This is a genomic window from Pseudomonas sp. 31 R 17, from assembly GCF_900004915.1.
In the GTDB taxonomy this organism is placed as follows: domain Bacteria; phylum Pseudomonadota; class Gammaproteobacteria; order Pseudomonadales; family Pseudomonadaceae; genus Aquipseudomonas; species Aquipseudomonas orientalis_A.
The window spans coordinates 110605-155623 of the sequence record NZ_CVTN01000076.1 but is presented as its reverse complement, the minus strand read 5'-3'; the positions used below and the strand labels follow the sequence as shown (position 1 = coordinate 155623).

The window sequence follows — 45019 nt, the reverse complement described above, 5'->3', positions numbered from 1 at the left end:
TGGCGGAGGTGACGGCGGCATGGCCGAGCCAGATCGTGGAGTCGCGCCAGCCCGGTTGCGCTGGCCCGGCTTTCACGGCATTGCGAAACAACGTCCACTGCACGCCGAAGGCATTGCCCTGGGCGTCCTTGAGGTTGGCGGTGACGTACCACCATTCGATGCGAAAGCCTGGATGTGGGCCGTGATCCTCGGGGAACGAGAACACTTTGCCGGGCACCACCTGGACGAAGTCGGCGGCATCGCTGCCAAGGCCGGCAAAGCTTTCCTGGGGTGCGGGGGCTTTATCGCATGCGCTCAGCAGCAACAACAGCGCCAGCCCCAACGCTTTAATCTTCATGGGCAAACGTCCTCAATAAATCCGCCGGGCGGCTGCGGTACAACTGCCACAATGGCCAGGCCGACGCCAGCAGCGTGGCAAGCATCGCCAGGCCCATCAACTGCGCCAGCTGCCAGGGGAACACCTGCAATGGCAGGCGCCAGCCAAAGGCTTGCACGTTGATCACTGCATCCAGGCACCACGCCAGCAGCAGCCCCAGGGGCAACGCCAGCACCAGGGTAAGCACCGCCAGCAGCCAGGTCTGGCCCAGGTTGAGCAGCATCAGTTGGCGGCGCGTGACCCCCAGTGCCCACAACGGCGCCAGTTGCCCGAGGCGACTCTGGCTCTGGGTCAACAGGCTGATGAACAGCGCCACACCCGCCACGCCAAGGGTCAGGCTGTTCAACGCGGCGGTGGCGGCGAAGGTGCGCTCGAAGACCTGGCTGGACCACCCCTTCAGTTGCTGTTGATCGATGACGCGACTGTCTTCCAGGTCGAATTCACGCTGCACGTCCCGCACCAGCGGCGGCACATCCTGGGGTGCCACGCGCAGGTTGAAACGCACCGGTGACAGCGTCGGCCAATGCGCCAGCAAGTGCTTGGCGTTGACCAGCAGATGACCCTTGGGGTTGCCGTAGTCGGCGTAGATGCCGACGATTGTCGGTGCCCACGGGCCCTGGGGCGTGGGGACTTGAACGCTGTCGCCCAGGCGCACGTTCAAGCGTCGCGCCAATTGCTCGCTGAGCATCACGCTGTCGTCCTGCAGCAAGCGGTCCCAGGGCGCGCTTGCCGCCTCCAGCAGCGGCCAGTGCTGGCGATAGGTGGGGTCGTCGACCACGCCGAACATCTCGGCCGGCCAGCCTTGCAACTGTACCGCGACTTGCCAGCCGGGCAGCACCGCGCGCACCCGTGGTTGTTGCGCCAGCCAGGTTTGCAAGTGCTGCGCCTGGGCCGGATTTTGCGGGTTGAGGTACAGCTCGGCGGTGAGACGCTGCTCCAGCCAGTTATTGAACGTGCTGCGAAACCCCGACGTCATGGAGCCCGCACCGATATTCGCCGCCAGGGCCAGCAACAATGCCATCAAGGCCAGGCTCAGGGCCGGCAATTGCTGACGGCAGTCGGCGAGAAACCATTGGCCCAGCACCGAACGACTGCGTCCCAGCACGCCCTTCAACACCCCATTGAGCAGCACCGGCAGGCCGAGTGCGGCGCCCAGCAGCAAGGCCGCCATCAGCACGAACCCGGCGGTCAGGCTGTTGCCCCAGACCAGCGCCAGCAGCGCAACGACCAGCGCCACGCCCGCCACCCAGCCCTGGCGTCGCAGCCAACGCCCGTGGGCTTCGTGCCAGGCCTGGGCGTTGGCCAGCGCCAGCAGCGGCAGGCGTGCCGCGCGCCACAGGCTGCTGGCCCCGGCGAGCAACGCACCCAGCAGGCTCAAGCCCAGGCCTGCCAGCCACCACCAGGGGCTCAAGCTCAGTTGGCCGGCGACTTCGGCGCCATAGAGGCCGCGCAAGCTGGCCGCCACATCCGGCAGCAACAGGCTGGCGAGCAGGTAACCGCTGGCAACGCCGAGCACGCCGCCCAGCAGCGCCAGGAATCCCAGCTCCACGCCCAGGCTCAGGATCAGCAGGCGTGCGCTGACCCCGCAGGCACGCAAGGTGCGCAACAGGCCCCGGCGTTGCTCCAGGGCCAGGCCGATGGCCGCATGCACGATAAACAGCCCCACCACAAAGGACAAAAAGCCCAGGGCGTCGAGGTTCAGGTGAAAGCTTTCGGTGAGGCGCGAAAGGTTGTTGTCGTCGCCCTGCTTGAGTTGCAGCCCGGCAGGTGGTGTGGGATGACGGGCGGCGAAGGTGTTGTCCAGCAGCAGGCGCGACAGCCGGCCCTGCATGTCGAGCAACGGTTGGGCGAAACCGATATCGGTGAGCAGCATGCCGGGGGCCATGTCCGGCTGCACTTGCAGCGGCGGCAGGCGCTGCCCGTTGGCCGTCAGCGGTTGCTCGCCTTCCTGCAGGCCGAGCGCCTGCAAGGTTTGCGCGGCAATCCAGGTGCGCCCCGGCGCGTCGAAAAACGCCAGTATCTGCGCCTGGCTCAAGCGTTGCCCGGCCACGCTGCCGCTGCCGGGCAACGACACCAGCTCGATGCCCATCAATTGCAGACGCTGCTCTTCATGCCCCTTGAGCACCACGCGCCCCTGCACCACCGGTGACACCGGCCACCCGGCACGGCGCAGTTCGGCGAACACGGCTTGCGCGAAGCCCGCGCCGTCCGGCGCACTCAGGCTGGCTTGCGGTTCGCCGCCGATCAATTGGCTGGCCCGCGCGTAACCGTCCCGCGCCTGACTGTTGAGGGCCTGCACCCCGGTCAATAACGCGGTGGCCAGCCACAGGCCGGTCAGCACGCTGAAAAACTGCACCGGGTGGCGCCGCCAATGGCTCAACAGCGCACGCAGCGCCCAGTAGAACACCGCCATCTCAGCGCGGCTCCATCGGCACGACGCGGCCGTGATGCAGCACCACTTGCCGGTCCAGGCGTGCGGCCAGGCGCGGGCTGTGCGTGACCATCAACAGGCTGGTGGGGCTGTCGCGCAACAGGTCGAGCAGCAGTTGCAGCACTTCATCGCTGGTGGTTTCGTCAAGATTGCCGGTGGGTTCATCGGCCAACAACAAGCCGGGGCGCGACGCCAGTGCACGCCCCACCGCCACCCGCTGTTGCTGGCCGCCGGAGAGCTGTTCCGGGTAACGCTTGAGCAAATCGCCCAGGCCCAGGCGCTCCACCAACTGCGCCTGCCACTGCGCATCGAACCGCCCGGCCAGGCGCGCCTGGAACGCCAGGTTGTCCTCCACACGCAAACTGCCGATCAGGTTGAACTGCTGGAACACCAGGCCGATTTCGGTGCGCCGCCACTGGGCCAGTTGCCCTTCGTTGAGACGATCCAGGCGCTGGTCGCCGATCAGGATGCTGCCGCCATCCACCCGATCCAGCCCGGCCACCAGGTGCAGCAACGTGCTTTTGCCGCTGCCCGACTCGCCCATCAGCGCCAGGCTGCTGCGTGCCCCCAGGTGCAGGTCGACACCCGCCAGGACAGTCAACGGGCCTTGGGGGGTGGCGTAATTTTTAACAACACCTGCTACCTGCAACATACGAACGCTCGGGTTAAGGACTGCAAACGAGAATAACGGCTGATGGACGTTCCCACGCAATTTTTTCACATTGATTTCACCGCCTGCCCACTCCGAACACTTTAAATTCCCCACCCTCGCAGTACTAACAGACAACTTTAAAGTTGCCCCACGCGTTGCTTCTTAATACCCGTATGTTCAGCTGAAAGACAGCAGCCTTGTGACAGGCTTTTGCTCCACCAGGAACATCTGCCGTATGAGTTGCGCCGGTCTTTTAACAACAAAACAATTACGTGTACCTATGGTGAACAGCGTGGCAGACATTACCCTGAGCAAACCCCGAAGGGCGAGGTTACAGCGCCTGAGAAAATTCCGCGTGCCGGTGGCGGGCGTCATCGTATCCGCCCTGCTGCTGAGCGCTTTTTTATTCTGGCCAAGGTCACCGCAGGATCTGGGCACAGGCAACCGCCTGGTCACTTCCGGGGTGCTGGCCGGTTGGCGCAACGGCGACCTGATCGTGCTGGTGCGGCATGAAGAGCGTTGTGATCGCTCGGACAATCCCTGCTACGGACCCGCCGACGGCCTGACGGTCAATGGCACGCAACGCGCGGCCGCCCTGGGCAGCGCCTTTCAAACACTGGGCATGGAGCGCACCGACGTGCTCAGCAGCCCCACCACGCGCACCGCGCAAACATCGTTGTTCATGTTCGGCAAGACCGAGCTGTCCCCCGGCCCACTGGCCATCTGCGGTGACGCCATGGGCGAAGAAGCCCTCAGCCATAAACAGGCGGGGCGCAACCTGATGCTGATCACCCACAGCGCCTGCATGAGTGACTTGCAGGAGGCCCTCGGTTATCCCCATGCACGGGCTGCGGAGTACGGCAGCGCCGTGTTCGTGCAGGTATTGCCCGACGGCAAACTCAAAGCCATCGGCACTATGAAAAGTCAGGAATGGGCGGCCGCACTGAAACAACTTTAAATACACTTTTTTACATATTGCCGAGTAGTGCGTTCAGCAAAACGACAGCCCGCGTCTGGCATGTTAAGCGCGCCTGTTAGTTCAGGACGCCCTAACTTTTCTGATAAATCAGTGATTATCTTAATGTTCGACGCCGTTGATTATTCAAACTTCGCGCCTGCCCCTGAACATCAAGCAGCGAGGTGTTCATGACCCGATTGAAGCCCTTGCCGGTGCTGGTGCTTGGCCTGGTGATTTTCCTGGTGCTGCCGTTGGGTTTGCACGGTTTGTGGACCCCGGATGAAACCCGCTACGCCCAGGTCAGCCAGGAGATGCTGATAAGCGGCAACTGGGTGGCGCCGCACTTCATGGGGGTGCGTTATTTCGAGAAACCGGCTGCGGGCTATTGGCTGATCGCCCTGGGCCAGGCCGTGTTTGGCGAGAACCTGTTCGGCGTGCGTATCGCCTCTGTCCTGACCTCGGCGTTGAGCGTGTTGCTGGCCTACCTGATTGCCCGCCGCCTGTGGAACGACCCGCGCAAAAGCTTTGCCTGCGCGTTGCTCTACATGAGTTTTGGCCTGGTGGCCGGGCAAGCCGGGTATTCCAACCTCGATCCGCAATTCACGTTCTGGGTCAACCTGAGCCTGGTCGCCCTCTGGTTTGCGCTCGACGGCACCACGCCGCGCGCGCGCCTTGGAGCCTGGGCCGTACTGGGACTGGCCTGCGGCGTGGGCTTCATGACCAAGGGCTTTTTGGCGTGGCTGTTGCCGGTGCTGATCGCCCTGCCTTATATGATCTGGCAGCGACGCTTCGGCGAGTTGCTGCGCTACGGCCCGTTGGCGATCCTGGTCGCGGTGCTGGTCTGCCTGCCGTGGGCGCTGGCGATCCATGGGCGCGAACCGGATTACTGGCGTTTCTTCTTCTGGCATGAACACATCCGCCGTTTCGCCTCGGACACTGCACAGCATGTGCGGCCAGGGTGGTTTTTCCTGCCGATCATGGTGGTGGCGTGTCTGCCCTGGTCCGGCCTGCTGCCCGCCACCCTGCTCAACGCCTGGAAACACAGGCGCGAGCCGGCCATAGCCTTTCTGGCCCTGTGGCTGTTGCTGCCCCTGGGCTTCTTCAGCCTGAGCAGCGGCAAGCTGCCCACCTACATCATGCCGTGCCTGTTACCCCTGGCGTTGCTGATGGGCCATGCCCTGATCGACCTGCTCAACCAGCGCAAAACCCGTGCGATCTTCATCAACGGCACGCTCAATTTCATCCTCGGCATGACGGCCATGGTGGCGCTGATTTACCTGCAGATCGCCAACCCGATCTACAGCAACAGCCACGCCGAAATGTTCAACCTGTCCCTGGCCTTTATCGTGCTGCTCGGCTGGATCCTGGCCAACCTGCTGCAAGCGATGCGCCCGTTGACGTTATGGGCGATGCCGGCCCTGGGTATCGGCCTGCTGGTGGCGCTGCTGCCGGCGAGCATGCCGCAGATCATTGCGGATAATGAAATGCCCGACCCGTTCGTGCTTGAGCATCTGGATGAACTGCAACACACCCGTGCTCTGCTGAGCAATGAACTGGGTTCGGCGGCGGCCCTGGCCTGGCGCCTGCGCCGGCCGCAGGTGGCGTTCTACAACACTGCGGGGGAACTGCGCTACGGCCTGGATTACCCGGATACGCAACAGCGCAAGGTCACCCTGGACAGCGTTCAGTCCTGGTTGAAGGATGCTCGAACGCAGGGTTCGGTCGGCGTGCTGATGCGCGTCAGGAACACCAGCGAACACCTTGAAGAAGGCCAACTGCCGAGCGGTGGCAAGCGCTACCGCAAGGGCAACCTGGTACTGACGATTTACCCCCAACAACCTTGATCCCCCTCACAGGAAAAGCCCATGCGCTTGTGCAAAACCGAACGCGGCGCCCTCATTTTATTGCTCGGCGTCTCGGCCTTGCTCCTGCTGCTGGGCCTGGGCAGTCGCGACCTGTGGGGGCCGGAAACGCGCTGGGCGAACATCGCCCTGCAGATGCTGCAAAGCGGTGACTACTTCGATCCGTACCTGAAGGGCGCGCCCTATTACGACAAACCCCTGCCCTCCTACTGGCTGATCACCGGTCTGGCCAACATCATGGGCGGTCTGGGTCCCTGGTCACTGCGCCTGTCATCGGTGATCGCGGCCTGGCTGAGCATCTGGCTGGTGTACCTGATCGGCGAACAGCTGTTTCGCAAAGGCACCGGACTGATCGCCGGCTGGATGCTTGCCACCACCTTCTACTTCCTGTTCTGGGCCCGCGTGGCCACCGCCGATGTGCTGACCGTGTGCGGCGTGCTGGCGGCGGTCTGGTGGTATTGGCGCGGGCCGGACGACACCCGGCTGGGGCGCTATACCGTGTTCTTCCTGTTGCTGGCGGCAACGTCGCTGTTCAAGGGCTTGATCGGGTTCGTGCTGCCGGGGCTGGTGCTGCTGCCGCATCTGCTCAGCCAGCAGCGCTACAAACGCCATCTCAACCCGAGGCTGGTACTGGCGCTGCTGATCGCCGGCGCGTTCTATGCGATTCCTTTCGTACTGTCCCATCTCTACGGCGCCCCCACCTACGGCGAGAGCGGCCTGCAACTGGTGTTTCGCGAAAACGTGGTGCGTTTCTTCGACCCCTTTGACCATATGGGCCCGATCTACACCTACCTGATCTACCTGCCGGCCTACACCCTGCCGTGGGCACCGTGCTGGGTGCTCGGCGCATGGCTCGCCATTCGTCACTGGCGCCGTACACCGCCCAACGTGCGCTGGCTGGTGTGGGGCCTGGGCCTGTTGTTCGTCTTCTTCACCGCCAGCGGCAGCCGACGCAGCTACTACGTACTGCCCCTGGTGCCATTTGCCCAACTGCTCGGCGCCTGGTGGCTGAGCGAACGCCTGCACCAGCAACCGGCCCGGTGGCCGCGCTGGCAAAAAGGCTTCGGTATCGCCGCAGGGCTGCTGCTGTTGGTGCTGGGCGTGATCTACCCCTGGAGCACCGGCAACGGCGGCGTCACCCGCTTTGCCGAGGATGTAAAAGCCCAGGCCGTGAAAAGCGCACCCTGGAACCAATGGCAACTGGTGCTGGTGGAAGTGGACAACAAACTGCCGATGTACCTGCAAAACGGCGGCAAGCCGTTCTACTACGTCAGCGAGAACCAAGACTTCCCGCGCCAGGGCGACAGCGCCGCGTTCATGGCCTGGCTGGAAAAAACCAGCGGCCAGGGGTTCGATCCGCAACACACGATTATCGTTGCGCAGTACTCCAGGCAAGACCCCCAGCCGTTGGCATTTTTGGCGGCTGATCATCAAGTGGTCACGACGCAGCCGGACAATGGCGAGCGGTTATTCAAGAGGCGGTCGGGGGGGAGCGTGGCGTTTATTCCCGACGGGCATTGAGTGGAAGGGGGGGCAAGCCCCAATGCCAGTCACTCAAGGCTGTTTATGTAGGAGCGAGCTTGCTCGCAAAAAACGTCAACGATAACGCGTGCTTTCTGAATGAACGCGGTGCCTGTGAGTTTTTCGCGAGCAAGCTCGCTCCTACAGACGGCGCTTTCAGTGCCTGGATTCGGCGGCGGCGGTTGAGATGCACGGCTGACGGCGTTCGACGGTTGGGAAGGCAACACCGTTAAATGTGGGAGGGGGCTTGCCCCCTCCCACAGTGTCCGCGTTTCAATGCTCAGATTCGGCGGCGGCGGTTGAGTTGGGGGATGGCGGTTTGCGCCACTTCCACCGGCGGCGCTTGCGGCACCGTGCGCGCCGCCAGTTGCGCCAATGTCGGCTGGCTGAACAGCGTCCGCGCATCCACCTCCAGCCCGGCCTTGCGCAAGCGGGCCACCAGGTTGACCGCCAGCAGCGAATGCCCGCCCAGTTCAAAGAAGTGGTCGTGCCGCCCTACCCGTTCCAGCTTCAGCACCTGCGCCCAGATCGTGGCCATCAGGTTTTCCACCTCGCCCTGAGGCGCTTCATAGGCGCGGCTGACCACCGCCTCCAGCCCAGGCTCCGGCAAGGCCTTGCGGTCGAGTTTGCCGGCGGGGTTGAGCGGCAGGCTCTCGAGTTGCACGAAGGCGGCCGGCACCATGTATTCAGGCAGCTGTTCCAGCACATGGGCGCGCAACGCGTCCAGCCCGGGGGCCTGCTCGCGCAGGGTGAAGTAGGCCACCAGGCGCTCGTCGCGAATCAGCACCGCCACTTCGCGCAAGGCGGGATGAGCGGCCAGACGCGCTTCGATCTCGCCCAGCTCCAGGCGCACGCCGCGCAGTTTGACCTGGAAGTCATTGCGCCCGAGGAATTCCAGGTTGCCGTCCGGCAGGTAGCGCACCAGGTCGCCGGTACGATACAGCCGGTCGCCGGCAACGAAGGGGCTGTCGATGAAGCGTTCGGCAGTCATCTCGGCCAGGCCCAGGTACCCACGGGCAACCCCGACGCCGCCGATGTGCAGTTGGCCGCTGATGCCCATCGGCACCGGTCTGTCGTGGTCATCCAGTACATACAGGCGGGTGTTGTCGATCGCCCGGCCAATCGGCAGTTGCAGCGCGGGCACCGGCGCGCCCGGTTCCAGGGTCCACGCGCTGCTGTCCACCGTGGCTTCGGTGGGCCCATACACGTTATGCAAGCGCACGCCAGGCAAGCGCGCCTGCACCCCGCGCGCCAGGGCCTCGGTCAGCTCGCCACCGCCGCACAGTACGTCGGTCAGGCTGGTGCACAGGGCTGACGCTTCCAATTCGAGAAACTGCTGCAACATCGCCGGCACGAACTTGATCACGCTGATGCGCTGCTCGCGGATTACCTGCGCCAGGTACGCCGGCTCGCGATGCCCGTCGGGTCGCGCCAGCACCAGGCGCATGCCCTGGGTCAGCGGCCAGAACAACTCCCACACCGAGCCGTCAAAGCTGAACGGCGCGCGTTGCAGCAACGCACCACCCGCGGTCGGCGGGCACAGCCGGGAGCCCCAGTGCATGAGGTTACCCAGGCCGCGATGCTCGATCATCACGCCCTTGGGGGTGCCGGTGGAGCCGGAGGTGTACATCACGTAGGCCAGGTGGTCGACCGTCAAACCCGGGACCGCGGGGTTGTCGGTCGGCGCCTGGTGCCAGGTGCAGTGGTCGAAATCGATCATCGGCACCGCCACATCCTGCACACAATCACGGGTGGCGGCCTGGAGCAGCAGCGCCACCGGTTGGCTGTCTTGCAGCATGTAGGCCAGGCGTTCGCGGGGATAGCCTGGGTCCAACGGCACATACGCACCACCGGCCTTGAGGATCCCCAGCAAACCCACCACCAGGTCCAGCCCGCGCTCGACGCACAGCGCCACCCGCGAATCGGGCTTTACACCCTGCTCGCGCAGGTGAAAGGCCAACTGATTGGCGCGTTGGTTGAGTTCGCGATAGGTCAGTTGCTGCGTGCCTGCCTGCACCGCGACGGCATCCGGCAGTTGCCGCGCCTGGGCCTCGAACAGCGCTTGCACGGTGAGGGTTTCGGGATAGGCGGTGACGGTGGCGTTGAAGTCCACCAGCAGCTGTTGCAACTCGCTGGGGGGCAGTACCTGCACATCGCGCACCGGGGTGGTCGGCGCCTGTTCCAACGCCTCGACCAGAGCGCCAAGCGCGGTGGCGAGGTAACCCAGCACGCGCTCGGCCCCCACTGTACGCGGCGCCTTGGCCTTGAGCCGAAAGCCGCTCGCGATGTCGTCCACCGTGAGCATCAGCGGATAACTGAGGATGTCCTCGCTGCTGAGCAAGGCGATACCCGGCACCAGGTTCAACGCCGGCTCGGCGCTGGTGTGACGGTAATTGAGCAGGCTGTTGAACAGCGGCGCGGCGCTGCTGCAACGCTGGGCCAGGGCCAACGAGGCTTGCTCATGCACGAGCAAGGCGCTCAGTTGCTGATGGGTGTCGCTCAATGCGTCTGCCACGCTTTGCCCGGCCAGGCGCACGCGCAGCGGCAAGGTGTTGATAAACATGCCCAGGGCACGATCCGCGCCCTCGCCCGCTTGCAGGCGACCGAGCAACACCGTGCCGAACACCACGTCTTCGCGGCCGGCCACGCGGCTGAGCACCTGCGCCCACGCGAGGTGAAACAGGCTGGCGGCACTGACCCCAACCGCGCGAGCCTGGGCACGCAGGCGTTGGTTGAGTGATGCATCGAGCGCCTGCACGCACTCTTCGATTTCAGCCCGATCGGCCTGGCGCTCCTGCAAGCCGAAGGCCAGCGTCGGTTCATCCACGTCCGCCAGGCGCTCACGAAAGAACGCCTCGTGGGCCGCTTGCCGCTGTGCTGAACGGGTCTGCGCGACCACGTTGCGGTACGGCACCGGCATCGGCAACTGCGCCTGTTGACCGAGCAGATGGGCGCGAATTTCGTCCACCAGCACGGTGGTCGAGGTGGCGTCGTTGACCAAGTGGTGGAAGCGCAGCCTGGCCACCCAGCGCTGCTGGTGCGGTTCTTCGGCGTAGTCCAGGGCCATCAGCGGCGCGTGGCGCAGGTCCAGCGGCCGGGCGGGGTCACGCAGCGGTTCGAACGGCAACTGCGCGTGCCGCCACACCACCTGCATCGGCTGTTCAAGGGCATCCCACACCAGGCTGGTGCGCAGGATGTCGTGACGGTCGATCACCTGTTGCAGCGCCTGGGCAAACGCGTCCAACTGCTCGCGGCGCGCAAAACTGAACATCGCATGCTGCTGGTAGGGATCGCGCTCATCGGTGATGTGGTGATAGAGCAAGCCTTCCTGCAACGGCGCCAGCGGGTAGATCTCCTGCACATTGCCGGCGCCACCGGGGATGCCGGCGACGATGCGGTCCAGGCTGGGCTGGTCGAGGTCGGCCAGGGCAAGCATGTCCGCCGTAATCTGCGTGCAACCGGCCGGGATGCGATTGGCCGGCACCGCCACTTCGCCGCCGTCACTGGCCTCCGCCAACGCGGCCAGGGTGGGCTGGCCGAACAACACCTGCACATCGGCCTGCAGGCCCGCCTCGCGCATGCGCTGCACCAGCTGCACCGCCAGCAGCGAGTGCCCGCCCAGTTCGAAGAAATGGTCATGCCTGCCGACCTGTTGCACCTGCAGCAACTCGGCCCAGATCTGCGCCAGGGTGGTTTCGACGCCCTCGCGGGGCGCCTCATAGCGGCGGGTGACAAAGGCCGCCTGGGTGGGCGCCGGCAACGCCTTGCGGTCGAGCTTGCCATTGGCGGTCAGGGGCAACGCGTCAAGATGAACGTAGGCCGCCGGCAGCATGTAATCGGGCAGCGAGACGTGCAGATGGGCGCGAAGGGTTTCGATGTCCACCGGGTGATGCGCGATGAACCAGGCCAGCAATTGCCCTTCGCGATATTCCACCACGGCGGTCTTGATCGACGGATGCGTCGCCAGGGCCGCTTCGATTTCCCCCAGCTCGATACGCACACCCCGGATCTTCACCTGGTCGTCATTGCGCCCCAAGTATTCCAGGCTGCCGTTCGGCAGCCAGCGCGCCAGGTCACCGCTGCGGTACATACGGCCGCCGTTGAAGGGGTCGTCGAGAAAGCGTTCGGCCGTCAATTCAGGACGGTTCAGGTAGCCGCGCGCCACGCCCTGGCCACCGACATACAGCTCCCCCACGACGCCAACCGGCACCGGCCGTTGTTGCGCGTCCAGCAGGTAGATAAGGGCATTGGCGATGGGCGCGCCGATGTGCAGCGGCTGGCCGGCGTCAACGCGCCCGGAGGTGGCGACCACGGTGGCTTCGGTCGGGCCGTAGTTGTTGATGACGTCGAAGCGTTGCGCGCGGTTGAACCCGCGCAGGCGGTCGCCGCCAATCAGTAAGGTGCGCAAGGTGGGGTGCGCCAGGTTCTGGCTGAACGCGTATTCGGCCACCGGTGTGGGCAGGAAACACACGTCCAATGGCTGGGCGCGCCACCACTGGAGCAGCGCATCGATATCTTCCGCGCCGTCATGGGCGGGCGGCAGGTGCAGGGTCGCGCCGACGCACAGCGCCGGCCAGACTTCCCAGGCCATCGCATCAAAACCAAACCCGGCGACACTGGCGGTATGGCTGCCCGCGTGCAGGTCGAAGGCCTGGCAATGCCAGTCCACCAGGTTGGACACGCTGTGGTGCTCGACCATCACGCCCTTGGGCAAGCCCGTGGAGCCGGACGTGTAAATCACATAGGCAAGGTGGGACGGCGTCACTGCGACCTGGGGGTTGCCGTCGGCGCCGGGGTCGCTGGAGGCGTCCAGCGCAAGCACCGGCACACCCAGGGCCGGCAGGCGATGCAGCAGGTCGCGCTGGGTCAGCACCGCCACGGGCGCGCTGTCGTGCAGCAGATAATTCAAGCGCTCGGCGGGATGGGCCGGGTCTATCGGCACATAGCAGGCGCCGGCCTTGAGCACCGCCAGCAACCCGGCCAGGGTCTCCAGGCCGCGTCGCGCCAGCACCGCGACGCGGTCATCCGGCTGCACGCCGTGGGCCAACAGTTGGTGGGCCAGCGCATTGGCCTGCCGGTTGAGTTGCGCGTACGTCAGTTGCCGTGCCTGGTACACCGCCGCAACCGCGTGCGGCGTGCGCTCGGCTTGAGCCTCGATACGCCCATGCAGGGTCTGCGGCGTGGTGTTGGGTTGCGCGGTGGCATTCCATTGCTGCAAGCGGGCCTGGTCCTGTGGCGTCATCAACGCAAACTCGCCCACCGTCAGCGTCGTGTCTGCCAGGCCCTGCTCCAGCAAGCCGGTGAGGCGCTGTGCCAAGGCCTGCATGTCGCCCTGCTCGAAGTACGCCTCGTTATAGACGCAATGCAGGCACGCCGTGTCCTGGTAGCGGTTGCTGCGCAAGTGAATCGCCAGCGGCAGCGGCTCATGGTGGTTGGACACCTTGACCGCACGGGCCTGCACCTGACCGTAGAGCAGGTCGTGGTCGTCCTGCTCGAACGACACCGACAGGTCGAACAATTGCCCGCGATCCGTACGCCGCAGGCCCAGCTCGCGGTTCATCTCGCTGAGGGGGAAGCGCTGGTGGCGCATGTCCTGCTTGAGCTGATCGCGCACCCCACGCACCAGGTCAGCGAAACTCAAGGCTTCGCTGAACTGCAACCGCACCGCGCTGACCTGGGCGAACAAGCCGACCGTGGCGCGAAAGCGCGCGTTGGAGCGGTTGAGCATCGGCAGGCCCACCACCCATTCATCGCGCTGGCCGGTACGGGTGAAATACACGTACAGCGCCGCCAGCAACACATGGAACGCCGAAGCCTGGTAGCGGCTGGCCACGTGTTCCATGCGCTTGAGCAGCGCCACCGGAAAGGGTTGCACGCAGGTGTTGCTCGCGGCCTTGGCGGTGTGCCTTGGCGTGAGCAGCGGCTCGGGCAGCACCTGGTATTTGTCCAGCCAATAGTCGCGATCGCGCGCGTAGCGGGCCGATTGCCGGTAGCGCTGGTCAGTGTCGATGTAGTCGATATAGGACGGTGCCAACCCCTCCGGTTGCCGGCCGTGCTGCACGGCGGTGTACAGCTGGGCAAGGGATTGCAGCATTTGGCCGAACCCCCAGCCGTCAAGAATCAGGTGGTGGGCCTGGGTACCAAGGCGGTAATGGTCGTCATCGAGCTTGACCAGGAAAAAACCAAACAACGGTTCGCCGCTCATGGCGTAGGGCCGGGCCATTTGCGCCTGGATCAAGGACTGGGCGGCGGCCTCGGGGTCGGGCAAGCCGCAGAAGTCGTACTGCGGTACGTCCACCGTCCATTCGGCGGCGAAGGTTTGCCGGGGCAAGCCATCGGCGCCACTGTGCAGTTGGGTGCGCAATGCGTCGTGCCGCGCCACCAGCAACTCGATCGCACGCTGGATCAATGCAGGTTCGACGGCGCCGGCCAGATCGACGTAGCCGCCGATGTTGTACAACGGCGAATGACCCACGCGCAGCTGGTCGAGCCAGATGTCGTGTTGCGCGGCGGTAAGGGGGAAGCTGGCCGGCGGGCTGGAAAGTTGCGTCATAAGATCCTTCTCATGGGGGGTCAGGCACTGGCCGCGCAGGGTCGCCCATTACCACGAATTGAGCGGATTTGAGCATGGTCAAGCACAGGCGCCTGACACCCGAAACCCGGACATCCAAACGGATCGACAAGGGCTTGTCTGAGGGTTCATTGCTGAAACGATGAAAGCCATGTAGGAGATTGGCTATATCTGTCCGACGCTTAATTTGAAAAGTATTTTTAAATTTATGTATTTTCTTTATTTATCAGCATCTTAAGTATCTTTAAAGATTCGCCCCTCCTTTTCGTCTGCTGAATTATCTGCAGGAAACGTCGAATTAATGACGCGGATTTTATGGCAGCTTGTGTCCCTCGTTTCTGCTACATACGTAGGACAAATCGCTATGGCTAAATGAAATCTCGAACGCCGAGTTACGTTCAAGCAGTACGGAGCGCCCCGAACAGACCCAGGGCCTCCGTTGACGGTTTTCGATCAAGGATGAGATGGCTATGAGTCTGACCCCTAGTATTACCGACACCCAGAACCCACAGTTCTACGCCGAAATGGGCAAGCTCATTTCCAGCAGTGGCCAGGCCAATTTCGCCGCGAACATGCTGCACCTGGTGGACAAATGGATACCGGTTCATCTGGTGGACCTCAGCGAATGGAGCCTCGATGAGCTGCGCGACAGGGTGCTGGATATCAAGCTGCTGGGCAGTGCCGGGCTGAACGAAGACCTGCCCGCGCCCCAGACACTGCACGCGCTTGACGACCACCCGCTGCTGCGCCAGATGCTGCGCATGCAGGACCCGCTGCTGATCCAGATGAAAGCCAAGGCCGACAGCGCGCACCCGCGCGGCAGTTCGCACCAGTGCAACCTGGTCTCGCGCCAGGGCCATCGGCGCTGTGTGATTTCGTTCTACCGCCCGCCTGCCGAGCGCGGGTTTTCCCTGGCGCAGCTGTCGTTTCTCAAGTGCCTGTCCGAAACCTTGCTGCCGTTGATGGAGCGCCACGTGCAGATCCTGCGCCAGGCGCCGCACACCGAGGCGGAGCCTGGGCCCATAGGGCTGGAGCAGTCGCAATTGCAGCGTGAGTTCTACAAGCGCCTGGCGCTGAGCGACATCACCCTCTCGGCCCGCGAGCAGGAAGTCTGCCTGGGCCTGTTGACCGGCGGCACCGTGCCGCAGATCGCGGAAAAACTCAGTGTGAAAAACAGCTCGATTGAAACCTACCTCAAGCGCGCCGCCGCCAAGCTCGGCGTGAGTGGCCGACACGGCCTGGCCAAATGGATGGTGGGCGCCTGATGCAAAAATTGACCCTTGCCGCCGTTGGCGCAGCCTGGATGCTCGGCGGGTGTTCGCTGATCCCCGAGTACCAGCGCCCAGACGCGCCCGTGCCGACCCACTACCCCCAGGACGGGGTGTACCGCCAGGCGCAGGCCGGCACACTGCCCGGCACCGTGGACTGGCGCCAGCTGTTCCATGACCCGGCGCTGTCGCCGTTGATCGACGCAGCATTGGCCAACAACCGCGACCTGCGGGTAGCCGCACTTAATGTGCAGGCCTTCCAGGCGCAGTACCGCATTCAGCGCGCCGACCTGTTCCCGGCGGTGTCGGCCACGGCCGCCGGCAAGCGTCAGAAATTGCCGGCGGGCGTGACCGGCACCGGCCAGTCGGCGATCACCTCCAACTACTCCGCCACCCTGGGCCTGAGTGCCTATGAACTCGACCTGTTCGGCCGCGTCCGCAGCCTCAGCGAACAGGCCATGCTGACTTACCTGGGCACCGAACAAGCGCGACGCAGCGCACAGTTGAGCCTGGTGGCCAACGTCGCCAATGCCTACCTGACCTGGCGTGCCGACCAGGAGCTGCTGGCCCTGGCCGAGCAGACCCTGGCGGCCAACGATCGCAGCTGGCAACTGACCCGCCGCAGCAAAACCGCCGGCAAGGCCTCGGCGCTGGACGTGGTGCAGGCGCGCACGGCGGTGGAAAGTACCCGCGCCAGCGTGGCCCGCTACGAACGCCAGGTGGCCCAGGACCTCAATAACCTCACGCTGCTGGTCGGCGGCCCGGTGGACGCCAACCTGCCCGCACGCGCCCTGGCCGACGACCTGGTAGCCCAGGTGCCTGCGGGGCTGCCTTCAGACTTGCTGCAACGGCGCCCGGACATCCTCCAGGCCGAATACCAGTTGCAGGCGGCCAACGCCAATATCGGCGCGGCGAGGGCGGCGTTCTTTCCGTCGATCACCCTGACGGCCAACGCCGGCAGCACCAGCACGCAGCTCTCCGGTTTGTTCAAGGGCGGCGCGGGCACCTGGACGTTCCAGCCGCAAATCAATCTGCCGATCTTCAACGCCGGCAGCCTGCGTGCCAGCCTTGATTACGCCAAGCTGCAGAAGGACATCACGGTGGCACAGTACGAAAAGTCCATCCAGACCGCCTTCCAGGAAGTCGCCGACGGCCTCGCCGCGCGCCAGACCTTCGACGACCAACTGAACGCGCAACGGGATTTCGTCGCCGCCAACCAGCATTACTATGACCTGGCCCAGCACCGCTACCGCAGCGGCGTCGACAGCAACCTGACCTTTCTCGATGCGCAGCGCGCGTTGTTCAATTCACAGCAGGCGCTGATTGTCGATCGCCTGGCGCAACTGGTGGCGCAGGTGAACCTGTACACCGCGCTCGGCGGCGCGTGGGATCAGCCCACAAGCCTTGCAACTGCACGCTAGGGCCGCTTCAGACCGGCAGTTTGGGTATCACGGCCACGGGGGGCGTGTGCGGTGCGTTGTCGTTGTTCATCCAGGTTTTAAGCGTTGTCACCAGCGTGCCCAGCAATTTCAACAGCTCGGCCATTTCCAGGTCACTGCGGTTGGATTTTAAAACCTGGCCAATCACATGATGGGCCGGCACCTGGCCAAAACGCTCGCATTGATCAAGGGTTTTACCCGCCAGTGGAGAAGTTGCACCGTCAGCTGTGTTGAGCGTGACCATTGTGTATAGCCTCATTTAACGAAAGGATCGAAATCGCAGTGCGATCAAGGATGCATGACTTGCCCACCGTCACCGTCGGGCATTGAGTTCAACAAGCACTCATGCGTGGCCAGCCGGTGGGAAAGGTTCCTGATGCCAACGTGGGCGTGCGGTAACAACATCCTTCTACTTCCGCCGATTTCCATCGGAAAACTCCGCAAGCCCGGCGTTTTCATCCGAACAGCGTGCTCCGCCGCCAAGGGTATTCAGCAAGCGGGAGACGCATCACGCTTGTCGGACCGCTCTTACGCAACTTTCGGGTTGCGTCCGATGAACCCCGCCGCTAACCTTCGCGAGTCGCTGCAAAATCAGCGAACGGGTGTGGTAGCCCAGTTCTTTCATAGACCCCAAAACGCTCGCGGGCGTTTTTTGTGCGGGCTGCTTTGTGGCGGCTGTGCATGGGAGGCTTCGGCCTGCCGGGTTTCTATGACCGGTCTACCACCCCGTGTACAGTCGCCTCCTTACTTCGTGTGGTAGCGAAATGGAGGTGCTCATTCATAGGAGCTTCACCATGAAAAAAGTCACGCCCAACCCCCCGCCATCCCCCTCGGATGACAACCTGCAATTACCCCCCGATGTCATCTTCTCCATCCGCCCCGGCCTCAGCACTGAAGCCGCCTTGAGCAATGCCAGCGAAATGCTGGAGTCAGCGACTGTCTGCGCATATGACTGCGCCGAACACGTGGATGGCGCCAGTCGCAAGCATGTATTGGCCGTGGTGCAAATGATCGAAATAGCGAAACTGCTGGTGGACGATGCGCTGAATCGGGAATGCCCGGTCGCCTGATCCGGAACGTGGGAGCTGCCGAGCTTCAGCGAGGCTGTGACAGCTCCCACATCGGATCTGCGACCGCGCCTGGCTACCCGATTCCCATCGCCAGGCTATAGGGTGAAAACCCCGCGAACTGCCAACGCAATGCCAGGGCCGTCGGACGCCGGATCACCTGTTCCACGGTCACCGTCCACAACCGCTGCGCCCCCTCGAACTCGGCCACCTGCGGCCCGCTGAGGATCAGCGAGGTACGCCCCGCCACGTGCAGCACATCCCCCGACTCGAAATCGATGAACAACAACCCCGCCACCGGATTGGCTTGCAGGTTGCCCAGTGTGTTGAAGAACAGGTTGCCGGCAAAATCGGGGATGGTCAGCACGTTGCCCTGCACCCGCACGAACCCGGTGTTCCCGCCCCGATGAGAGACGTCCACCGAACGCTCGCCGTGCAGGTCGACATAGCTTGCGACGAAGAAGGTGTCGGCGTTGCGGATCATGTGCTGATCGGCGCCATCCAGGCTGTCGCTGCGCTCGGCCACGTTGGCGGGTTTGCGCGCAATCGTGTCGACCGGGCGCAACTGGATATATTTGGGGCAGTTGCCAAAGCTGTGCACCACGTCGACCGCGAAGCCTTCGTGATCCACTGCGCCAATGCGACCATTCATGCGATTGCGCCGGCGGGTGTTCAGGTCGATGCCAAGCACGCCAACGGCTGCGCCCGCCGTGATTCCCGCGCGCGCCGGATCGCTGTTGGAGGGCAGGCTGTCGATCTGCAACCGGTAAGGGTCAGGTGAATGCGCGAAACCCGGCGCGCCTTCGAGCATCGTCGCCCACGGCGTGCCCTGTTCATCCACCGCGCCCACCACCAGGTACGGCAGCAAGGGATAGAAATCGCGATGTTGCTCGGGCAGATGATCGCGTACCACCTTCGGGCCGATCACGGCCATGCGCTCGGCCGCGCCGGCACTGGCTTGCAGTTGCCGTTCGCCGGCATGCCAGGGGGATTGCTCGATTGAGTTCATGACGGCCACCTCTCGTTGGATAACTGGATGCTGCGCCTAGGCTTACGCCGAGAGAATGACCACCCCAGGCAATCCACTATTACGCCAGCTGAAATGCCGGGTGGCCGCGCAATGCCGTTACACACTCATCGACAAAACTGCGCACGCGCATCGATGCATGGCGACCTTCGCGATAGACCACCTGCACCGGCACCGCAGGCGGCTCAAAGCCTGGCAATACGCGACGCAGCCGGCCACTCGCCAGGTGCTCGTGCACCGGATAGTTCAAGCACCGCACCAGCCCCGCGCCCTGCACGGCCGCATTGATCGCACCTTGCACCGTGGCGCAGCGCAGGCGTGCACGGGCCTTGAGCTGAGAGTGCGCGAAGTCCCACTGCACCGGGTCGGCATCGGCGATCAGATGGTGCTGCCTGAGTGCGTCGGGGTGCAGCGGCTCGCCGTGGGCGGCCAGGTAGCCGGGACTGGCGCAGAGCACATGCCGCACATGCCCCACCGGTCGCGCGATCAAGGATGAATTGGGCAACTCGCCCACCAGCACCGCCACGTCCAGCCCTTCCTCGTGCAGGTTCGGGTAGTAGTCGTGGTAGTGGGCGACCAGGCGCACCAGCGGGTAACGCTCCATGTACGCGGCCAGTACCGGCGCCATCACATAGCGGCTGAACAGCAACGGCATGAATACGCGCAGATTGCCCTGGGCCTGGCTATGCAACCCCTTGGCCGACGCTTCGGCCACCTCCACCGCCGCGAGCAAGCGCACGCAGTCCGCCATGTAGGCAGTGCCGGCGTCGGTGAGGCTGACCCCACGGGTACTGCGCTGCAACAACCTCACCCGCAAGCGCGCTTCCAGACGCGCAAGCGCGCGCACCAGGGTCGGGCCCGAGACCTGCGCCAAGCGCGCCGCCGCCGCCAGGCTCGGTTGCCCGGCCAGCGCCGCGAACAACTGCATATCGCGATAGCGCTCCATCAGCCGCGCGGCTTTTTCATCGGTTTCAGGGCCATGTCATGCCCCAGGCGCTCGGCCAGAAAATCGACGAATGTGCTGACCTTGGCCGGCACTCGCCCATTGTTCTGGAACACCACTCGGATCGGCAGCGCGGCCGGCTCGAAATCCTGCAGGACAACCTCCAGCTCACCCGCCGCCACCGCTGCCGCGACCTGATAGGACAGCACCCGGGTCATGCCCCACCCCAGCCGCGCCAGGGCGACTGCGGCATTGTTTGCAGTGACCGCCAGGCGCGGTTCGATCGGCACCGTCAGCGGCAGGCCGTCGTCGACGAAGGCCCATTCATGCACCCGCTGGCTGGCGGAAGAGGCGACGATCTTCGCTTCGCGCAACTGTTCGGGCCGCTGGGGTCGCCCATGCCGCGCCAGGTAAGCGGGTGACGCGCACACGACCCGGCGCACTTCGCCCACTTCGATCGCCTGCTGCCCCGGCTCGGGCAGATGACCGATGCGCACGGCCACATCGACACCTTCGTCATTCATATTGACGACGCGGTCGACCAGCAGGGCATTGATGTTCACCTGGGGAAAACGGTCGAGATACTCCCCCAGCGCGGGCGCCACGAACAGCTCGCCGAACAGCACCGGGGCGGTCAGGTTCAGTTGCCCGCAGGGAATCGAATAACTGCCCGCCGCCGCTTCCTCGGCCTCGCTCAGCTCGGCCAGGATACGCCGGCAGTCTTCCAGGTAACGCTGGCCGGCTTCGGTCAGGTGCAGGCTGCGGGTGGTGCGCGCCAGCAGCTGGGTGCCGATGCGTTGTTCCATGGCGGCAATCGCCCGGGTCACGCTGGGCGGCGAGGTGTTCAGACGCCGCGCGGCGGCGGCAAAGCCTGCCTCTTCGGCCACTGCGAGGAACACCTGCATTTCATGAAAACGGTCCATCGACACCCCTTGAACATTACGCTGATTGCAGCCCCACCACCGTGCGCGGCATAGCGACGAAACCCGGCAATGCTTCAAGGCTGGCGAGCCAGGCGCGCACCTGAGGATAGTCGGCCAGCGACACGTTGCCTTCCGGCGCATGGGCCACGTAGGTGTAGAAGGCGATATCGGCAACGCTCGGCAGGTCGCCGGCCAGAAAGCGGCTCTCGCCCAATTGCTGCTCCACCACGCTCAACAGGGCGTGAGCGTGGTTGATCGCAACGGCCGTGTCCACCTGGGCGCCAAACACCGTAGCCAGGCGCGCCGTGGCAGGCCCGACATACAATTGACCGGCCGCCGCCGAGAGCCAACGCTGCACACGTGCCTGCCCGACCGGATCAGCGGGCAGCCACTGGCCGTTGCCATAGGTGTTGGCGAGGTACATCAGGATCGCGTTGGAGTCGGCCAGCACCATGCCGCCGTCGTCAATCACCGGCACCTGGCCGAAGCGGTTGAGGGTGGCGAGGAATTCGGGTGTTTTGTGGGCGCCCTGCTTGAGGTCCACCAGGATAAATTCCATAGGCAGGCCCAGCAGGGACAGCATCAGTTCGACCCGGTGGGAGTGGCCGGACAGGGGGAAACCGTACAGTTTGATCGCAGGCATGACGAACTCCAGGGCGTGGTCGACCGAGTATTCGTGTCGATGGCTGCAATGTTCTTATGTGCCAACCGTCAATGGAATGGCCAGATTTCACAATCCAGCATTTCATAAAATGAAACAGTAACGCACTCCCCACTCTATGCCGCTACCTGGCAGCCAGATAAGCGCCCTGCAACTCAAGTGTGCGAATTCTGCGGTAATCCGCCTCGATCACTGCCGGGTCGGGGTGTACCAGATACACCGTGCCGGGTTGGCTGAACACATCCTGAGTCACGCCTATGCGCTGGCCGTTCTCAACGTAAAGCACAGCCTCGAAGAACGACTCAAGTTTGAGCAGTTCCCTCAAAAATACGTCCTTTTCGAAATAGCCTTCCGAGCGGTTGATCAAGCAGACATTGTAGGTATGTTGCAGACGCTGGTAACCCACTTCACCCGCTGAACGCTGCTCAAATGCCGCAGGTTGCATAAGGGATAGAACCACAGCATCGATCTGACCCAGGCCAGTGGTCAGCTTCGAAACCCCGGGCCGAAGAATACCGTCAGTGCGAGCCGCGATTTCCACCAGTTTCGGCCCGTCTTCGGTGAGCATGACCTCTGCATGGCTGGGACCGTTTCGGATACCCAGGCACCGCACCACGGCTCGCGTGTAGTCGACAAGAATTGAATAAACCGGCGTGTCAGGCCCAATCAGTTCGTCAATATCGTAGAGAATGCCGCCGCTCGCCGTTCGCTGTTTTCGGTAACGTACGACCTCAGTGACAAGCTGTCGGCCGTTGAGTGAGACCATATTGACCACATACTCCATCCCCGCCAGGTACTCCTGAATCAGCACCTGCGTGTTGGGAATATTCAACTTGTTGGTCGTCCCCAGCAAACGCTCGACAGCAGCCTTGCAGGCGTACATATCTTCACAGATGAACACACCATCGGCGCCTGCGCTTTCAAGCGGCTTGATGACCACAGGGAAGCGTCCATGCTCACCGATCCAGTGTTTAACAGGCTCCCAGCCGTCAGCAACGAACTGCCGCGGCGCAGGCAGTTGCGCCTGGGTTATGCACTGAATCATTTCGTACTTGTTTCGACGTGCGTTGGTTTTATCGAAACGATTGCGATAAGGCAGTTGCAATTGTTCGTTCAACCGGTCAGCCAGCAGCACACCCGTTTCTGCACCTGCAAGAATGAACTGCGGTTTGAAACGCTGGAGTTGCGCCAAGGTCATTTCAACGTCGCGATTGACGATCATCCGCTCATAGAGCGCGCAGTCAAAACCCTTGTAGTAGTAGCTGTCCAACGTATCGGATGAGGCCACATGCACCAGTACACAACCTTCATCTTTTAATTGCTTGGCCAGGAATTTCCCGGATGAAAACCCATCGACCATCACCACTCTCATAACGCCTCCCTTTTCAAGGCATGCAGCGATCTACCCAGCAGCAGCAAAACAATCAGAATCACCGCGGCGACGCTGGCGACGGAGAATTCAACCCTCGCATCCAAGTACTGGAGCAACAGGACGAATACAGGAAGCGTCAGCAATACCAGGGAAACGTGAATAGGCGTGAGGTAATAGATAGTTTTCTGGATCAGGTAAATGGGCAGCAAATGCCCTAACACCACCAGCACCACCAAAGGCGGAACCCACTCACGTTCGAGTATGAAACTGCCTCCCGTGGCAGGAATTGCAACGGCACAAACGCCAACCATCGCGATGTTTCTGATACCCAGAATTTCGTATACGGTCCATTGACGAGCGAACATCTCCTTGGAAAAAACCGTGTACATGACCGTGCCCAATGCGCACGCCAACACGCTGGCGATACCCAGCACTCGCTGGCCATCGGTGGTAGTCACGACGCCGCTGTCCCCCACAAAGGAATTGAACAACATGACCGCCACCGAGACGAGCACGAGCCATGAAACCAGCGCGTCCGCAAGAGCGACCTTGACGCCACGTTTGTTGAACAACGAAATAATCAACGTCAGCGCCGGCCCACAGGCTACCGACGCTACGCCGACTACCGCAGGTTCCAGATAGCGCAGTGCGTAGAACAACCCGCCCCAATTGAGCAGTACCGCCAGATTGACGATAACGACTAATCGCCATTGAGCGCTTAGTTTCGAAAACAGTGAGCGCCTATTTCGATAGAGCGCCCAGGCACCAAAAAAACAGGCCGACGTCATGAAACAATAGAAGACAACGTTCAGCGTACTGATCGACTGTGTGATCAACGCAACGTAAACGTCGAACGCTGCGCTAATCAAGCAAAATACCAAGCCGATGATTATTCCTGTCCGCTGTATTAACATTTAGCCACCCACGTGCTGTCGATTGTCCTCATTCAATATCTTTCATACTCAAGCCTCTGCACCGTTCGCGGTAGTCCTAGACGCTAGCAAATCATTTGGAAAAATAATAGCTAGCAAAACGGACAGGTAGCAACAGCCGAAACGCCAACTTATCAATCCAGGAAATATACGTAGGAACTTTCCTTCAACACTCACTGGAACTACGTAGCAGCTAAATAACTAACACATAAAAACAAGAACTTTCCTACAAGCCTTTAACTTACAGGAGCAATTTCAGCCAATTCAGATGAGTTCGTCCAAGCACATAAACGCGTGAATTTCTGCCCGTGCGCTGGCGGATGAGGTGCCTCTGTGACGGCAATGGCGCGGCAGGCACAGGAAGGCTGGATAAAAAAATTCAAACTATCGCCCCTCCCATCGTTCACACCTTCACGTGCAACGCAATGTAGGAGGCAACATGCAATACCGACAACTGGGCCATTCCGGCCTGCTGGTCTCGGAAATCATCCTGGGCACCGTGCCGTTTGGCGGTCGTGCCGAGTTCGAGAAATGCGGCGCGGTGGACGTGCCCCAGGCCAGGCGCATGTTCGATATCGCGTTCGACGCCGGGGTGAATATGATCGACACCGCCGACCTGTACTCCCATGGCCTGGCCGAGGAAGTGGTCGGCAAAGCCCTGGGCGACAAGCGCAACGACATCTTGCTGGCGACCAAGGGCCGCAGCCCGGTGGACGAGAACCCGAACAATTCCGGCTCGTCGCGCTACCACCTGATTCGCGCCTGTGAAGCCAGTTTGAAGCGCCTGGGCACCGACCATATCGACTTGTACCAACTGCACAACTGGGACGGTCTGACGCCCATCGAAGAAACCCTTGAAGCGCTGCGCCTGTTGGTGGGCTCGGGCAAGATCCGCTACTTCGGCACCAGCAATTTCACCGCCTGGCAAATGATGAAGGCCCTGGGCAAGGCCGAGTTGCACGGCATGCTCAAGCCGATCACCCAGCAGATCTACTACACCCCCGAATCCCGCGAGGCCGAGTACGAGCTGCTGCCTATGGCGCTGGACCAGAATATCGGCACGCTGGTGTGGGGACCGATGGGTGAAGGCCTGCTGACCGGCTCGACCCGACGCGGGCATAAACCACCGGCCAATACCCGCCAGGGCAGCGGCTGGCCGGAACCCTACGTGCATGACCAGGAACGGGCGCTGGATATCATCGAAACCCTGGCCGCCGTAGGCGACGAGCACGGTGTGTCGGTGGCGCGTACCTGCCTGGCGTGGCTCAAGGATCGCCCGGGGATCACCTCGCTGATTGTCGGCGCCCGCACCGAAGCGCATCTGCGCGACAACCTTGCGGCGACCGAGTTGAAACTGACCGAGGAACAATCCTCACGCATCGAGGCCGTGACGCGTCGTCAGCCGCTGTACCCGTACTGGCATCGCTTTACCGCCGGGATCGATCGCTTCGATCCGGCGGAACAGCCGTTCCTTGCCGAGCATCAAAAAACCATGGATGCGCGCAAGGACAAATAGTCCCTGCACGCAACAGATCAACAGGTGGGAGAGGCGTGCGCCCTCTCACCTTTGGTAAGGGAAATCGCTTTGATCGCGCAACTCATGATCGCCGCCCTCGGCGTCGTCGCTATCTGGTTCAGCCAAAGCAAACGCCTCAAGGTGCGCCGCTACGCCTGCCTGTTCGGCATGGCCGGGCAGCCGTTCTGGTTCTGGTCGTCGATCAATGCCGAGCAATGGGGCATTGTGCTGCTGAGCTGTTTCTACACGGTGGCCTGGGCCAAGGGCATCAAGACTCACTGGATTGATCGCAGGCCCGAAGAACCGGTCTGAGTTTGCAATCGGCCGCCACACTGCCTATATTTCCCGCCTGGCGCTCTCTACGCCACCTTCCGCGGAAAGGGCTGCGCCCAAGACATCACAGCTCGACCTCATTTCTACGACTCCCAACCTTAAAGCGGAAAAGGTTTGTACAAGGAGCTCGTATGTCACAACGCCCTGTTGCTTCCACTACCAACGGCCGCCTCAACCTTGAGCAGCAGCGCAAGCGCGCCAAGGAACTGTTGCCGCACCTCAAGCGCGAGGACCCCAACGCTACCTTGTCCCAGGCCCAATGGCAGATAGCCAGAGGATTGGGCTTCAGCAGTTGGCCCAAGCTCAAGGCCCATGTCGACGCCCTGGACTTCGCCACACGCCACCCCGACTTTATCGCCAGCGACGAAGCCCGCACCACCCATTGGCGCTGTGGCAACGACATCGCTCACAGCCTGCAGGTGGCGGGGTTCACAGGGCAATTCCAGATGCTCACCGATCCGTTATGCATGGGCCCGGTGCGCGACCTGCCCGGCGATGACTACCAACCCCTGCGTGGCGCGTTCATCAGCCACGCGTTCGGTTTGAATGAGACCGAGGTGGCGCGGCGACTGGCCGACGAATATGCCCGGCTTGAACACCTGGCAACGGCGCAGCACAGCGTGTTGTGGTGCGAAGCGGATGCCTATGACCAGCTGTTTCTGATACGCGCACTGGCGGGTCTGGAGCGCCTACCGCCCAAACTTGAACTGATCGAAGTCGACCGCATTCCCGGTGTGGAGCGGTTTATCGGCATCGGCCAATTGGCGCCCGATGTACTCGCCTGGCTGTGGCCCCAGCGGCGCCTGGTGGATGAGGCAGCGATCCAACTGGCCAAACAGGCGTGGGGGGCGTATTGCGACCCCTCACCCGTGCGCTGGGCCGAACTGGCTCACGGCAAGCACTGTGCCCTGCCCTTGCTCGCGCCGGCGCTGCTGCGCCAACTGCAGGAATTACCCGGCACCCGGGATGGCTTGTCCCTGACCGAACGCCTGGCCCTGGGCTATATCGCCGAAGTCGGGCCGGTGCAATTTGGCCGGGTATTCGCCGAACTGATGGCCAGGCGCGAACCGCTGCCGTTCCTGGGCGACATGATGTTTCATGCGCTGTTGCGACCGTTGATCGATGGCGACCAGCCGCTGCTGGTGGAAACCGAGACGCATCTGGAGTGGCCGCGACGGGAATTGGCGCTGACGGCGCTCGGTCTTGAAGTGCTCGACGCAAACGCCTATTGGCCTGACCACAGTTCACATGCGCGCTGGGTAGGCGGGATCTGTATTGAACCGGGTCGGGCTCATTGGACGGTAGACGGGGAGGCTCAGCCTGTTTGGCGAAGCGCCAGGGAATAGGCTTGCTCGTCAGGGAAGCCTTCCATAATGAGCTCGATGATGGCTTCTCTGTATTCACTTACATTTAACGGCAAGCCGGCTTTATTCGCCTGATAGTAAGCCGCCATGCGTTCGCGAGCCTGCGGCTTCTTGACCTTTTTTCGAGGTTTCACGGCACTCTCGGTCACTTCGACGAAACCTGCAAAATCTGTGGTTGCGGTATTCCAATCGTATGAGAAGACCTGCTCGCGCGCAGCCACGGGATCGAAGTGACGAGTAAAAAAGCTTCCACATTCTCCAGTGCCTTTACTGATCACCAGCGACGTCAGGTCTGGCAACTCACGCTCATCGGTGAACAGCCTGACCACATCCAGTCGTCGCCCCGTGGATACCGGAATAGCATTTTGAACCACTTCGCTGTCGGGGTGCTCATGCTTGGCTCGATCGACCAACTCCGTATAAGTCAGACAATGCTTATGCTTGGCCGAGTCAACGAGAATCGGGTAATAGACGGATGCCAATTGCACGTCGATGAGCGTGACGTTTTCGTAAAGACCTTGTTGTGTGTTCATGATGATCCTGAGAAGCGCATGGTTTCCTTAAGTGGGGTAACATCTCACGCTTTGCGAATTATGGCTAATAGCCACTTACCCTAATCAAGGATGATCCTGTGCCGTTAAAAACCGCCGCCGAGCTGTGGAATAGCTTGAACTCAGGGGGCCGGCTGGCACCCAAGAGCCATGACCGACAATTCGTCGCGGATTTGCGTGCGCAATTGCACATACCTGCGTCACAGGATGTGGGCGCATACCTGAAACAGCATGACGTCGACATATCCACGTTCCTGATTGCCGTGCTCAATGCCCTGCAGCCGTTCAGCATGATGCTCACTGACATCTACGAGATGTTCACTGAAGGAGGCGTATCGCGCAGTAATGAGCAACTCCTGATTGAGTTCGATTTTAATGAGGGCGATAAACTCTCATTCGATGCAGATGCGTTTCGCCGCGCGCGTAATGCAATTGAAAACCTGCACAGTGTTGTTGCGCAACGTGCTTATAAGCCCGAGGACTTGATTGCAATCAGCAGAGGGCTTCAGACGGCTTTTGCAGAAACACTCGGAATCGAACGAGCAAGGGCGACCATCGCAGCGCCCATCGCGAGTAATCAAGCCACAGCCTGGATAAACAACGTCGACTGGCCTTACCGGACACCCGCTCCGCTACCCACGGGGGCGATCACTGATCCCCTCAGCCAGGCACTCCTGCCTGTCGCAACGATGGTCGACGAGTTATGCCGCCGCACCGGCCGCTACACCAGCCAGAGCGATCTACGCAGCGCCCGCAGGAATGACGAGCCACAGATGTCAGAGCGCGCTCCGATCAGACAATGGAGTGAGTCCACACTGGCACACGCGCAAGACGATCACATCGCGCGTTTCCAACTCTTGCGCATGCTTTGGAATTACCAGCGTGTGCCCCAGTCGCACCGTGGCGTCCTGGCAGACAGAGTCGAAGCGCTGGTTAATGCTCACTCAGAGTTGGTCGCGGCTAAAGCGTCGTACCATGATCTTGAGGATTTACTCGACCTGCCCATCTGGAAGCATCGTTCACAGCTTTACTCCATATGGCTGGTTACCTTGATCAAACGCGAGGTGGAACAAGGCGGTGAACGCTTTCAGTTGGTGGGGGTTAACAACTGCCTGACATTCGCTTTCAGCCCTACCCATGTCGCCAACTTGCATGTCGGCAACGACGTTCTCGAGTTGATGGCGGAGTTGCGCGTCGCGGCGCAAGGTATTGCCCTGATGGGAACCGGCCGAAAAGAAAATATTCAACCGGACTATTCACTGCTGCAGCGCCGAGCCGATGGAAGCCATCGCATCATTTATGTGCTTGAAGCCAAACAATACGCCAGGGCCAATACACGAAACTTCAATCAAGCACTGCGTGATTACGCAAAACTCAATACAGAGGCGCTGGTAGCGCTCGCAAACTACGGGCCTGTGCCGACCAGCCAACCTCAAAAGCTCCTTGAGCTGTGCCGGCAGGCAGGCGACGTAAACGTCAGCGAACGATGCGAGGCATTCGCCTGCGTCACACCCACCAATGCGGATTCGGCCCGTCAGTTACGCAAGCATTTGCGGCGGGCAATTACCGACTATGCCTTGCCGTTACCAAAGCTGATCGTCGATGTGTCAAGTTCGATGGCAGATGTCCTGACGCCTCAGGCGTACCGTGATTGGCCAAGTACTGCGCAGAGCATCAGTAACTCAGGCATGGAATTGATACTTGCCGACTCTTATCAGACAACGGTACGTTCAGGAGAGCCTGTCCGCCAGGCAATGCTCAATTTGTTCGAAACCGCCGTGCACGGCCCGTTGCAGGGCATTTACGACATCACCCGAGCCGAGCGCGGAGCCCTGATGCTGTTCACAGACCAAAGCGGCTTCCATGAAGTGATCAATTATCGCGACGACCTCGCCGGCATTTTCGTCCTGCAACCGAACGGTTCATTAGTCATATGCATGAATAAAAGCCAAGAAAGCCTGTTACGGCGGGCAATACAAAAGCTGATTGCACACTGCTCTATCGGTGAGTCTTATTGATTCAGTTCCCGCCCACTTCCCATTGCGAAACGACGCCATGCGTAAGCTGATCTTCGCCACTGCCTGTCTCTTGGCTAATACCCTGACAGGCTGCCAGCACACCCCACCGGCCAACGACCAACTGGACGCCGTACTCTGGACCCAGACCTCCATCGAGCACGAGCTGATCTACCGTCAGCTCTTCGCCAACGCCACCCGTCAACTGGATGTCGCCCTGGCCGATCCCGGCTGGGACGCGCTGCCCTTTCCTGCGCGAGATCTGACCGGGCTGCCGCCGGCCGTGGTGGTGGATATCGACGAAACCCTGTTGGACAACGTGCCGCTCAATGCCCGCGACATTCTGAACAACCAGGTCTATTCCTATGACCGCTGGAACACCTGGGTCGACCAGGCCAAGGCCCAGGCGCTGCCCGGTTCGGTGGCGTTCCTGCAGGCGGCCCGGCAAAAAGGCATCAAGGTCTATTACCTCACCAACCGCGAACACAGCCAGGTTGCGGCCACGGCCAGAAACCTGCGCCTGCGCGGTTTTCCGATTGAGAGCGATGACCAGATCCTGGCGGCCGGCACGCCTACCGGCCACTGCGAAAGCGCCGGCTATGGCAAGAACTGTCGTCGCCAATGGGTGGCCAGCCATGCGCGGGTGCTGTTGATGGCCGGTGATTCCCTGGGCGACTTCGTGCAGGCCGAACACAACACCCTGGCGGCCCAGCGCAAGGCGGTCCAACCCTATGTGAACTGGCTGGGGCAGCGCTGGTTCCTGCTGCCCAACCCTTCCTATGGCAACTGGTACAGCGCGCCCTATGGGGATAACGAGAAGTTGCCGTTCGAGCAAAAGCGCAGGCTCAAGCAGCAGGCGTTGCAGCTGCAGGAGTAACGGCCACCGGGTACTGCTTGCCGTAGCCCACCACGGTGATGCGTTTGCTCACACGGGTGATCCTCATGTTTTGACTCCTAAGCCTATTCAAGCCCCTCCCACATATGGATCGGGCTCGACACAAGAGATCGGTCGGCTCCAAGGCTGCTGCCGAACGCAGGCTTGAGGCCGTGGCCAACCGCTTTTCTGTGGGAGGGGGCTTGCCCCCGATGAAGGCCGGTCAGTGAGTGCATCAGTGACTGACACCCTGCCATCGCGGGCAAGCCCCCTCCCACATTTGGATCGGGTACGACACAAGACATCGATCAGCTCCAAGGCCGCGGCCGAACGCAGGCTTGAGGCCGTGGCTAACCGCTTTTCTGTGGGAGGGGGCTTGCCCCCGATGAGGGCCAGTCAGTGGGTGCATCAGTGACTGACACACCACCATCGGGGGCAAGCCCCCTCCCACATTTGGACCGGGTACGACACAAGACATCGATCAGCTCCAAGGCCGCGGCCGAACGCAGGCTTGAGGCCGTGGCCAACCGCTTTTATGTGGGAGGGGGCTTGCCCCCGATGAGGGCCGGTCAGTGGGTGCATCAGTGACTGATACACCCTCCCACATTTTGTCGGGATAGACACGAGATCCCGGTCGGCGCCGGGTGCGGGTAAATTTACTGCGCAGGCCGCAACAGCTGCATCTGCTGGCGATAATCATCCGTCACCTGCCGTGCCTGGCTGCTGCTGGTAATCACCCTGGGCGTGATCAGCACAATCAATTCGGTGCGGTCCTTGGATTTGCTGGTGTTGCCGAACAACCAGCGCAAGCCGGGGATCTTGCCCAGGTACGGCACGGCACTGACGGAGTCCGCGTTGTCCTGTTTGATCAACCCGCCCAACAACACCGTCTGCCCACTCTGCACGGCGACCTGAGTCGACACCGACCGTGTGGAAATACGCGGATTATTCGGCGTGTCATTATTCGACGACGGCTGATCCTGCGCATCACTGACCTGCTGCTGAATATCCATATACACCAGGCCACCCGGATTAATCCGTGGCACCACATCCAGAATCACACCCGTCTGCACATACTCCACACTGCTCAAGGTAGTGTCGGAAGCCCCCGTGTTTACCGTGGTCTGGCTGATAGGAATGTTATCGCCCACCTGAATCTGCGCCGGCTGGTTGTTCATCACCACCAGCGACGGCGCCGACAGCACCTGGGTGCGGCCGTTGGTTTCCAGGGCGTGCAGGGCCACTTGCAGGTTGGAACTGACGAAGGAATAGAACAACGAATCCGCCGCCCCCAGCCCGGCGCCGCCGCCGCCCAACGCGCCCTGGCTGCCGGAGGCGTTCGCCACCGTGGTGCTGGTGGAATTGCCGGCCAGGCGGCCGAGGTACCACTGCACGCCCAGGTCCAGTTCGCCGGTGAGTTTGACCTCAAGGATGCGCGTCTCGATCTGCACTTGCAGCGGCGGATTGTCGAGGCGTTTGATCGCCGATTCGATCTCCTTCCACTGCACCGGGCGCGTGCGCACCAGCAGCTGGTTACTGCTTTTTTGCGCGGTGATGCGCGTACCGGCGTCGAGGCTTTTGGCCGGCGCGCCTTCGGTGGTGTCTTGCTCGACAGTGTCCTCGGCTTGTGGCTCCTGCTCCTCGTCCTCGGCGGCAGGCTGGTTGTTATTCAGGTTATTGCTCAAGCCGCCAGGCGTGCTGCCGGACGTGCTGTTGGTGCCGGGCGATGACAGGGTCGCGGTGCGCAAACCAGGCGCGACCTTGGCCGGGGCGTCGTCCTTGATCGCGCCGCTGCCGTAGATCTGCCGCAGGTACTTGGCCAGGTCGGTGGCCTTCATGTTGCGCACGTCGTACACATACATCTGCGGCTCGTTGCCGCCGCCTTCGTCGATGGTGTGAATCCAGTCACCGACTTCGCTGAGGTACTGCGGCTGCGACGAGATCGCGACCACCGAGTTGGTCCGCTCGATCGGCAAGAACCGCACCATGCCCGCCAACGGCATGCCACTGTCGGGCCCGAACATTTTTTGCAGCTCGGGCATCAGTTCGGCGACGGAGGCGCGTTGCAGGCCGAACACACCCACCGACATGCCCTTGAGCCAGTCCACGTCAAAGGTGTCGATGGTGTCCTGATAGTTGGCCAGCTCCTCCGGGGTACCGGCCAGGCTCAGCACATTGCGCGCCGGGTCAACCAGCAGAAAGGCATTCTCGCGGGCAAACGGCTTGAGCAATTTCTGCATCTCGGTGGCCGAGATATAACGCAGTGGAAACAGTCGCGCCGACAGGCCGTTGGACGGTTGCGCCACGCGCATCTGCGGCACCAGCTTGCCCGCCACCGCCTGGTTGGCCGGCAAAATCACATAGCGGTTACCCTGCTTGATCATGGCGTTGTCGGTCCACGACAACAGGGTTTCGAGAATCGACAGCGCCTGCTCCTTGTTCACCGGCTTGGAGGTGGAAAAGCTGACGTTACCCTTCACCCCCTGGGCAATGCTGTAGTTCTCATGCAGCAGGTCGCCCATCACGCTGTTGATCACCGCTTCGATCGGCTGGTCGGCGAAGTTGAACACGATGTCGCCGCCCGCCTGCGCCTTGCCGGCCGGCGCCGCTGTGGGTTGGCGCACGAACTGCTGGTTGCCGCGAATCAATTGGCGCTGGGGGGGTGTTCTGGCCTGGGGCTGGCTGCCGGCGACCGGGGCCTGTTCGCTGGCCGGGTCCACGGGCGGGCGTTGCGCGCCGGTGCCCTGCATCGCCTCATGCAACAAGGCCTCGTCCGGGTCCGGATGCTCAGGGAATGTGCCGCAGCCACCGAGGGAAACGGCGGTGGCCAGACAAAACACGGTGGTGCGCAAAGCGCCGGGGAATGTATCGATCAAGGGGCGGACTCGTGAGGAAGGGTAATCGGGGGTGTGGTCGACGGCGGCGGCAGGCGCAGGCCTCGCAGGCTCAGGGTCTGCGTGCGGCCGTCGAGTACAAAGCGGGCTTCGCGGGGTGTCAGGTGTTCCAGGCGCCAGCCGTTGGGCAGGGTCTGGTCCTGGTGGACTTTCAGTGGCGGGCCGTCCGCGCGTTTGAGCAGTGCGACGCGCAGGTCGCCGTCCAGTACGATGCCGGTCAGCGTCAGGCTCGACAGGCTGGAGACGGCGGCTTGGCCAACCGCGCGGTCAGGGCTGCGGTCAGGGCTGAACAGCGGCGCCTGCCAGGTGCCGGCGAGGCTTTCCAGGGTTGCGCTCGGGGCCACCAGTACCTTGGCCGTGGCGTTGGCGCGCGCATCCGGTTCGGGCGCCGGCAACCACTCAGGCGCATCGCCGATGCTGCTGAGGATGCCGACCATCAACAGGCCCAACAGCCCGGCCACGCCGAGCAACAGCCACTCCAGGGGACGCAATGCGTTGATCATCGGCGCACCTGCGCGGCGGAAGCCGGTTGCAGGTAGCCACGCACCAGCAGGTGCACCACCAGTTGACCGGCGCCACCGCTGGCGGGCGCGTTCGGCCCACGGCGGATGCTCATCTCATCGACAAACAGAAACGGGCGCTGGTACTCCAGCTCATGCAGGATCGCGGTCAAGGGTTCGATGGCGCAGTTCAGGGTAAGGCTGACTTTGACTTGGCGGTAGGGTTCGCTGTCGTCCTGTTCGGGGGTGATCGGCATGCGCTGCGTGAGGCTGCAGCCGCCACCGAGGCCGGCGCGGCTGTTGATCAGGTCGGCGATGCGTTGCATCAGGTCCGCCGCCACGGCGCTGGGGTCATCGCCGGGCAGCAGGCTGGTGCTGCTGGCCGGGTCCTGGCGGGCCTCCTCGAGTTGCTGACGCAGGGAATCACCCTGGCGCAGTATGCCGGCGTAGCGTTGCTGCTGTTCGCGCAGCTGCTCGGCCTGCTCGCCCATCTCGCGCAAGGGGCCGGCGAACCAGCTGTCGACCAACAGCCAATACGCGGCACCGAGCACCAGGGCCAGGCCGATCAGGGCTGCGCCACGGCGCTCACGGGGTGTCAGTGGTCGGCGCATCGGCGGCCTCCTGGTGCAGGTGGGCGCGCAAGGAAAATTGATCCTTGCCGGTTTGCGCGTCGGGTTGGATCACCCCTTCGAACTGGGCATTTTCCAGGCTGTGGCAGCCCTTGATGCGGGTGATCAGGGCACTGGCCTTGGCGCTTTGCCCGGAGAATGAAACGTCGGCGCCGTCGTTGACTTCCAACTGGTCGATCCAGGTGTCGGACGGCAGGCAGGCGGTCAGTTCGTTGAGCAGCCCGGCCAGCGGCGGTTGGGCGGTCTTGCGGCGGATCAGATACTGCGCGGCGCCACGGGTATTGAGCAGTTGCTGGCGCAGGGCCTGGATCTGGGCGACCTGGGCTTTTTGCGCGCGCACGCTTTGCTGCATGCTGTCGAGCACGCGCTGGCGGTCGTTGAGCCAGAGCAGCATGGCGGCAATCAGCAAGGCGCCGCACAGCCACGGCAGGCTGCGTTGCAGGCCCTTGCCCGCCGGGCGCTGGCGTGGGCGCAGCGGTACCGGCAGCAGGTCGATGCCCATCGGGACGCCCGCCGCGTCCGCCACATCCACCGCGTGTGGCTGCAAGCCGAGGGCGGCGCACTCCGTGAGGATCTGGTCGAGGCGCTCGCGCAGGATCGCCACCAGCGTCACGTGCACGTGGGTCGGAGTGCGCCGCTCCTGGCGCGCGACGAAGTACAACTGCGCCGCATCGAACGGGGTAAAACGGTCCAGTTCATACCCCACCACCGTCGCCAGGTTGCGCGCCGCCGCCGGGGGCAACTGCAAGGCTTGCACCAGCACCGCCGAGGGCGCCAGCAACAGCACCTGGCGCGCCTCGCCGGCCACGGGCGACACGGGCGCGGTCAGCGGCCATGGGTACACATGCTCGGGGATGTCCTGCAGCGACAGCCAGGCCGGCAGGCAGCCACGCAGCTCCTTGAGCCACAGCCGCCAGCCCATTTGCAACAGGCTGCCGCGCCAGCGCTGGGTGATGGGCTCCGTCAGCAGTTGCAGCCGTGCGGATAAGGGTTCGTTCATTCTTGCCAACGTAAGACTCGATAAGGTTGTGCGCTGCCTTGCGCGGGGCTCAATAACACGGTGGCTTGCAACTGGGCGTGGTAGCCGCCGGGGCGTTGCGCGCGGCTGTCGATCACCAGCACCTCACCGGGGTCGGCGCCCACCGCACTCAGGTGCGGCAGGTTCAAGGCGCGGCGCATCAGCGTGCTGGCGAAGGCCGGATCGGGCCGGTCCAGGCCACTCCACAGGCTGATCTCGGGAACCAGCGCGCTGTACAGCGCCTGGGTCATGCCCGGCAATTGCCGCACTTCTTCTATGACCCTGAACGGCGCCAGGCCCTGGTGGCGTCGTACCTCGAGGTCCTTGGCGAGTTGGCCGGCCTGGGCCTGGGTCGCACCGCAGGCCAGGGCCAGCCGCGCGAAATCGACGACCGCGGCGCTGTTCAAGTACAACTTGCCGCGCTCACTGCGCAGGCTGACGTACAGCTGCGCATCGTCGAACACCAACGGGATTTCACGCCCATCGGCGATCCACTGTTTGCGCTGCAACGGGTCGGCCAGGCCCTGCAGCGCCAGCGCCACGCCCGCCTCGGCGGCCAACACCGCCTGGGTGTGCTGGCGGTGCCACGCCGCCTGGCGGATTTCCAGTTGCACCCAGCCGGCCAGGCCGCCGAGCAGCAGGCTGAGCAACGCCAGCACCCACAGCACCAGCAGCAGCGCGACACCGCGCTGATGCCGGATCATTCGGGGCCCCCACTCGACAGGTTCAAGCGCAGCGCGATCACCTGGGTGACCCAGGGCACCGGCCCGTTGACGCGCGCCGCAATCCGCACCGCCGAGGGCAAACGCCGGGTCCACGGCCACTCGCTGATCCAGCCGGTGGCGTTGCCCTTGGGCGACACGCCGCGATAGCTGAACTGCAGATCTTCGACCCCTTTCAATAACACCTGTGGCTCACTGCGCGACGCCGGTACGCTGACCTGCGCTTGAGACTCAAACCGCGCGAACGCCACCTGCAAATCGCGCTGCGCCTCGGCGCCGGTCAACTGCAGGGTGAAGCGCTGAATCCCGCCACCGAGCACGCCCGGCAGGGTCGCGACAAACTGCATGCGCTGTGGGCTGCCGGCGAAAAACCCGTCGGTCTGGCTGTCGTCCTCGGTCACGTCCAGGGGCAGCGCCTCGCTGATCGCCGTGCGCAAAAACTGCTGCGCAGCCCGCATTTCATCCAGGCTGACCGTGTAGCGCTGCGCCTTGAGCACCGCGCGATTGGCCCCCAGCAGCGCGCCACCGACCAGGGTCAGTAATACGCCGAGCAGGCTCAGCACGATCATGATTTCGAGCAGGGTGAAGCCCTGCTGATGGCGCGTCACAAACCGGTCCCTGCCGCACGCAGTTTCAAGGTGCTGAAACTGGCGTGGCGCGGCCCCTCGCTGACCGTCAGGTCGAGGCGAAACAACTGCGGCTGGCCGATCCGGGTGGGCTGTTGGGCGATGCGCAGTTGCCAGGCGATGCCGTCCAGATCGCCCTGGCGCACGCCATTGGCCAGGGGGCCGGCGGCTTCCTGGTCCATCACGCTGACGGCGGCATGGCTCAGGCGGTCGCTGTGGGCGACGTGCAACAACGAGCGCGCGCTCTGGCCGAAGGCGACCAGCAGCACCGTGCTGCAGATCGCCATGAGCGTCAGCGCAGCGAGCATTTCCAGCAGGGTGAACCCGGCTTGCCGCTTCATGGCAGCGCCCTGGACTGCACGCTGCCGGTCAGCCAGCCAATATCGATGCGCCAGCGCCGGCTGCCATTGGCCAACAACAGGTTGCCGCCGGTGGAACTGCCATCGGGGTAGAACGCCACCGCCGAGCCTGCGTGTTCGGCGGTGTGCAAGGTGACTTGCAAGTCGGCCGGCCAGTGTTTTTTCGGGCGGCCCGGGGCCTGGAAGCTGAGACTGCGCAAGTCGAACGACGTGCTTTGCGGGGTGCCGCTGACAATCGCCCGCGCCCGCGTACTGCGCAACGCCTCGACCATCTGCCCGACTGCCTGGCGCTCCTTGGCGGCGCGCAGGCCTTGTTGCAGGCCAAACCCCACCAGGCCGGCTGCGATGCTGATCAAGACGATCACCACCAGCATCTCCAGCAAGGTAAAACCACGTTGGGCGTTGGCCATGTTCAGCCGTTATTCCCAGTTGCCCAGGTCGGCGCTGTAGCCTTCGCCACCGGGCTGGCCGTCCTGACCGTAGAAAATCAGGTCGAACGCGCCGTGCTCACCGGGGAAGCGATAGCCGAAGGCATGGCCGAACGGGTCCTTGAGGTCCGACGGCTTGGCATACGGGCCGGCCCAGCCGGCGCTGTTACCCGGCTTGTCGACCAGTTGCTGCAGGGACTTGGGCGGCGAGCCGACGTCCAGGCCGTAGCTTTCGATTTTCATGCTCAGGCTGGCCAGTTGCGCCTTGCCTGCGCCGTACTTGCCCTTGTCCACGTTACCGCCGACCTGGCGCACCACGATAGTCGCGACGATGCCCAGCAGCACGATCACGGCGAGCATTTCCAGCAGGGTAAAACCGCCCTGGCGGCGGGCGGGCTTGAATCGGTTTTGGCGCATGGGTAAGGGTCCTTGAGGGTTCATATATTGCTGGTCAGGCTCATCAGCGGCAGCATGATCGCGAGCATGATCACCGCCACCAGCACCGCCATGACCACGGTCAGCGACGGCACCAGCGCGGCGAGCAGGCGGTCGATGCCGCGCTTGGCTTCAACGTCGAACACATCGGCGACCTTGAGCAGCATGCTGTCGAGTTCGCCGGCCTGTTCGCCGACTTCAATCATTTGCAGCGCCAGGTCGGGCAGCAGCGGCTGCGCGCCGAAGGCACTGGCCAGGGTGCCGCCGCCCTTGACGGATTCGGCGGCCTGGGCGACTTGCGCTTGCAGCGCGCGATTGGTGCAGACCTGCCGGGCGATCACCAGCGCCTGCAGCAGCGCCACGCCGTTGCTCAGCAAGGTACCGAGGGTGCGCGTCAACCGCGCCGCTTCGACCCGTTGCAGCAGCGGGCCGATCACGCGGAGGCCAAGCACGCGCCGGTCATAGCGTTCACGGCGCTGCGGGTCGCGCAGGCGTGCGGCCAGCGTCCAGATCGTGACGATCAACCCGGCGAAAACCGCCAGGCCATAGGCTCCGAGAAACTGGCCGAGCCCGAGGATCACTTCGGTGATCAACGGAATGGGCACGCCCAGATCCTTGAAGATCGGCACGAACTGCGGCACCACATAGGCCAGCAGCAGCGCCAGCGAGCCGAGCACACCGACCACCAGAAACGCCGGGTAGATCAGCGCGTTGATCACTTCGCCGCGCAGTAATTGGCTGCGCTCCAGGTAGTCACTGAGCTGGCGCAGGGTGTTTTCCAGGGCGCCGCCCGCCTCGCCCGCGCGCACCATGCTCAGGTACAGCGGCGAGAACTGGCGGCCCTCTTCCTCCAGCGCTTTGGATAACGGCTGGCCGGCCTTGACCTGTTCGCGGATACGCTCGATGAGTGCGCGGGTCTGCGGCTGGCCAGGTTGCTTGAGCAGGATGCCCAGCGAGCGCTCCAGCGGCTGGCCGGCGCCCAGCAGGGTGGCCAGTTGCTGGGTGAAACTGACCAGCGCCGCGCCGCTCAACTGACCACGGCCAAGGGCATTGCGCAGCCCCTGGGCACCGGCGACGTCAACCTGCAATACCAGCAGCCCGCGCTTGTGCAACAGGGCGACGGCGGCGTCGTGGTCCCTGGCGTCGAGCGTGCCGTGTTGCGCGGCGCCCTGGCTGTCGAGGGCGCGGTATTTGAACAGGCTCACGTGCCCTCCCCTCGGGTCACACGCAATACTTCTTCCAACGACGTCACGCCGGCGACGGCCTGGCGCAGGCCCTCTTCATGCAAGGTGCGCAGGCCGCCACGGCGCGCTGCGGCTTCCAGGGTGGCAGCATCGGCCTGGCGCATCAGCAGGCTGCGCAGTTCTTCATTCATCACCAGCAGCTCGGTGATTGCACTGCGGCCGTGGTAACCACCGCCCGGTGTGTCGGCGCGGGGCCGATAAAGCATGATCGGGCGCTCATCGGTAAAGCGGTCCAGGCCATGCTCGGCGATCAGCTCGGGCGGTGCTTCGAAGGCTTCACGGGTGGCCGGGTCGAGGCGGCGCACCAGGCGCTGGGCCAGAATGCCGTTGACGGTCGAGGCAATCAGGTAGCTTTCGACGCCCATGTCGAGCAGCCGCGTGATACTCGCCGCCGCACTGTTGGTGTGCAACGTGGACAGCACCAGATGCCCGGTCAGCGACGATTGAATAGCGATGCGGCAGGTTTCCAGGTCGCGGATTTCGCCGATCATGATCACGTCCGGGTCCTGACGCACGATGGAGCGCAGCGCGCCCGCAAAGTCCAGGCCAATGGCCGGCTTGACCTGAATCTGGTTGATGCCTTCCAGTTGATATTCGACCGGGTCTTCAACCGTGATGATCTTGCGCTCGGCGGTGTTGAGCCGTGACAGCGCGGTGTACAGCGTGGTGGTCTTGCCCGAGCCGGTCGGGCCGGTGACCAGCAGAATGCCGTGGGGCCGTTCCAGCACTTCGAGGAAGGTTTCCAGGCGCTGGCCATCAAAACCCAGGCTCTGGAAATCGAACTGCACGGTCTGCCGATCAAGCAAACGCATCACCACCGACTCGCCAAAACTGGTGGGCACCGTGGACACCCGCAGGTCGAGTTCCTTGCCCTGGATGCGCAGCATGATCCGCCCGTCCTGGGGCAGGCGCCGCTCGGCGATGTCCAGGCGCGCCATGATTTTCACCCGCGAAATCACGGCGGCGGATGAGCTCGACGGTGGCGCCTCGGCCTCGTGCAGCACGCCGTCGATGCGGTAGCGCACCTTGAGCTGGTTTTCGAAGGGTTCGATATGGATGTCCGAGGCGCGATGCTCCACCGCGCGCTGCAGGATCAGGTTGACGAGGCGAATCACCGGCGCCTCGGAGGCCATGTCCTTGAGGTGTTCGATGTCTTCCAGCGCGCCGCTGTGCTCGTCGAGATTTTCGATCAGCGTGCCCATGGCCGAGCGTCCCTGGCCGTAGTAGCGCTCGATCAGGGTTTCGACCTCGTTGCGCGGGCCGACCGCCAGCCACACCGGCACGCCGCAGGCATAGGCCAGGGCCTGGAACGGGTAGACCAGCGACGGGTTGGCCGCCAGCACGCGCAGGCCACCCTGGCTCCAGCCCACGGGCACCACCTGGTAGTGGCGCATAAAGCGCTCGGTCAGGCTCGGTAGCGGGTCAAGCAAAGGTGGCGCGGCGTCGGCCAGCAGCAGCGGCGCGCCGAGCAAGTCGGCCCAGGCGCGGGCCAGTTCGACTTCGGAGACCAGCCCCAGGCGGGTCAGCAGGCCAAGTAATTCAGGGTCGGCACTCTCCTGGGACAGGCGCCGGGCGCGCTCCAGGTCCACGGTTTTCAACCCGGCCTGTTGCATCAGCCACGCGCAGACCTGTTCGGTATCCGGGACGTGCATCTGGCAGGCATCGATGGGCGTTGAGGGACTGAGCATGGGTAAAAATCTGAAGGGCTGTAAAAACCTCCTGTAGGAGCGAGCTTGCTCGCGAAGAACGTCAACGATGACGCGGACATTCTGGATGAGCGCGGTGTCCTTGAGTTCTTCGCGAGCAAGCTCGCTCCTACAGGGTCAGGCTTACTTGGTGGGGGTGGCCGTTGTATTCAACGGTCGGCCACCCTTGGTGGTTTCGGCTTTCTGCTTTTTCGCCGCCTTGGCGTCGTGGGTCTGGGTCAGCACGGTGGAATCGGCAGCACCCGACGTCGCATCGGCGTCGGTTGATTCAGCGGCCATGGCCGCGCCACTCAGTGCAACGCCCAGCACGAGGCCGGCACCCAACAGGGACATTTTCATAAACATTCTCCAGTTCAAAAACAGCGGACAGCTCAAGTGGCGCCTTGAATTCGATCAAGACCCTACACCAAAGCGTTGTGTATGACAGCTTGTATAAAACATGGCCTTTTAGAACTACCGGGCAACGCCACTAGTTTGCCATGCCGCCATATATTTTCTTAAACCAATCGACTGGTAGGTTTATGCTTAGTTCCGAAAGGTAAGGAAATATTTCTTATTTCACGCAAAAATTAGCTTTTGTTTGACTTATAACCGCAAGAATTGCCTTAATTATGCCGTTTTAGCGGTTCAAAACGCCATCGCGTGATGCCACTTAGACACTACCCATAACAACAACTCATACAATTATTAAACTTTTAATACTGCGGAACCTGCCAAGTAGTCGCAATTAGCCATCGGTTAAACATTGCGCTCAAGGCGGACTATTGCCCGTAAAAAAGTGACGAGCGCGCTGTGTAGAACGCGCGTTTTGGCGCCCTATTTCAATAAACAGTTGTCGGAGAATTCCATGAACAAACGCAAGATGATCGGTGCGCAGTCGGCCTTTGCCCTGCTGGCACTGGCCGTGTCCCAGGTGCATGCGGCCACCAGCCCGGCCCTGGATGAGGGCCGGGTGAGCCGCGCAGAAAAGGCCGCGGATAAAACCCTGGCGAAGATGACCATGGAAGAGAAACTCGCCTACATCGGCGGCACTGGCGGTTGGGACGTCAAGCCGTTGACCCAATACGGCATCCCGCAGATCCACGGTGCCGACGGCGGTGTCGGCGTGCGCTACACCAGTGAAGGCAACGCCCAGGGCGTGGTGTACCCGTCCGGGCCGAACCTGGCAGCCAGCTGGAACCCGCGTCGCGCCATCGACCTGGGCCGTGCCCTGGGCTACGACACCGCCAGCGGCGGTTATCAGTTCGTCACCGGCCCCGGCGTCAACCTGTACCGCATGCCGTACAGCGGCCGTGCGTTCGAGTATCTGTCGGGTGAAGACCCCTTCCTCGGCGCCAGCCTGGGGCCGGCCGTGATCAACGGGATCCAGTCGCGCGGCGTGTGGGCCAACGCCAAGCATTTCGCCGCCAATGACCAGGAAAGCAACCGCTTCCACCTCAACGAAACCATCAGCGAGCGCGTGCTGCGCGAAATGACCCTGCCGCCTTTCGAGTCCGCCTCGAAGAACAGCAAAGTCGCGATGATGATGTGTGCATTCCAGAAGGTGAACGGCGAGTTCGCGTGCCAGAACAAGCACCTGATGCGCGACATCCTGAAAACCGAATGGGGCTATCCGGGCTTCGTCCAGAGTGACTACAACGCCGTGGTCGACGGTTTGCCGGCGGCACAGGCCGGTACTGACCTGGACATGATGGGCTACCAGATGAACAGCACCGTCCTCAAGCCGTACCTGGACAGTGGTGAGCTGAGCAGCGCGACCATCGATGACAAGGTGCGCCGCATCCTCAAGCAGATCTACCTGTACAAGTTCGACAGCAAAGCCCCGCTGACCAGCCACAACATGAACAGCGCCACCAGCAACCGCACAGCGCTCAATGCCGCGCGCGAAGGCATCGTGCTGCTGAAAAACCAGAACAGCCTGCTGCCGCTGGACGCGAAGAAGGTCAAGCGCATCGCCGTGGTCGGCACCCTGGCCAAGTACGCGCCGCCTACCGGTTTCGGCAGCGCCAACGTGATGGCCGCCAACTACATCAGTGAGCTGAGCGGCTTGCAGCAACTGGCGCCAGGCGCCAAGGTCGAGTTCATCGACGGGCTGTCGCTGGACCCGGCCACCTCCAGCTGGACCCATGCCGACAGCAACGGCAATAGCGTCAAAGGCCTGAAGACCGAGTTCTTCAGCAACACCAACTGGTCCGGTGACCCGGCCGCCACCCGCACCGACGCGCACGTCAACCTCGACTGGTCCACCGACAGCCTGCCAGTCAATGGCGACACTGCCGCCACGTCGATTCGCTACAGCGGCCAGATCACCCCGACCGTCAGCGGCGAACAGGTGTTCAAGGTCCGCGCCGACGGTGCGGTACGCCTGTACGTCAACGGCAAGAAAGTCCTCGACAACGGCGACGGCAAGCCGCTGCCGAACAACAGCATTCCGCCGACCATCCCGGTGTTCGCCAAGGTCAACCTTGAAGCCGGCAAACCGGTCGACATCAAGCTCGAATACTCGCGCCGCAACGGCTACCTCTCCACCATGGGCGGCCTGGTTGGCGTGCAGATGAGCTGGGCATCGCTGGTTGCGCCACAGGACCTGGCCCAGTACGACGCCGTACTGGTGGCAGCCGGCAACAGCAATGAATACGAGGGCGAAGGCTTCGACCACAGCTTCGACCTGCCGGAATACCAGAACCTGCTGATCCAGAGCATCGCCAAGGTCAACCCGAACACCGTGGTCACCCTGCACGGCGGCACCGGCTTGAAGATGAGCGACTGGATCGACCAGGTGCCGGCCGCACTGCACGCCTTCTACCCTGGGCAGAACGGCGGCCAGGCCCTGGCGGAGATCCTGCTGGGCAAGGTCAACCCGTCGGCCAAGCTGCCGATCAGTATCGAACGCAACATCGAAGACAACCCGATCTACGCGACTTTCCCCACGTTCGACAATCAGGAAACCCTGAGCGAGATGAGCTACAAGGACGACCTGTTCCTGGGCTATCGCGGCTACGAGAAGAAGGGCATCAAGCCGCTGTATCCGTTCGGTTATGGCTTGTCGTACACCACCTTCGGCTACAGCAACATCAGCGTCAGCCCTGGCGTCGCCGTGGCCGGTGCGCCGATCAAGGTGTCGTTCGATCTGGCCAACACCGGCAAGGTCGCCGGCGCCGAAGTGGCCGAGCTGTACGTGGGCCAGAACAACCCGAAAGTCGAACGCGCGATCAAGGAACTCAAGGGCTACAAGAAAGTGTTCCTCAAGCCTGGCCAGAGCAAGCGCGTGACCATCGAGCTCAACGACCGCTCGCTGGCCTACTACGATGTGGCCAGCAAGCAGTGGGTGGTGGATGCCGACAGCTTCAACCTGTCGGTGGGCGCTTCGTCCCAGGACATCCGCCTGAACGCCAAGCTGGTCAACCCGTTCCGCCAGGAACTGTCGACCACCACCAGCAACCCGCTGCCGCGTTCGGCGCTGAACTCGACGTTGCGTAAATCGACGGTGAAGACCGGCGGCGTACTGCATCAAAACGAAGGGGACAGCGGCACCAGCGACGGTGATGGCTATGACATGAGCGATGACAGCAGCCAGGGCAGTGCTGCGGGTAACTGATCCCTGTGAGAGGGGGCTGCTCCCGATAGCGGTTGTCCAGTCGACACTTGTATCGACTGAATCACTGCTATCGGGCACATAGGTCTCTACACAGGTATCCACAGCGGTATCCACGATGCGCAGCGAGCCGCTCTTGATCTTGATCTGCTTTTGATCTCAGGCGCCCCGTTAAACCACGCTGGCCGAACGCAGGCTTGAATCCGT

General features: G+C 62.9%; 36 protein-coding genes. 12 read left to right on the top strand and 24 right to left on the bottom strand.

All coding sequences use genetic code 11. From position 1 onward, the window contains the following. The 3 genes from BFP89_RS20665 to BFP89_RS20655 all read right to left on the bottom strand — a co-directional run. Positions 1-337: lipocalin-like domain-containing protein (locus BFP89_RS20665; RefSeq protein ID WP_305119635.1), on the bottom strand; the 337-nt coding region annotated here is incomplete at its 3' end. Continuing rightward, positions 327-2789 (bottom strand): ABC transporter permease, encoded by a 2463-nt coding sequence (locus BFP89_RS20660; protein ID WP_065887246.1) that lies wholly within the window; start codon positions 2787-2789, stop codon positions 327-329. The genes BFP89_RS20660 and BFP89_RS20665, both read right to left, overlap by 11 nt. A 1-nt stretch (position 2790) precedes the next feature. Further along, on the bottom strand, positions 2791-3459 hold the full coding sequence (locus BFP89_RS20655) for an ABC transporter ATP-binding protein (protein WP_065887245.1): 669 nt from the start codon (positions 3457-3459) through the stop codon (positions 2791-2793). A gap of 280 nt (positions 3460-3739) precedes the next feature. Between BFP89_RS20655 and BFP89_RS20650 the strand changes: the two genes are divergently transcribed. From BFP89_RS20650 to BFP89_RS20640, 3 genes are all read left to right on the top strand, one after another. Further along, the gene (locus BFP89_RS20650; protein ID WP_065887243.1) at positions 3740-4417 is read left to right on the top strand and encodes a lipopolysaccharide core heptose(II)-phosphate phosphatase PmrG; all 678 of its coding nucleotides are present in this window, start codon (positions 3740-3742) and stop codon (positions 4415-4417) included. A 188-nt stretch (positions 4418-4605) separates the two neighbouring features. Next, positions 4606-6261 (top strand): lipid IV(A) 4-amino-4-deoxy-L-arabinosyltransferase, encoded by a 1656-nt coding sequence (gene arnT / locus BFP89_RS20645; RefSeq protein WP_065887241.1) that lies wholly within the window; start codon positions 4606-4608, stop codon positions 6259-6261. 21 nt (positions 6262-6282) lie between these two features. Next, the gene (locus tag BFP89_RS20640) at positions 6283-7800 is read left to right on the top strand and encodes an ArnT family glycosyltransferase (RefSeq protein ID WP_065887238.1); all 1518 of its coding nucleotides are present in this window, start codon (positions 6283-6285) and stop codon (positions 7798-7800) included. A 280-nt stretch (positions 7801-8080) separates the two neighbouring features. On the opposite strand, the gene BFP89_RS20635 is transcribed toward BFP89_RS20640, so the two are convergent. Beyond that, positions 8081-14353, bottom strand: a complete 6273-nt coding sequence (locus BFP89_RS20635; protein WP_065887237.1) for a non-ribosomal peptide synthetase — start codon at positions 14351-14353, stop codon at positions 8081-8083. Positions 14354-14841: 488 nt separating this feature from the next. On the opposite strand from BFP89_RS20635, the gene BFP89_RS20630 reads away from it, so the two are divergent. Then, a complete protein-coding gene (locus BFP89_RS20630) occupies positions 14842-15636 on the top strand; it encodes a helix-turn-helix transcriptional regulator (RefSeq protein WP_065887235.1) in 795 nt (264 codons plus the stop codon). Next, entirely contained in the window at positions 15636-17060 is a 1425-nt protein-coding gene (gene adeC / locus BFP89_RS20625) for an AdeC/AdeK/OprM family multidrug efflux complex outer membrane factor (RefSeq protein WP_065887270.1), read from the top strand. The genes BFP89_RS20630 and adeC overlap by 1 nt, the downstream gene beginning before the upstream one ends. Positions 17061-17067: 7 nt before the next feature. Here the strand turns inward: adeC and BFP89_RS20620 are convergent, their stop codons facing one another. Beyond that, complete coding sequence (locus BFP89_RS20620) at positions 17068-17322, bottom strand: hypothetical protein (protein ID WP_065887233.1); 255 nt, start codon at positions 17320-17322, stop codon at positions 17068-17070. A 550-nt stretch (positions 17323-17872) separates the two neighbouring features. Here BFP89_RS20620 and BFP89_RS20615 point away from each other — a divergent pair. Next, on the top strand, positions 17873-18148 hold the full coding sequence (locus BFP89_RS20615; protein WP_065887232.1) for a DUF6124 family protein: 276 nt from the start codon (positions 17873-17875) through the stop codon (positions 18146-18148). Between the two features lie 73 nt (positions 18149-18221). Here BFP89_RS20615 and BFP89_RS20610 read toward each other — a convergent pair whose 3' ends face one another. The 6 genes from BFP89_RS20610 to BFP89_RS20585 all read right to left on the bottom strand — a co-directional run bounded on the left by BFP89_RS20610 (position 18222) and on the right by BFP89_RS20585 (position 23985). Next, the gene (locus BFP89_RS20610; RefSeq protein ID WP_065887231.1) at positions 18222-19154 is read right to left on the bottom strand and encodes a pyridoxamine 5'-phosphate oxidase family protein; all 933 of its coding nucleotides are present in this window, start codon (positions 19152-19154) and stop codon (positions 18222-18224) included. Positions 19155-19233: 79 nt separating this feature from the next. After that, positions 19234-20118, bottom strand: a complete 885-nt coding sequence (locus BFP89_RS20605) for a LysR family transcriptional regulator (protein ID WP_065887230.1) — start codon at positions 20116-20118, stop codon at positions 19234-19236. Beyond that, positions 20118-21038, bottom strand: a complete 921-nt coding sequence (locus tag BFP89_RS20600) for a LysR family transcriptional regulator (protein ID WP_065887228.1) — start codon at positions 21036-21038, stop codon at positions 20118-20120. The genes BFP89_RS20605 and BFP89_RS20600 overlap by 1 nt, the downstream gene beginning before the upstream one ends. A gap of 16 nt (positions 21039-21054) precedes the next feature. Beyond that, positions 21055-21681 (bottom strand): glutathione S-transferase family protein, encoded by a 627-nt coding sequence (locus BFP89_RS20595; protein WP_065887227.1) that lies wholly within the window; start codon positions 21679-21681, stop codon positions 21055-21057. A 142-nt stretch (positions 21682-21823) separates the two neighbouring features. Then, positions 21824-23071: an ATP-grasp domain-containing protein gene (locus BFP89_RS20590; RefSeq protein WP_065887225.1), complete on the bottom strand. Its 1248-nt coding sequence runs from the start codon at positions 23069-23071 to the stop codon at positions 21824-21826. After that, on the bottom strand, positions 23068-23985 hold the full coding sequence (locus tag BFP89_RS20585; protein ID WP_065887224.1) for an EamA family transporter: 918 nt from the start codon (positions 23983-23985) through the stop codon (positions 23068-23070). The genes BFP89_RS20590 and BFP89_RS20585 overlap by 4 nt, the downstream gene beginning before the upstream one ends. Positions 23986-24442: 457 nt before the next feature. On the opposite strand from BFP89_RS20585, the gene BFP89_RS20580 reads away from it, so the two are divergent. From BFP89_RS20580 to BFP89_RS20570, 3 genes are all read left to right on the top strand, one after another. Next, positions 24443-25519: an aldo/keto reductase gene (locus BFP89_RS20580; protein ID WP_065887222.1), complete on the top strand. Its 1077-nt coding sequence runs from the start codon at positions 24443-24445 to the stop codon at positions 25517-25519. A 69-nt stretch (positions 25520-25588) separates the two neighbouring features. Further along, entirely contained in the window at positions 25589-25831 is a 243-nt protein-coding gene (locus BFP89_RS20575; protein ID WP_083203148.1) for a hypothetical protein, read from the top strand. 152 nt (positions 25832-25983) lie between these two features. After that, on the top strand, positions 25984-27198 hold the full coding sequence (locus BFP89_RS20570) for a DUF1835 domain-containing protein (protein WP_065887221.1): 1215 nt from the start codon (positions 25984-25986) through the stop codon (positions 27196-27198). On the opposite strand, the gene BFP89_RS20565 is transcribed toward BFP89_RS20570, so the two are convergent. Then, the gene (locus BFP89_RS20565; protein ID WP_065887220.1) at positions 27168-27749 is read right to left on the bottom strand and encodes a hypothetical protein; all 582 of its coding nucleotides are present in this window, start codon (positions 27747-27749) and stop codon (positions 27168-27170) included. The two genes, BFP89_RS20570 and BFP89_RS20565, sit on opposite strands and share 31 nt — an antisense overlap. Before the next feature lie 98 nt (positions 27750-27847). Here BFP89_RS20565 and BFP89_RS20560 point away from each other — a divergent pair, with 98 nt between their 5' ends. Further along, entirely contained in the window at positions 27848-29785 is a 1938-nt protein-coding gene (locus BFP89_RS20560) for a hypothetical protein (protein ID WP_065887219.1), read from the top strand. A gap of 37 nt (positions 29786-29822) precedes the next feature. Beyond that, on the top strand, positions 29823-30659 hold the full coding sequence (locus BFP89_RS20555) for a 5'-nucleotidase, lipoprotein e(P4) family (protein WP_065887218.1): 837 nt from the start codon (positions 29823-29825) through the stop codon (positions 30657-30659). Between the two features lie 653 nt (positions 30660-31312). Here BFP89_RS20555 and gspD read toward each other — a convergent pair. The 12 genes from gspD to BFP89_RS20495 all read right to left on the bottom strand — a co-directional run bounded on the left by gspD (position 31313) and on the right by BFP89_RS20495 (position 41556). Further along, the gene (gene gspD / locus BFP89_RS20550; RefSeq protein WP_065887215.1) at positions 31313-33532 is read right to left on the bottom strand and encodes a type II secretion system secretin GspD; all 2220 of its coding nucleotides are present in this window, start codon (positions 33530-33532) and stop codon (positions 31313-31315) included. Continuing rightward, positions 33529-34053, bottom strand: coding sequence for a general secretion pathway protein GspN (locus BFP89_RS20545; RefSeq protein ID WP_065887213.1), 525 nt, complete (start codon positions 34051-34053; stop codon positions 33529-33531). The genes gspD and BFP89_RS20545 overlap by 4 nt, the downstream gene beginning before the upstream one ends. Then, positions 34050-34661, bottom strand: a complete 612-nt coding sequence (gspM, locus tag BFP89_RS20540) for a type II secretion system protein GspM (RefSeq protein ID WP_065887267.1) — start codon at positions 34659-34661, stop codon at positions 34050-34052. Before gspM ends, BFP89_RS20545 begins: the two co-directional genes overlap by 4 nt. Continuing rightward, the gene (locus tag BFP89_RS20535; RefSeq protein ID WP_065887211.1) at positions 34636-35679 is read right to left on the bottom strand and encodes a PilN domain-containing protein; all 1044 of its coding nucleotides are present in this window, start codon (positions 35677-35679) and stop codon (positions 34636-34638) included. The genes gspM and BFP89_RS20535 overlap by 26 nt, the downstream gene beginning before the upstream one ends. Further along, positions 35676-36401, bottom strand: coding sequence for a general secretion pathway protein GspK (locus BFP89_RS20530; protein WP_065887209.1), 726 nt, complete (start codon positions 36399-36401; stop codon positions 35676-35678). Before BFP89_RS20530 ends, BFP89_RS20535 begins: the two co-directional genes overlap by 4 nt. Continuing rightward, positions 36398-37027: a prepilin-type N-terminal cleavage/methylation domain-containing protein gene (locus tag BFP89_RS20525; RefSeq protein WP_065887207.1), complete on the bottom strand. Its 630-nt coding sequence runs from the start codon at positions 37025-37027 to the stop codon at positions 36398-36400. The genes BFP89_RS20530 and BFP89_RS20525 overlap by 4 nt, the downstream gene beginning before the upstream one ends. Then, complete coding sequence (locus BFP89_RS20520; protein WP_065887206.1) at positions 37024-37386, bottom strand: type II secretion system protein; 363 nt, start codon at positions 37384-37386, stop codon at positions 37024-37026. Before BFP89_RS20520 ends, BFP89_RS20525 begins: the two co-directional genes overlap by 4 nt. Next, complete coding sequence (locus BFP89_RS20515; protein WP_065887205.1) at positions 37383-37814, bottom strand: type II secretion system protein; 432 nt, start codon at positions 37812-37814, stop codon at positions 37383-37385. The genes BFP89_RS20520 and BFP89_RS20515 overlap by 4 nt, the downstream gene beginning before the upstream one ends. Before the next feature lie 9 nt (positions 37815-37823). Then, entirely contained in the window at positions 37824-38249 is a 426-nt protein-coding gene (gene gspG, locus BFP89_RS20510) for a type II secretion system major pseudopilin GspG (protein WP_083203132.1), read from the bottom strand. A 20-nt stretch (positions 38250-38269) separates the two neighbouring features. Continuing rightward, positions 38270-39472, bottom strand: coding sequence for a type II secretion system inner membrane protein GspF (gene gspF / locus BFP89_RS20505; protein WP_065887201.1), 1203 nt, complete (start codon positions 39470-39472; stop codon positions 38270-38272). Next, complete coding sequence (gspE, locus tag BFP89_RS20500) at positions 39469-41163, bottom strand: type II secretion system ATPase GspE (RefSeq protein WP_065887265.1); 1695 nt, start codon at positions 41161-41163, stop codon at positions 39469-39471. Before gspE ends, gspF begins: the two co-directional genes overlap by 4 nt. Positions 41164-41340: 177 nt before the next feature. After that, positions 41341-41556, bottom strand: a complete 216-nt coding sequence (locus BFP89_RS20495) for a hypothetical protein (protein ID WP_065887199.1) — start codon at positions 41554-41556, stop codon at positions 41341-41343. A gap of 508 nt (positions 41557-42064) precedes the next feature. Here BFP89_RS20495 and BFP89_RS20490 point away from each other — a divergent pair. After that, on the top strand, positions 42065-44815 hold the full coding sequence (locus BFP89_RS20490) for a beta-glucosidase (RefSeq protein WP_065887197.1): 2751 nt from the start codon (positions 42065-42067) through the stop codon (positions 44813-44815). Positions 44816-45019: the final 204 nt, after the last annotated feature.

Bases quoted from the DNA above. Each gene is read 5' to 3' on its own strand.
- BFP89_RS20660 (WP_065887246.1), bottom strand. From the start codon at position 2,789: ATGGCGGTGTTCTACTGGGCGCTGCGTGCGCTGTTGAGCCATTGGCGG.
- BFP89_RS20655 (WP_065887245.1), bottom strand. From the start codon at position 3,459: ATGTTGCAGGTAGCAGGTGTTGTTAAAAATTACGCCACCCCCCAAGGC.
- BFP89_RS20650 (WP_065887243.1), top strand. From the start codon at position 3,740: ATGGTGAACAGCGTGGCAGACATTACCCTGAGCAAACCCCGAAGGGCG.
- arnT (WP_065887241.1), top strand. From the start codon at position 4,606: ATGACCCGATTGAAGCCCTTGCCGGTGCTGGTGCTTGGCCTGGTGATT.
- BFP89_RS20640 (WP_065887238.1), top strand. From the start codon at position 6,283: ATGCGCTTGTGCAAAACCGAACGCGGCGCCCTCATTTTATTGCTCGGC.
- BFP89_RS20635 (WP_065887237.1), bottom strand. From the start codon at position 14,353: ATGACGCAACTTTCCAGCCCGCCGGCCAGCTTCCCCCTTACCGCCGCG.
- BFP89_RS20630 (WP_065887235.1), top strand. From the start codon at position 14,842: ATGAGTCTGACCCCTAGTATTACCGACACCCAGAACCCACAGTTCTAC.
- adeC (WP_065887270.1), top strand. From the start codon at position 15,636: ATGCAAAAATTGACCCTTGCCGCCGTTGGCGCAGCCTGGATGCTCGGC.
- BFP89_RS20620 (WP_065887233.1), bottom strand. From the start codon at position 17,322: ATGGTCACGCTCAACACAGCTGACGGTGCAACTTCTCCACTGGCGGGT.
- BFP89_RS20615 (WP_065887232.1), top strand. From the start codon at position 17,873: ATGAAAAAAGTCACGCCCAACCCCCCGCCATCCCCCTCGGATGACAAC.
- BFP89_RS20610 (WP_065887231.1), bottom strand. From the start codon at position 19,154: ATGAACTCAATCGAGCAATCCCCCTGGCATGCCGGCGAACGGCAACTG.
- BFP89_RS20605 (WP_065887230.1), bottom strand. From the start codon at position 20,118: ATGGAGCGCTATCGCGATATGCAGTTGTTCGCGGCGCTGGCCGGGCAA.
- BFP89_RS20600 (WP_065887228.1), bottom strand. From the start codon at position 21,038: ATGGACCGTTTTCATGAAATGCAGGTGTTCCTCGCAGTGGCCGAAGAG.
- BFP89_RS20595 (WP_065887227.1), bottom strand. From the start codon at position 21,681: ATGCCTGCGATCAAACTGTACGGTTTCCCCCTGTCCGGCCACTCCCAC.
- BFP89_RS20590 (WP_065887225.1), bottom strand. From the start codon at position 23,071: ATGAGAGTGGTGATGGTCGATGGGTTTTCATCCGGGAAATTCCTGGCC.
- BFP89_RS20585 (WP_065887224.1), bottom strand. From the start codon at position 23,985: ATGTTAATACAGCGGACAGGAATAATCATCGGCTTGGTATTTTGCTTG.
- BFP89_RS20580 (WP_065887222.1), top strand. From the start codon at position 24,443: ATGCAATACCGACAACTGGGCCATTCCGGCCTGCTGGTCTCGGAAATC.
- BFP89_RS20570 (WP_065887221.1), top strand. From the start codon at position 25,984: ATGTCACAACGCCCTGTTGCTTCCACTACCAACGGCCGCCTCAACCTT.
- BFP89_RS20565 (WP_065887220.1), bottom strand. From the start codon at position 27,749: ATGAACACACAACAAGGTCTTTACGAAAACGTCACGCTCATCGACGTG.
- BFP89_RS20555 (WP_065887218.1), top strand. From the start codon at position 29,823: ATGCGTAAGCTGATCTTCGCCACTGCCTGTCTCTTGGCTAATACCCTG.
- BFP89_RS20545 (WP_065887213.1), bottom strand. From the start codon at position 34,053: ATGATCAACGCATTGCGTCCCCTGGAGTGGCTGTTGCTCGGCGTGGCC.
- gspM (WP_065887267.1), bottom strand. From the start codon at position 34,661: ATGCGCCGACCACTGACACCCCGTGAGCGCCGTGGCGCAGCCCTGATC.
- BFP89_RS20535 (WP_065887211.1), bottom strand. From the start codon at position 35,679: ATGAACGAACCCTTATCCGCACGGCTGCAACTGCTGACGGAGCCCATC.
- BFP89_RS20530 (WP_065887209.1), bottom strand. From the start codon at position 36,401: ATGATCCGGCATCAGCGCGGTGTCGCGCTGCTGCTGGTGCTGTGGGTG.
- BFP89_RS20520 (WP_065887206.1), bottom strand. From the start codon at position 37,386: ATGAAGCGGCAAGCCGGGTTCACCCTGCTGGAAATGCTCGCTGCGCTG.
- BFP89_RS20515 (WP_065887205.1), bottom strand. From the start codon at position 37,814: ATGGCCAACGCCCAACGTGGTTTTACCTTGCTGGAGATGCTGGTGGTG.
- gspG (WP_083203132.1), bottom strand. From the start codon at position 38,249: ATGCGCCAAAACCGATTCAAGCCCGCCCGCCGCCAGGGCGGTTTTACC.
- gspE (WP_065887265.1), bottom strand. From the start codon at position 41,163: ATGCACGTCCCGGATACCGAACAGGTCTGCGCGTGGCTGATGCAACAG.
- BFP89_RS20495 (WP_065887199.1), bottom strand. From the start codon at position 41,556: ATGAAAATGTCCCTGTTGGGTGCCGGCCTCGTGCTGGGCGTTGCACTG.
- BFP89_RS20490 (WP_065887197.1), top strand. From the start codon at position 42,065: ATGAACAAACGCAAGATGATCGGTGCGCAGTCGGCCTTTGCCCTGCTG.